The organism is Bacillus sp. FSL H8-0516, assembly GCF_038635285.1.
Classification (GTDB): Bacteria; Bacillota; Bacilli; order Bacillales; family Bacillaceae; genus Bacillus; species Bacillus safensis.
Map to the genome: position 1 here is coordinate 1,550,996 of NZ_CP152051.1, position 57,671 is coordinate 1,608,666.

The 57,671-nt window shown below is 41.6% G+C and carries 63 protein-coding genes (2 of these 63 running past the window's edge); all 63 read left to right on the forward strand.

The window, feature by feature from the left end:
- A protein-coding gene (locus MHB67_RS07665) for a putative DNA-binding protein (RefSeq protein WP_012009935.1) crosses the window boundary here: on the forward strand, positions 1-318 show its 3' portion. 15 nt of this gene lie to the left of the window's left edge; the window shows 318 of its 333 coding nt (coding positions 16-333); its start codon lies beyond the left edge, outside the window; the stop codon is at positions 316-318.
- 13 nt (positions 319-331) lie between these two features.
- Positions 332-1,672, forward strand: coding sequence for a signal recognition particle protein (gene ffh, locus MHB67_RS07670; protein ID WP_281237171.1), 1,341 nt, complete (start codon positions 332-334; stop codon positions 1,670-1,672).
- 105 nt (positions 1,673-1,777) lie between these two features.
- Positions 1,778-2,050: a 30S ribosomal protein S16 gene (gene rpsP, locus MHB67_RS07675; protein ID WP_008344841.1), complete on the forward strand. Its 273-nt coding sequence runs from the start codon at positions 1,778-1,780 to the stop codon at positions 2,048-2,050.
- Positions 2,050-2,295 carry a KH domain-containing protein gene (locus MHB67_RS07680; RefSeq protein ID WP_024424192.1) on the forward strand — a complete coding sequence of 82 codons (246 nt, stop codon included), beginning with the start codon at positions 2,050-2,052 and terminating at the stop codon, positions 2,293-2,295. The genes rpsP and MHB67_RS07680 overlap by 1 nt, the downstream gene beginning before the upstream one ends.
- A 103-nt stretch (positions 2,296-2,398) precedes the next feature.
- Positions 2,399-2,785, forward strand: coding sequence for a YlqD family protein (locus MHB67_RS07685; protein ID WP_024424191.1), 387 nt, complete (start codon positions 2,399-2,401; stop codon positions 2,783-2,785).
- An 8-nt stretch (positions 2,786-2,793) separates the two neighbouring features.
- Positions 2,794-3,318 (forward strand): ribosome maturation factor RimM, encoded by a 525-nt coding sequence (gene rimM / locus MHB67_RS07690; protein ID WP_268416259.1) that lies wholly within the window; start codon positions 2,794-2,796, stop codon positions 3,316-3,318.
- A complete protein-coding gene (gene trmD, locus MHB67_RS07695; protein ID WP_024424189.1) occupies positions 3,315-4,049 on the forward strand; it encodes a tRNA (guanosine(37)-N1)-methyltransferase TrmD in 735 nt (244 codons plus the stop codon). Before rimM ends, trmD begins: the two co-directional genes overlap by 4 nt.
- 137 nt (positions 4,050-4,186) lie before the next feature.
- A complete protein-coding gene (rplS, locus tag MHB67_RS07700) occupies positions 4,187-4,534 on the forward strand; it encodes a 50S ribosomal protein L19 (RefSeq protein ID WP_008354510.1) in 348 nt (115 codons plus the stop codon).
- An 89-nt stretch (positions 4,535-4,623) separates the two neighbouring features.
- Positions 4,624-5,472: a ribosome biogenesis GTPase YlqF gene (gene ylqF, locus MHB67_RS07705; RefSeq protein ID WP_024424188.1), complete on the forward strand. Its 849-nt coding sequence runs from the start codon at positions 4,624-4,626 to the stop codon at positions 5,470-5,472.
- A 76-nt stretch (positions 5,473-5,548) separates the two neighbouring features.
- A complete protein-coding gene (locus MHB67_RS07710) occupies positions 5,549-6,313 on the forward strand; it encodes a ribonuclease HII (RefSeq protein WP_024426970.1) in 765 nt (254 codons plus the stop codon).
- Between the two features lie 26 nt (positions 6,314-6,339).
- Entirely contained in the window at positions 6,340-8,079 is a 1,740-nt protein-coding gene (locus MHB67_RS07715) for a glycosyltransferase (RefSeq protein WP_172881050.1), read from the forward strand.
- A complete protein-coding gene (locus MHB67_RS07720) occupies positions 8,076-8,351 on the forward strand; it encodes a FlhB-like flagellar biosynthesis protein (protein WP_003211418.1) in 276 nt (91 codons plus the stop codon). The genes MHB67_RS07715 and MHB67_RS07720 overlap by 4 nt, the downstream gene beginning before the upstream one ends.
- Before the next feature lie 176 nt (positions 8,352-8,527).
- The gene (gene sucC, locus MHB67_RS07725; protein WP_151863078.1) at positions 8,528-9,688 is read left to right on the forward strand and encodes an ADP-forming succinate--CoA ligase subunit beta; all 1,161 of its coding nucleotides are present in this window, start codon (positions 8,528-8,530) and stop codon (positions 9,686-9,688) included.
- Positions 9,689-9,710: 22 nt separating this feature from the next.
- Complete coding sequence (gene sucD, locus MHB67_RS07730; protein ID WP_007499624.1) at positions 9,711-10,613, forward strand: succinate--CoA ligase subunit alpha; 903 nt, start codon at positions 9,711-9,713, stop codon at positions 10,611-10,613.
- 63 nt (positions 10,614-10,676) lie between these two features.
- Entirely contained in the window at positions 10,677-11,579 is a 903-nt protein-coding gene (dprA, locus tag MHB67_RS07735; RefSeq protein WP_103132421.1) for a DNA-processing protein DprA, read from the forward strand.
- Positions 11,580-11,772: 193 nt separating this feature from the next.
- Positions 11,773-13,848: a type I DNA topoisomerase gene (gene topA, locus MHB67_RS07740; RefSeq protein ID WP_024424184.1), complete on the forward strand. Its 2,076-nt coding sequence runs from the start codon at positions 11,773-11,775 to the stop codon at positions 13,846-13,848.
- A 70-nt stretch (positions 13,849-13,918) separates the two neighbouring features.
- On the forward strand, positions 13,919-15,223 hold the full coding sequence (gene trmFO, locus MHB67_RS07745; RefSeq protein ID WP_213404798.1) for an FADH(2)-oxidizing methylenetetrahydrofolate--tRNA-(uracil(54)-C(5))-methyltransferase TrmFO: 1,305 nt from the start codon (positions 13,919-13,921) through the stop codon (positions 15,221-15,223).
- Between the two features lie 62 nt (positions 15,224-15,285).
- Positions 15,286-16,203, forward strand: coding sequence for a tyrosine recombinase XerC (xerC, locus tag MHB67_RS07750; RefSeq protein ID WP_024424182.1), 918 nt, complete (start codon positions 15,286-15,288; stop codon positions 16,201-16,203).
- 14 nt (positions 16,204-16,217) lie between these two features.
- Positions 16,218-16,763, forward strand: a complete 546-nt coding sequence (gene hslV, locus MHB67_RS07755) for an ATP-dependent protease subunit HslV (RefSeq protein ID WP_024424181.1) — start codon at positions 16,218-16,220, stop codon at positions 16,761-16,763.
- Positions 16,764-16,779: 16 nt separating this feature from the next.
- Positions 16,780-18,180: an HslU--HslV peptidase ATPase subunit gene (gene hslU, locus MHB67_RS07760; protein ID WP_213404799.1), complete on the forward strand. Its 1,401-nt coding sequence runs from the start codon at positions 16,780-16,782 to the stop codon at positions 18,178-18,180.
- A gap of 34 nt (positions 18,181-18,214) precedes the next feature.
- Positions 18,215-18,994, forward strand: coding sequence for a GTP-sensing pleiotropic transcriptional regulator CodY (gene codY / locus MHB67_RS07765; RefSeq protein ID WP_007499612.1), 780 nt, complete (start codon positions 18,215-18,217; stop codon positions 18,992-18,994).
- Positions 18,995-19,282: 288 nt separating this feature from the next.
- Positions 19,283-19,672, forward strand: coding sequence for a flagellar basal body rod protein FlgB (gene flgB / locus MHB67_RS07770; RefSeq protein WP_012009952.1), 390 nt, complete (start codon positions 19,283-19,285; stop codon positions 19,670-19,672).
- Positions 19,672-20,124: a flagellar basal body rod protein FlgC gene (gene flgC / locus MHB67_RS07775; protein ID WP_024424179.1), complete on the forward strand. Its 453-nt coding sequence runs from the start codon at positions 19,672-19,674 to the stop codon at positions 20,122-20,124. Before flgB ends, flgC begins: the two co-directional genes overlap by 1 nt.
- Positions 20,125-20,135: 11 nt before the next feature.
- Positions 20,136-20,453 carry a flagellar hook-basal body complex protein FliE gene (gene fliE, locus MHB67_RS07780; protein ID WP_024424178.1) on the forward strand — a complete coding sequence of 106 codons (318 nt, stop codon included), beginning with the start codon at positions 20,136-20,138 and terminating at the stop codon, positions 20,451-20,453.
- A 49-nt stretch (positions 20,454-20,502) separates the two neighbouring features.
- Positions 20,503-22,095 carry a flagellar basal-body MS-ring/collar protein FliF gene (gene fliF / locus MHB67_RS07785; protein ID WP_024424177.1) on the forward strand — a complete coding sequence of 531 codons (1,593 nt, stop codon included), beginning with the start codon at positions 20,503-20,505 and terminating at the stop codon, positions 22,093-22,095.
- A gap of 11 nt (positions 22,096-22,106) precedes the next feature.
- The gene (gene fliG, locus MHB67_RS07790; protein WP_024424176.1) at positions 22,107-23,123 is read left to right on the forward strand and encodes a flagellar motor switch protein FliG; all 1,017 of its coding nucleotides are present in this window, start codon (positions 22,107-22,109) and stop codon (positions 23,121-23,123) included.
- On the forward strand, positions 23,116-23,880 hold the full coding sequence (gene fliH, locus MHB67_RS07795) for a flagellar assembly protein FliH (RefSeq protein WP_208945818.1): 765 nt from the start codon (positions 23,116-23,118) through the stop codon (positions 23,878-23,880). The genes fliG and fliH overlap by 8 nt, the downstream gene beginning before the upstream one ends.
- A complete protein-coding gene (gene fliI, locus MHB67_RS07800; protein WP_024424174.1) occupies positions 23,877-25,193 on the forward strand; it encodes a flagellar protein export ATPase FliI in 1,317 nt (438 codons plus the stop codon). The genes fliH and fliI overlap by 4 nt, the downstream gene beginning before the upstream one ends.
- A gap of 8 nt (positions 25,194-25,201) precedes the next feature.
- Complete coding sequence (fliJ, locus tag MHB67_RS07805; RefSeq protein ID WP_024424173.1) at positions 25,202-25,645, forward strand: flagellar export protein FliJ; 444 nt, start codon at positions 25,202-25,204, stop codon at positions 25,643-25,645.
- 12 nt (positions 25,646-25,657) lie between these two features.
- Positions 25,658-26,359 (forward strand): MotE family protein, encoded by a 702-nt coding sequence (locus MHB67_RS07810; RefSeq protein WP_216100370.1) that lies wholly within the window; start codon positions 25,658-25,660, stop codon positions 26,357-26,359.
- Positions 26,360-27,685 (forward strand): flagellar hook-length control protein FliK, encoded by a 1,326-nt coding sequence (locus tag MHB67_RS07815; protein ID WP_234107786.1) that lies wholly within the window; start codon positions 26,360-26,362, stop codon positions 27,683-27,685.
- Positions 27,685-28,131, forward strand: coding sequence for a flagellar hook assembly protein FlgD (gene flgD, locus MHB67_RS07820; RefSeq protein WP_024426978.1), 447 nt, complete (start codon positions 27,685-27,687; stop codon positions 28,129-28,131). The genes MHB67_RS07815 and flgD overlap by 1 nt, the downstream gene beginning before the upstream one ends.
- A 17-nt stretch (positions 28,132-28,148) precedes the next feature.
- A complete protein-coding gene (gene flgG, locus MHB67_RS07825; protein WP_073205183.1) occupies positions 28,149-28,943 on the forward strand; it encodes a flagellar basal body rod protein FlgG in 795 nt (264 codons plus the stop codon).
- 37 nt (positions 28,944-28,980) lie between these two features.
- Positions 28,981-29,196, forward strand: coding sequence for a flagellar FlbD family protein (locus MHB67_RS07830; protein ID WP_008344794.1), 216 nt, complete (start codon positions 28,981-28,983; stop codon positions 29,194-29,196).
- A complete protein-coding gene (gene fliL / locus MHB67_RS07835) occupies positions 29,193-29,621 on the forward strand; it encodes a flagellar basal body-associated protein FliL (protein ID WP_024424168.1) in 429 nt (142 codons plus the stop codon). Before MHB67_RS07830 ends, fliL begins: the two co-directional genes overlap by 4 nt.
- Before the next feature lie 32 nt (positions 29,622-29,653).
- Positions 29,654-30,652, forward strand: a complete 999-nt coding sequence (gene fliM, locus MHB67_RS07840; RefSeq protein WP_024424167.1) for a flagellar motor switch protein FliM — start codon at positions 29,654-29,656, stop codon at positions 30,650-30,652.
- Positions 30,642-31,763: a flagellar motor switch phosphatase FliY gene (fliY, locus tag MHB67_RS07845; protein WP_044330634.1), complete on the forward strand. Its 1,122-nt coding sequence runs from the start codon at positions 30,642-30,644 to the stop codon at positions 31,761-31,763. The genes fliM and fliY overlap by 11 nt, the downstream gene beginning before the upstream one ends.
- 27 nt (positions 31,764-31,790) lie before the next feature.
- Entirely contained in the window at positions 31,791-32,153 is a 363-nt protein-coding gene (locus MHB67_RS07850; protein ID WP_007499584.1) for a response regulator, read from the forward strand.
- A gap of 57 nt (positions 32,154-32,210) precedes the next feature.
- A complete protein-coding gene (gene fliZ / locus MHB67_RS07855; protein ID WP_234107918.1) occupies positions 32,211-32,831 on the forward strand; it encodes a flagella biosynthesis regulatory protein FliZ in 621 nt (206 codons plus the stop codon).
- Entirely contained in the window at positions 32,824-33,489 is a 666-nt protein-coding gene (gene fliP, locus MHB67_RS07860) for a flagellar type III secretion system pore protein FliP (protein WP_024424164.1), read from the forward strand. Before fliZ ends, fliP begins: the two co-directional genes overlap by 8 nt.
- Before the next feature lie 16 nt (positions 33,490-33,505).
- Positions 33,506-33,775 (forward strand): flagellar biosynthesis protein FliQ, encoded by a 270-nt coding sequence (gene fliQ, locus MHB67_RS07865; RefSeq protein ID WP_003211206.1) that lies wholly within the window; start codon positions 33,506-33,508, stop codon positions 33,773-33,775.
- 6 nt (positions 33,776-33,781) lie between these two features.
- The gene (gene fliR / locus MHB67_RS07870) at positions 33,782-34,561 is read left to right on the forward strand and encodes a flagellar biosynthetic protein FliR (RefSeq protein ID WP_024426982.1); all 780 of its coding nucleotides are present in this window, start codon (positions 33,782-33,784) and stop codon (positions 34,559-34,561) included.
- On the forward strand, positions 34,558-35,646 hold the full coding sequence (flhB, locus tag MHB67_RS07875; RefSeq protein ID WP_034623630.1) for a flagellar biosynthesis protein FlhB: 1,089 nt from the start codon (positions 34,558-34,560) through the stop codon (positions 35,644-35,646). Before fliR ends, flhB begins: the two co-directional genes overlap by 4 nt.
- Before the next feature lie 29 nt (positions 35,647-35,675).
- A complete protein-coding gene (gene flhA, locus MHB67_RS07880) occupies positions 35,676-37,709 on the forward strand; it encodes a flagellar biosynthesis protein FlhA (RefSeq protein WP_044330616.1) in 2,034 nt (677 codons plus the stop codon).
- Positions 37,709-38,827: a flagellar biosynthesis protein FlhF gene (flhF, locus tag MHB67_RS07885; RefSeq protein WP_151863076.1), complete on the forward strand. Its 1,119-nt coding sequence runs from the start codon at positions 37,709-37,711 to the stop codon at positions 38,825-38,827. The genes flhA and flhF overlap by 1 nt, the downstream gene beginning before the upstream one ends.
- Complete coding sequence (locus tag MHB67_RS07890) at positions 38,821-39,726, forward strand: MinD/ParA family protein (protein ID WP_024424160.1); 906 nt, start codon at positions 38,821-38,823, stop codon at positions 39,724-39,726. Before flhF ends, MHB67_RS07890 begins: the two co-directional genes overlap by 7 nt.
- Entirely contained in the window at positions 39,723-40,796 is a 1,074-nt protein-coding gene (locus MHB67_RS07895; RefSeq protein ID WP_034623626.1) for a chemotaxis response regulator protein-glutamate methylesterase, read from the forward strand. The genes MHB67_RS07890 and MHB67_RS07895 overlap by 4 nt, the downstream gene beginning before the upstream one ends.
- A 5-nt stretch (positions 40,797-40,801) precedes the next feature.
- Positions 40,802-42,826, forward strand: coding sequence for a chemotaxis protein CheA (locus MHB67_RS07900; protein ID WP_342492876.1), 2,025 nt, complete (start codon positions 40,802-40,804; stop codon positions 42,824-42,826).
- 24 nt (positions 42,827-42,850) lie between these two features.
- A complete protein-coding gene (locus MHB67_RS07905; protein WP_024424157.1) occupies positions 42,851-43,312 on the forward strand; it encodes a chemotaxis protein CheW in 462 nt (153 codons plus the stop codon).
- A 12-nt stretch (positions 43,313-43,324) separates the two neighbouring features.
- Positions 43,325-43,951 carry a chemotaxis protein CheC gene (locus MHB67_RS07910; protein WP_024424156.1) on the forward strand — a complete coding sequence of 209 codons (627 nt, stop codon included), beginning with the start codon at positions 43,325-43,327 and terminating at the stop codon, positions 43,949-43,951.
- Entirely contained in the window at positions 43,951-44,451 is a 501-nt protein-coding gene (locus MHB67_RS07915; protein ID WP_024424155.1) for a chemotaxis protein CheD, read from the forward strand. Before MHB67_RS07910 ends, MHB67_RS07915 begins: the two co-directional genes overlap by 1 nt.
- Before the next feature lie 24 nt (positions 44,452-44,475).
- The gene (locus tag MHB67_RS07920) at positions 44,476-45,243 is read left to right on the forward strand and encodes a FliA/WhiG family RNA polymerase sigma factor (protein WP_024424154.1); all 768 of its coding nucleotides are present in this window, start codon (positions 44,476-44,478) and stop codon (positions 45,241-45,243) included.
- A 21-nt stretch (positions 45,244-45,264) separates the two neighbouring features.
- Entirely contained in the window at positions 45,265-45,804 is a 540-nt protein-coding gene (locus tag MHB67_RS07925; protein WP_342492877.1) for a Swarming motility protein SwrB, read from the forward strand.
- 155 nt (positions 45,805-45,959) lie between these two features.
- Entirely contained in the window at positions 45,960-46,694 is a 735-nt protein-coding gene (rpsB, locus tag MHB67_RS07930; RefSeq protein WP_024426991.1) for a 30S ribosomal protein S2, read from the forward strand.
- Positions 46,695-46,785: 91 nt separating this feature from the next.
- Positions 46,786-47,667, forward strand: coding sequence for a translation elongation factor Ts (tsf, locus tag MHB67_RS07935; RefSeq protein ID WP_024424151.1), 882 nt, complete (start codon positions 46,786-46,788; stop codon positions 47,665-47,667).
- A gap of 134 nt (positions 47,668-47,801) precedes the next feature.
- Positions 47,802-48,524 carry a UMP kinase gene (gene pyrH, locus MHB67_RS07940; protein ID WP_008344767.1) on the forward strand — a complete coding sequence of 241 codons (723 nt, stop codon included), beginning with the start codon at positions 47,802-47,804 and terminating at the stop codon, positions 48,522-48,524.
- A gap of 1 nt (position 48,525) precedes the next feature.
- On the forward strand, positions 48,526-49,083 hold the full coding sequence (gene frr, locus MHB67_RS07945; RefSeq protein WP_024424150.1) for a ribosome recycling factor: 558 nt from the start codon (positions 48,526-48,528) through the stop codon (positions 49,081-49,083).
- 130 nt (positions 49,084-49,213) lie between these two features.
- On the forward strand, positions 49,214-49,996 hold the full coding sequence (locus tag MHB67_RS07950) for an isoprenyl transferase (protein WP_024424149.1): 783 nt from the start codon (positions 49,214-49,216) through the stop codon (positions 49,994-49,996).
- A 12-nt stretch (positions 49,997-50,008) separates the two neighbouring features.
- A complete protein-coding gene (locus tag MHB67_RS07955; RefSeq protein WP_024424148.1) occupies positions 50,009-50,803 on the forward strand; it encodes a phosphatidate cytidylyltransferase in 795 nt (264 codons plus the stop codon).
- Between the two features lie 39 nt (positions 50,804-50,842).
- On the forward strand, positions 50,843-51,994 hold the full coding sequence (dxr, locus tag MHB67_RS07960; protein ID WP_024424147.1) for a 1-deoxy-D-xylulose-5-phosphate reductoisomerase: 1,152 nt from the start codon (positions 50,843-50,845) through the stop codon (positions 51,992-51,994).
- 6 nt (positions 51,995-52,000) lie between these two features.
- Positions 52,001-53,266, forward strand: a complete 1,266-nt coding sequence (rseP, locus tag MHB67_RS07965; protein ID WP_087975441.1) for an RIP metalloprotease RseP — start codon at positions 52,001-52,003, stop codon at positions 53,264-53,266.
- 80 nt (positions 53,267-53,346) lie between these two features.
- Positions 53,347-55,044, forward strand: a complete 1,698-nt coding sequence (locus tag MHB67_RS07970) for a proline--tRNA ligase (RefSeq protein ID WP_149126658.1) — start codon at positions 53,347-53,349, stop codon at positions 55,042-55,044.
- 133 nt (positions 55,045-55,177) lie between these two features.
- Positions 55,178-57,671 carry the 5' portion of a PolC-type DNA polymerase III gene (locus MHB67_RS07975; protein WP_239500383.1) on the forward strand. Its footprint extends 1,760 nt past the window's final position, so only the first 2,494 of its 4,254 coding nucleotides appear in the window; its start codon is at positions 55,178-55,180; the stop codon falls past the right edge of the window.

Sequence of the window (57,671 nt, forward strand, 5' to 3'; positions counted from 1 at the left end):
ACAACGAGAATGAATTACTTGTTTGACTTCTATCAATCGTTGTTGACCGCAAAGCAAAAGAGCTACATGTCGCTTTACTACCTAGACGATTTTTCCCTCGGTGAAATTGCGGATGAATATGAAGTATCAAGGCAGGCTGTTTATGATAATATTAAACGGACTGAAGCGATGCTTGAACAATATGAAGAAAAGCTGCTCTTGTTTAAGAAATTTAAAGAGCGTAAAGAACTTCTCAAAAAAATGAGAGAGCTTGTAGCTGATTCTGCGCAAACGGAAGAAGCAGAAGCTTTAATTGAATCGCTTGAGAAATTAGATTAGGAGGCGGCACAGTATGGCATTTGAAGGATTAGCCGACCGACTGCAGCAGACGATTTCAAAAATCCGCGGCAAAGGAAAAGTGTCAGAACAAGATGTAAAAGAAATGATGCGCGAGGTACGCCTTGCCCTTCTTGAAGCTGACGTCAATTTTAAAGTAGTCAAAGACTTTGTGAAAAAGGTAAGTGAGCGGGCAGTTGGACAAGAGGTCATGAAAAGCCTTACCCCTGGACAGCAGGTCATTAAAGTTGTAAAAGAAGAACTCACTGAATTAATGGGCGGAGAAGAGAGTAAGATCGCTGTAGCGAAAAAATCTCCGACCGTCATTATGATGGTTGGTCTTCAAGGGGCAGGTAAAACAACCACAACTGGGAAGCTTGCCAATTTACTTCGCAAAAAACATAATCGCAAGCCGATGATGGTGGCTGCTGATATTTACCGACCAGCAGCAATCCAGCAGCTTCAAACGCTCGGGAAACAGCTTGATATGCCGGTGTTTTCATTAGGTGATCAAGTCAGCCCTGTCGAAATTGCCAAACAGGCAATTGAAAAAGCGAAAGAAGAACACCATGATTATGTCATTTTAGATACAGCAGGACGTCTTCATATCGATGAAGAATTAATGGATGAACTTCAGAAAGTAAAAGAAGTAGCGAATCCAGAAGAAATTTTCCTAGTTGTTGACTCTATGACAGGTCAAGATGCTGTCAATGTCGCGAAAAGCTTTAATGAACAGCTTGGTTTAACGGGTGTCGTTCTCACAAAACTAGACGGTGATACAAGAGGCGGTGCAGCACTTTCTATTCGAGCTGTCACCAACACGCCGATTAAATTCGCTGCACTAGGAGAAAAGCTTGATGCGATTGAACCATTCCATCCGGAGCGGATGGCATCAAGAATTCTTGGCATGGGAGATGTGCTCACGCTGATTGAAAAAGCACAGGCAAACGTCGACCAAGTTAAAGCGAAAGAGCTTGAGCAAAAAATGCGGACAATGAGCTTCACGCTCGATGATTTCCTCGAGCAGCTTGGCCAAGTTCGGAATATGGGTCCTCTTGATGAACTGATCCAAATGATGCCGGGAGCCGGTAAAATGAAAGGGCTCAAAAACGTCCAAGTAGACGAAAAGCAGCTCAATCACATCGAAGCGATCATTAAATCAATGACGACTCAGGAAAAAGAACAGCCAGAGGTCATCAATGCAAGCCGAAGAAAACGGATTGCAAAAGGAAGCGGAACATCTGTACAGGAAGTCAATCGCCTTTTAAAGCAATTTGATGAAATGAAAAAGATGATGAAGCAAATGACCAACATGTCCAAAGGAAAGAAAAAGGGCTTTAAATTACCATTTATGTAATTGGTTATACATGATAAAACCGTTGTTAAGAAAAAACACTTTACAAACCCTTTTATCATTGTTAATATACTATCTTGTTGAAATATTTTCGGAGGTGCTAGTAAAATGGCAGTAAAAATTCGTTTAAAACGTATGGGAGCAAAAAAATCTCCTTTCTATCGTATTGTTGTAGCAGATTCTCGTTCACCACGTGACGGTCGTTTCATCGAAACAGTTGGAACTTACAACCCAGTGGTATCACCAGCTGAGGTGAAAATCAACGAAGAATTAGCGCTTAAATGGCTTCAAAATGGTGCGAAACCATCTGATACAGTTCGCAACCTTTTCTCAAGCCAAGGAATTCTTGAAAAATTTCATAATGCGAAAAACAGCAAATAATGAATGAGCTGTCCTTGGAAGAATTGATTGTGTCCATCGTCGAGCCACTTGTTGATTTCCCTGAAGATATTCACGTATCTTCATTAGAAAAAGATGAGCAGGTGATTTACACACTGTCTGTCAATGCTGAAGATACCGGAAAAGTGATCGGAAAGCAGGGACGTACAGCAAAAGCGATACGAACAGTCATTTTTGCAGCAAGTGCAGAGTCTTCTAAGAAAGTTCAACTTGAGATTGCTGACTAAAAAGGGAGAGGGCTTAGGACCTCCCCTTTTTTTACACGTTTAAATCTATTTTTCGTTATACTGTAGAGGACAAATGCCTTCGGATAGGGGGACAAAAAGGAAGATGCAGATCATTCAACATGTCACCGTGATGCAAGTATTAACTGAAAGCAGTAAGGACAAACTGTTAACGACTTTTTTGGAGAAAAAAGAAAGACTAGAACGTGAATGCAATCAACTATATTTTCAACTAAAAAAACATGAAAAAGAACCACATCAGCAAGAAGCCATCCCTCAATTTCAAAAAGCGATCGATAAAAGGCAAGAGAAGATCCGGCAAATTGATTTTCAAGTAGAGCAGCTGCATATTTTGCCGCTTGGAAGTGAAATGAAAGAAACAGAAGTGGATGCATTGGTTGAAGTAAAAATAGGTGATAAATGGGATGACAAGATGCAAGACAATGTCATCGTCGTGAAAGACGGCACCATTGTGGAAATACGTCAGGGGTGATTGAGAACATGGAGCTAGAATGGTTGAATGTTGGAAAGATCGTCAATACACACGGAGTGCGCGGAGAAGTACGCGTCGTGTCAAAGACGGATTTCCCAGAAGAGCGCTACAAAAAGGGAAGCGTCCTCTATATTTTTAAGCAAGGTCAAAGCGAGCCGCTGAAAGTGACTGTCGCATCACATCGCCAGCACAAACAGTTTGATTTGCTCACATTTGAAGAAATCAGCTCATTAAATGAAGCAGAGCATTTGAAAGAATCAATCTTAAAGGTAGAAAAAGAACATCTTGGGTCATTAGACGAAGGAGAATTTTATTTCCACCAAATCATTGGCTGTGAAGTATACGATGAAGAGGACAAGCTGATCGGCCAAATCAAAGAAATCCTTACGCCAGGGGCAAATGATGTGTGGGTGGTTGGAAGAAAAGGCAAAAAAGATGTCCTCATTCCATATATACCATCTGTCGTCAAAAAGATCGATATCTCATCCAAAACCGTACACATTGAAGTGATGGAAGGACTTATTGACGAATGAAAATCGATTTCTTAACCCTTTTTCCTGAAATGTTCGAAGGTGTGCTTCACTCATCGATCTTAAAAAAAGCACAGGAGAAAGAAGCTGTCTCATTTCAAGTCGTCAATTTTAGAGAGTATTCGGATCATAAGCATAAAACAGTGGATGACTATCCGTATGGCGGCGGTGCTGGTATGGTACTGAAAGCGCAGCCCGTATTTGATGCGGTAGAAGATTTAACGAAAAAAGCAAGCACGAAACCCCGAATCATTCTTGTCTGTCCTCAAGGGGAAAGATATACACAAAAGAAAGCAGAAGAACTTGCAAAAGAAGAGCATCTTATGTTCATTTGCGGCCACTATGAAGGCTACGATGAGCGCATCAGGGAGCATCTTGTCACAGATGAGATCTCAATCGGAGATTTCGTCCTCACAGGCGGAGAGCTGCCAGCGATGATGATTGCAGACAGTGTGGTCAGGCTTTTGCCTCATGTGCTTGGAAAAGAAGCGTCTCACATCGAAGATTCATTCAGTACAGGTCTGCTTGAGCACCCGCACTATACAAGGCCAGCTGATTATAAAGGACTAAAAGTGCCGGACGTGCTTCTCTCTGGAAATCATGCCAAAATTGAAGAGTGGCGGCGCAAAGAATCCTTGAAGCGAACCTATACAAGAAGACCAGATTTGATCGATTCTTGCAAAACATTAACAGATGAAGAAAAAAGATGGCTTTGGCAGCTTCATAATGACTAGATTGTATTGCACACGGCATAGAGGTATGGTATGATACTACTTGTGACTTGGACGGCTTGCTGATCCAAGTTTGAAAACGATGTTCCGCTGCAATGAAGAAAGAGGACATGAGCATCTGTTGGAAGGAGTTGAAAACGATGCAACATTTGATTGAAGAAATCACAAAAGAACAATTACGCACTGATCTTCCTGCGTTCCGTCCTGGTGACACTTTACGTGTACACGTTAAAGTTGTCGAGGGTACTCGTGAGCGTATCCAGATCTTTGAAGGTGTTGTAATTAAGCGTCGTGGTGGTGGAATCAGCGAAACTTTCACAGTTCGTAAGATCTCTTACGGTGTAGGCGTTGAGCGTACATTCCCTGTACACACACCAAAAATCGCTAAGATCGAAGTTGTACGTCACGGTAAGGTACGTCGTGCGAAACTTTACTACCTACGTGAACTTCGCGGTAAAGCGGCTCGTATCAAAGAAATCAGACGATAATGATATCAAAGGAAAGAGCTTGTTACCTGTAACAGGCTCTTTTTTTGTACAATGTATAAAGATAATGGTACAAGAAAGAAGGTGCACATATGACGATTCAATGGTTTCCAGGCCATATGGCAAAAGCAAGACGTGAAGTCACAGAAAAATTAAAGCTCATCGACATCGTATTTGAATTAACCGATGCAAGAATTCCGATGTCCTCTAGAAACCCAATGATCGAAGAAATCCTTCAAAACAAACCCAAAATCATGCTCTTAAACAAAGCAGATAAAGCAGATCCTCGTATGACAAAGGAGTGGCAGGCGCATTTTGAGCAGCAAGGCGTTCGGTCACTTGCCATTAACTCTGTCGATGGACAAGGGTTAAATCAGATCATCACGACTTCAAAAGAAATTTTAAAAGAAAAATTCGACCGCATGAAAGCAAAAGGTGTCAAACCACGTGCCATTCGAGCACTGATTATCGGGATTCCCAACGTCGGCAAATCGACCTTAATCAATCGTTTAGCAAAAAAGAACATTGCCAAAACAGGAGACCGGCCTGGTATTACGACATCACAGCAATGGGTAAAGGTAGGGAAAGAACTAGAACTGCTCGATACCCCTGGAATTCTCTGGCCGAAGTTTGAAGATGAGCAAGTAGGACTCAGACTTGCGGTGACTGGAGCGATCAAAGATTCGATCATCAATTTACAGGATGTCGCTGTGTATGCACTTCGTTTTCTAGAAGAGAACTACCCAGAGCGATTAAAAAAACGCTATGACCTAGCGGAGATACCTGAAGATACGGTTGAGCTGTTTGATGCAATTGGCACTAAGCGCGGCTGTCTAATGAGCGGGGGATTCATAAACTATGACAAAACCACCGAAATCATTATTCGGGATATTCGAACAGAAAAATTTGGTCCCCTCACTTTTGAGAAGCCTGAAAGCTAAAAGACACGCAGCTCATGCGGGTCTTTATTTTTTGCGAAAAACTGCCGATATAAAGAAGGAGGCTGCGAAAAAGCCTATGTACACGGTGAAACAAATAAAAGAACTTATAGAAAAGCATGCAGGAGACGAGTCCTACATTCGCGAGCTTGTGAAAGATGATACGAGAAAAAGTGTCCAAAAACTGATAGAAAAGTGGCACAAAGAGAGAGAAAAGCAGCAAGCACTTCGCGCGGCATGGGATGACATGCTGCAATTTGAAAACAAAGCAAAGGCGCAGGGATACACATGTATTGCTGGAATAGATGAAGCAGGAAGAGGACCGCTTGCCGGCCCAGTTGTGGCAGCAGCCGTTATATTAAAGGAAAATACCGTCCTGCTCGGTTTAAACGACTCAAAGCAATTATCTGAGAAAAAAAGATTGGCTTATTATGATTTAATTCAAAAAGAAGCACTTGATATCGGAATCGGCATTGTTGATGCGGCTACGATTGATGAAATCAATATTTACGAGGCATCAAGACTGGCGATGGTAAGAGCTGTAGAGCAGTTAACTCATACACCTGATTATCTACTCATAGATGCCATGACACTCCCGCTTTCTACTCACCAAGAGAAGATCATCAAAGGAGATGCAAAAAGTGCATCCATTGCAGCAGGTGCATGTATTGCGAAGGTGACAAGGGATCAGATGATGGAAGAGTACGGGCGTAAGTATCCTGAGTATCAATTTGAAAAACATAAAGGGTACGGAACGAAAGAGCACCTGGCTGCGATTCAAACACATGGTGCTACCCCCATCCACCGGTTATCGTTTGCGCCAGTGAAATCTGTTATATCATAAATTTTAATCTAAGGAGGCTGCCTGTGATGACAAGAGTTGAGGACATACATACAGCACTGAATAGCCGGCTGAATACGGCCGAATCGGTTCCATTAAACACCGAAGGGAAGGATAATGTTCATCGGCTGATTCTCGGTAAAGTACTAAAAATGCTTGGAGATGATACAGCCCTTGTTCAAATAGGTTCAACGAAAATAAAAGCACAGCTGGCGGCTCAGCTTAAAGCAGACGCATTTTATTGGTTCCAATTTGAACAAGAGGGTGGAGGCAGCCTCAATAAACTAAGACCCGTTCAGCAATTTGATCAAGATCCTAAGACATTAAAGGATGCAGCAGCCAAACTATTAGAAGGTCTCTCACTGAAAAATGGGCTTGAAAACATGCTGACAGCTACAGCTTTTTTAAAGGAAAAGTCCGTCATCAACGAAGGAGAGTTAAAAACGGCAGTGAAGTGGATCGAACAGCTTCAAGGAGCTGATGTGAAGAAAGGGCTCCAGTCACTTCTTTTTGCTTTAAAGAAAGATTTACCGATCCAGCAGGGGGTGCTTCAATCTATTTTAGCCGTAAAATCATCCTCTGCCCTTCATCAGGATATAACAGCGCTATTAAATCAATTAACACAGCTGCCGAAGCACACAGACGCCACACAGACCCTTATACAAGCCGTTCGGTCAGTTGTAGATGCAGAGACAGCCGTCCATGCTGAAAAGCTCTTATCGGTCCTTCTAGCAGCGAGAGAAGGAGAGGCGAAGCAAGGTGGCAGTTTACCAGTAACGACTCAGCTCAATCCGTCTCAGCAAAAAGAAAATAGCCATGCCCCAATCGTTCAAGAGCGTCAGCCGTCCCAAGTTCCTCAGACAAACGTGCAGCAGTCAACAAGTCCAAAAGAAGAGCTGCAAATCCCGCCTCAGCAAATTGAGCGGATACTGGCAAGTTTGATGAAACAAGGTGCAGATGGGCAGCAAGAACCTAACTTAAAACAGCTCACAGCATTGCTGCACGGGCTCCAGCAGGCAGGATCTCAGCCTGACGCAAAAGCAGCTGTGCTTCAAAAAGAGTTTCCCTTCCTGTCAAAAAGAGAGGCAAAAGCTTTGGCCCAGGTAGTGCAGCAGACAGAACCAACATTAAGTAATAAAACCGATGTCCTCGATTTACTTATGACGATGAAAAAGGCAATAGGTGTACGTGATGAAATTGGTATGCTGAAACTGCTTGAAAAAGGCAGCCAGGATGTCAAAAGTCAGGAGCTGCACCAATTAAAGCTTACCTTAAATGATGTGAGACAGGCTGATTTACCAGAGCCCATTAAAAAAGAAGTGGATCAATTATTTCATAGATTGAATGGGCAGTTATTTGTGCAGCAGGAGAACCAAACCGTCAGTCAAATGATGATTTCCTATCCGCTTTTCTCAAAACATAGTGTTCAAGATTTAACCTTTATTCTAAAAGGACATAAGAAAAAAGATGGCTCTATTGATATTTCTCAGTGCCGCCTCATGTTTTATTTAAACATGGAAAACCTTGAAGAAACCTTGATAGACTGTACGATTCAGCAAAAGGTCATGTCCATTACAGTCGAGACAGCCCATGAACTGCAAGGCACCATTAATCCAATGATTCCGGCTGTTCGAGAGAATTTAAATGCGCTAGGATACAGTTTAACGGGAATTACAGCAAAAAAGAGACAAGAGCCAGTAGATCCGTCTCAATTTCTAGATGAACACTTTCATAAAATCAGCGAGAAAGGGCTGGACTTACGAGTATGAAGGATTCAAAACCGCTTAGAAGAGCGGTCGCTCTGCATTACGATGAAGAAAAACAAAAGGCGCCAAAAGTCGTTGCAACAGGCAGCGGCTATGTGGCAGATCATATTATTGAAGAAGCAAAAAAGTCGGGAGTCCCAATCCAGGAAGACCGTAATTTAGTCGAACTCATGCGCCACTTAACATTAGATGAGGAGATCCCTGAAGCGTTATACGATACTGTAGCAGAAATTTTTTCGTTTATCTACAGGTTAGATCAAAAAATGAAAAAATAAGGTAAAATAAGTGATTTGGCTGAAAAATTTATATTTTTAATAAAATAAAAGTTTGAATGTTTAGAAGGATTTTACGATTTTACATAGAACCCTAGACATTCTCTTTTTTATTCTTTAAAATGAAAGCGCAGTCTATTTTATAATTTTTGTTTCTACATATGTTGGGAGGATGGGAAATGAATATCCATGAGTACCAAGGAAAAGAAATCCTAAGAAAATATGGGGTTTCAGTTCCAAATGGTAAAGTAGCATTTACACCTGATGAAGCAGTGAAAGCATCAGAAGAGCTAGGGAGCTCTGTATATGTCGTAAAAGCACAGATTCATGCAGGCGGCCGTGGTAAAGCAGGCGGGGTAAAAATTGCAAAAACGAAAGATGAAGTGAAAGGGTTTGCAGAGGAATTGCTCGGCAAGACACTTGTCACACATCAAACAGGGCCTGAAGGGCGCGAAATAAAACGCTTACTTATTGAAGAAGGCTGCGATATTCAAAAGGAATACTATGTTGGACTAGTTTTGGACAGAGCGACATCAAGAATTGTATTGATGGCATCTGAAGAAGGCGGTACTGAAATTGAAGAAGTAGCAGAAAAAACGCCAGAAAAAATCGTCAAAGTGGTCATCGATCCAGCGATTGGTCTGCAAGGCTATCAGGCGAGAGAAGTGGCATTTAAAATTAATATTCCAACAAAATTAGTTGGCCAAGCTGTTAAGTTTATGACAAGCCTTTACAATGCGTTTATTGAAAAAGATTGTTCAATTGCTGAGATTAATCCACTTGTTGTAACAGGCGATGGAAAAGTCATGGCACTTGATGCAAAATTAAACTTTGATAGCAATGCCTTATATAGACAAAAAGATATATTAGAATACCGTGACCTTGATGAAGAGGATCCAAAAGAAATTGAAGCATCTAAATATGACTTAAGCTACATTTCTCTAGATGGAAATATTGGCTGTATGGTCAATGGAGCAGGTCTTGCGATGTCTACAATGGATATCATCAAGCATTACGGCGGGGACCCTGCAAACTTCCTAGATGTTGGCGGCGGTGCAACAGCTCAAAAAGTAACGGAAGCATTTAAAATCATCTTATCTGATCAAAATGTTAAAGGGATTTTCGTGAACATTTTTGGCGGCATCATGAAATGTGATGTGATTGCAGAAGGTGTTGTTGAAGCGACGAAACAAGTCGGCTTAACATTACCACTCGTTGTACGTCTTGAAGGAACAAACGTTGAATTAGGGAAGAAAATCCTGAGTGATTCAGGCTTAAATATCACTTCTGCTGAGTCTATGGCTGACGGGGCAGAAAAGATTGTATCTTTAGTCAAGTAGAGCAGAAAGGCAGGGAACCTAAATGAGTGTATTTATTAATAAAAATACGAGAGTAATTGTTCAGGGGATTACCGGTTCAACCGCATTGTTCCATACAAAACAAATGATTGAGTACGGGACAAATATTGTTGGCGGTGTCACACCTGGAAAAGGTGGAACTGAAGTAGAAGGAGTTCCTGTATTTAATACTGTATCTGAAGCAGTGCAGACTACTGGAGCGAACGCTTCTGTTATCTATGTACCAGCACCATTTGCGGCAGATGCCATTTTAGAGGCTGTTGACGCAGAAGTTGATCTCGTCATTTGTATCACAGAACATATTCCAGTGCTTGACATGGTCAAAGTGAAACGGTATATGGAAGGGAAAAAGACAAGACTAGTTGGACCAAACTGCCCAGGTGTCATCACACCTGAAGAATGTAAAATTGGTATCATGCCTGGCTACATTCATAAAAAAGGTCATGTGGGTGTTGTTTCTCGTTCTGGAACGCTTACATATGAAGCGGTACATCAGCTTTCAGAAGCTGGCGTTGGTCAATCGACAGCTGTAGGAATCGGGGGGGACCCGGTAAATGGGACAAACTTTATTGATGTGTTAAAAGCATTCAATGAAGACCCTGAAACACATGCTGTGATTATGATCGGTGAAATCGGCGGTACGGCTGAAGAAGAAGCAGCTGAATGGGTAAAAGCAAATATGACTAAACCAGTCGTTGGCTTTATTGGCGGTAAAACGGCGCCTCCAGGAAAACGTATGGGACATGCTGGTGCCATTATTTCTGGTGGTAAAGGAACAGCTGATGAAAAGGTAAAAACAATGCGTGAATGTGGAATTGAAGTGGCAGAAACACCATCTGTCATGGGAGAAACATTGATTAAAGTATTAAAAGAGAAAAATCTCTTCGAAGCTTGTAAAACGCATTAATGACACAAGAAGACTTGTTCTTTGACAAGTCTTCTTCTTTCTATCTTAAACTGGAGGAATGGTATGTACAACGTGTCCGAAAGAATGATTTTTCACCGCTTAAAAGGCCTCATCTCACCCTCATTATTAACAAAATGGTGGAAAGTCGATCCTGAGCTATATATAAATGAAGAAACACATCATTTTAAACAGGATCGAGCATTACAAACGATCGACTTTACCCGCTTAAAACAAGCTGAAGAAAATGAATTCCCCATTTTTCAACATATCGTTCAAGCCTATTTAACGCAAAACATTCACATGATTCCCATTACATCACCCTTATATCCCAGCACACTAAAAAATATTTATGATCCTCCCCCTGTGTTATTCCTAAAAGGAAACGTATCATATTTAAATGAAGAAAAAAGTTTAGGTGTAGTCGGCACAAGAATTCCCTCATCTTATGGAGAAGCATGTGTGAAGAAAATTGTTGGTGAGCTTGTCAAGGAAGATTGGATGATTGTCAGTGGTTTAGCTAAAGGAATCGATGGACTTGCACATAAAGAGTGCATCAGGAAAAAAGGAAAAACGATCGGCATTATAGCAGGCGGTTTTCAGCATGTATACCCAAAAGAGCATGTGCAAATGGCTCAATACATGGGCGAGCATCATTTGCTTTTGTCAGAGCATCCGCCTTATGTCAAACCAGAAAAGTGGCATTTTCCAATGAGAAATCGTTTAATTAGTGCATTGACGAAAGGAACCATCGTGATTCAGTGCAAAGAAAAGAGCGGTTCTCTTATTACAGCCTATCAAGCGCTTGAGCAAGGCAAAGAAGTATTTGCGGTTGCGGGATCCATCTTTGATCCTAATTCCACAGGTCCGGCAAGACTCATTCAGCAGGGGGCAAAGCTTGTTCATTCCACAAAGGATATTTTAGAGGAATTCTCCTTCCGCAGCGTTCAATATACTGAACTCTCATAAAAATATCGTTTGACAAAAGACATCGGAATATTTAATAATAGTGAGGATTTAAGTTTACACTTTGTTTTTCGTGTTTATAATGATGTTCATCATAAAGAATTTTTAATGATTGCCTGTTAGATAGGTGCAATTAACATAAATATGAATTGTGAAATGTATAAAGAGAGAACACCTCTTAAGGGGGATTTTGAGTATGGCTGATTATTTAGTCATCGTTGAGTCGCCAGCAAAGGCGAAAACGATTGAACGTTATTTAGGAAAAAAGTATAAAGTAAAAGCTTCAATGGGACACGTAAGGGATTTACCGAAAAGTCAGCTCGGTGTTGACACTGAGCATGACTTCGAACCGAGGTATATTACGATTCGCGGAAAAGGCCCAGTTTTAAAAGAATTAAAAACAGCGGCGAAAAAAGCAAAAAAAGTATATCTCGCAGCTGACCCCGATAGAGAGGGAGAAGCGATTGCTTGGCATTTAGCACACAGCCTTGACCTTGACCTCTCTTCTGACTGCCGCGTTGTTTTTAACGAGATTACAAAGGATGCGATTAAAGATTCCTTTAAGCATCCACGTATGATCAATATGGACCTAGTTGATGCGCAGCAGGCAAGACGGATCTTAGATCGTCTCGTTGGGTATAAAATCAGTCCGATTTTATGGAAGAAAGTGAAAAAGGGCTTAAGTGCCGGACGTGTTCAATCAGTTGCACTCCGCCTGATTATTGATCGCGAGAATGAAATTAATGAATTTAAACCAGAAGAATACTGGACAATTGACGGTACATTCCTAAAAGGAAAAGAAAGCTTCGAAGCGAGTTTCTTTGGCCTCAATGGCAAAAAACATCCATTGAAAACAAAAGAAGATGTAAAAGAAATCCTTTCGAAATTAAAGGGAAGCAAATTCTCTGTAGAGAAAGTAACGAAAAAAGAGCGTAAACGTAATCCAGCTGTTCCGTTTACGACCTCTACTTTACAGCAGGAGGCTGCAAGAAAATTAAACTTCCGTGCGAAAAAGACAATGATGATTGCACAGCAATTATATGAAGGAATTGATCTTGGTAAAGAAGGTACAGTCGGTCTCATTACATATATGAGAACGGACTCAACACGTATTTCCAATACAGCGATTGAAGAAGTATCTGCCTTCATTGATCAGACGTACGGCAAGAATTTCTTAAACACAACAAAACGAACAGCTAAAAAGAATGAAAATGCACAAGATGCTCACGAAGCCATCCGCCCGACTTCGACGTTAAGAAAACCGGCAGATGTCAAGCACGTGCTAAGCCGTGATCAGCTTCGTCTGTACAAATTGATTTGGGAACGATTCGTGGCAAGCCAAATGGCGCCGGCTGTTCTTGATACAATGAGTGTGGACCTTGATCATAACGGTCTTACTTTCCGTGCGAATGGCAGTAAAGTAAAATTCCCTGGGTTTATGAAGGTTTATGTGGAAGGAAAGGACGACCAGCTAGAGGAAAAGGACAAAATGCTTCCTGATCTGAAAGAAGGGGACACAGTTCTTTCAAAAGATATCGAACCTGAACAGCACTTCACACAGCCGCCTCCGCGTTACACTGAGGCAAGATTGGTCAAAACACTTGAAGAGCTCGGTATAGGCCGTCCATCTACGTATGCACCAACATTAGATACAATTCAAAAGCGCGGCTATGTCGCACTTGATAATAAACGATTTACTCCGACAGAGCTTGGAGAGATTGTACTCAACTTAATCATTGAATTCTTCCCTGAAATCATTAACGTTGAATTTACAGCGAAAATGGAAAAGGAACTTGATAGTGTTGAAGAAGGTACGATCGAATGGGTTCGTATTATCGACAGCTTCTATCAAGACTTTGCAAAACGGGTAGAAAAAGCTGAAGCAGAGATGCAAGAAGTTGAGATTGAGCCGGAATACGCAGGTGTTGATTGTGAAGAGTGCGGACATCCGATGGTGTACAAAATGGGTAGATACGGCAAGTTCATGGCGTGCTCTAACTTTCCTGACTGCCGCAATACAAAACCAATTGTCAAAGATATCGGGGTCAAATGCCCGTCATGTCATGAAGGAAACATTGTTGAACGAAAATCGAAAAAACGCCGCATTTTTTACGGCTGTGATCGTTTTCCAGAGTGTGAATTCGTCTCTTGGGACAAACCAATTGAAAGAAAGTGTCCAAAATGCGAAAATATGCTTGTAGAGAAAAAGCTGAAAAAAGGCGTTCAAGTTCAATGTGTCAACTGTGATTATAAAGAGGAACAACAAAAATAGCGGTGAGCAGCCTTGTTCACCTGCTTTTTTATGTCATCAAACAGACCTTACGAAATAGGAGAGTTGTACAATGAGTCAATTTGTAAATGTGATCGGAGCCGGTTTAGCTGGAAGTGAAGCTGCATGGCAAATCGCTAAACGAGGGATTAAAGTCAATTTATATGAAATGAGACCTGTGAAACAAACGCCGGCTCACCACACAGATAAATTTGCGGAGCTTGTATGCAGCAACTCACTGCGTGCGAATGCTTTGACGAATGCAGTAGGTGTATTAAAGGAAGAAATGCGTCATTTAGATTCAGCTATTATCGCAGCAGCAGATGAAAGCTCAGTTCCTGCTGGCGGTGCGCTTGCAGTAGACCGTCATGAATTTGCAGCAAACGTGACTGACCGCGTGAAAAATCATCCGAATGTTACTGTCTTTCAAGAAGAGGTGCAGAGCATTCCAGAAGGTCCGACAATTATCGCGACTGGCCCGCTGACAACAGAAGCACTTTCAAAAGAATTAAAATCGTTAACAGGAGAAGAATATCTCTATTTCTACGATGCAGCGGCGCCTATTCTAGAGAAAGACAGCATTGATATGGATAAGGTGTACTTGAAATCACGCTATGACAAAGGAGAAGCCGCTTATTTAAACTGTCCAATGACAGAAGAAGAATTCGATCGTTTTTATGAGGCACTCATTTCTGCTGAAACTGTGCCATTAAAAGAATTTGAAAAAGAAATCTTCTTTGAAGGCTGTATGCCAATTGAAGTCATGGCGAAAAGAGGAAAGAAAACGATGCTGTTTGGTCCGATGAAGCCAGTAGGACTGGAAGATCCGAAAACAGGAAAAAGACCTTACGCTGTTGTTCAATTAAGACAGGATGATGCAGCAGGTACTTTATATAACATCGTTGGCTTCCAGACACATCTGAAGTGGGGCGATCAAAAGGAAGTATTCCGTTTGATTCCAGGCCTTGAAGAAGCAGAAATTGTTCGTTACGGCGTGATGCACCGTAATACATTTATTAACTCGCCAAGTCTTTTAAGACCGACTTATCAGTTTAAAAATAGAGATGACCTATTCTTTGCCGGACAAATGACAGGCGTTGAAGGGTATGTTGAGTCCGCAGCGTCCGGACTTGTGGCTGGAATTAACGCCGCTCGTTTTGTCAAAGGAGAAGAGCTTGTGACACTTCCTGAGGAGACGGCGATTGGCAGTATGGCTCACTACATCACATCGACAAACAAGAAAAGCTTCCAGCCGATGAATGCGAACTTTGGTTTGCTGAAAGATCTAGGAGTTCGAATTAAAAACAAACAAGAACGTTATGCAGAGTACGCTAAGCGCGCAATCGAAACTATTCAAACTATTTCGAAATCTCTGTAGTAAAACATTGCACGGAAAGCAAGATATGTGATACCATTTAAAAGCCTTAAAGAGGTGTAAAAATGACGAATAAACAGCGTCTTGTCCACTTATTCATTGAATATCTGCAAATTGAAAAAAACTATTCAGCTTTAACGATCTCAGGATATACAGAAGCCATTGAAGAGTTTGTCAGATTTATGAACATTCAAGGAATAGACGGTTTTGAAGAGGTATCCTATCAAGATACGAGAATTTATTTAACAGAAGCTTATGAAAAAGGCCTGACAAGAAGAACGATTAGTAAGAAAGTCTCTGCGCTTCGCAGCTTTTATAAATTTTTATTAAGAGAACAGCTTGTGAAAGAAAATCCTTTTTTACTCGTTAGCTTACCAAAGCAGGATAAGCGGATTCCTTCATTTTTGTATGAAGAGGAACTAAAAGAGCTTTTTACAGTTTCTGATGTCAGCACACCGCTTGGGCAAAGAAATCAAGCCATTTTAGAACTTCTTTATGCAACAGGTATGAGGGTCAGTGAGTTATGTTCATTAAAAGAATCTGATCTTGATTTATCGATGGATACAGTGCTTGTTCATGGGAAAGGCAGCAAGCAGCGGTATGTTCCTTTCGGGTCATATGCTCATGAAGCGCTCATTACTTATTTAGAGGATGGAAGGCAGAAGCTGAAATCTAAAGGGAAAGACCGCGCTGATACTCATGTGTTTTTGAATCAGCGCGGGACGCCTCTTACAGACCGAGGTGTACGATTCATTCTCACTGAATTAATGAAAAAGGCGTCAGGTACATTACATATCCATCCTCACATGTTAAGGCACACCTTTGCCACGCATCTCTTAAACGAGGGGGCGGATTTGAGAAGTGTTCAAGAACTTCTCGGTCATTCAAATTTATCATCTACACAGGTGTACACGCATGTATCAAAAGATTCTTTAAGAAACACGTACATGTCTCATCACCCAAGGGCTTTTAAACGATCCTAAAAGGAGGTTTTTTCATGTCATCATTTCATGCAACAACCATCTTTGCCGTTCAGCATAAAGGAAAAAGTGCAATGGCTGGCGACGGTCAAGTCACTTTCGGGCAGGCTGTCGTGATGAAACACACAGCAAAAAAAGTGCGCCGTCTTTTCGGAGGCAAGGTGCTTGCGGGTTTTGCAGGTTCAGTAGCAGATGCTTTTACACTCTTTGAAAAGTTTGAAACAAAGCTTGAAGAATATGGTGGTAACCTAAAGCGGGCAGCCGTAGAACTAGCGAAGGAATGGCGAAGTGACAAGATGCTAAGGCAGCTTGAGGCTATGCTCATTGTCATGAATAAAGAAAGCATTCTGCTCGTCTCTGGAACTGGAGAGGTCATTGAACCAGATGATGGGATTTTGGCCATTGGCTCAGGCGGCAACTATGCGCTTAGCGCCGGGAGAGCACTCAAAACCCATGCAGGTGATCATCTCTCAGCGAGAGAAATTGCAAAGGCCGCTCTTGAAACGGCCGGAGAAATCTGTGTCTACACGAACGATCAAATCACTTTAGAAGAGCTTGAATAGAAAGGACATGAGACGTATGGAGAAAAAGCCGTTCACCCCAAGAGAGATAGTTGAAAAGCTTGATCAATACATCATTGGTCAGCTTGATGCGAAAAAAGCAGTGGCGGTGGCTTTAAGAAACCGTTACAGAAGAAGTCTTTTGCATGATAAGCTAAAGGATGAAGTCGTTCCTAAAAACATTTTAATGATCGGTCCAACAGGTGTGGGGAAAACAGAAATTGCCCGCAGAATTGCTCGAATTTCTGGTGCGCCTTTTATTAAAGTGGAAGCGACGAAATTTACTGAAGTGGGTTATGTCGGCCGTGACGTAGAGTCCATGGTGAGAGATTTAGTTGAAACAGCGATTAGACTCGTCAAAGAAGAAAAGATGAAAGATGTTCAAGAGGAAGCAGAAAAACAAGCAAATAAACGTCTTGTTCATTTACTTGTTCCTGGCAAGAAAAAAAGCCAGTCTGTGAAAAATCCGTTTGAGATGCTGTTTGGCGGTTCTGATGAAGATGACCGTGATCGAGATCATTCAAATGAAGAAGTGGAACTCGAATCGACAAGAAAGCGAATCGCTCATCAGCTGGCGATGGGAGAACTTGAAGATTATTACGTTACGATTGAAGTAGAAGAACAGCAGCCTTCCATGTTTGATATGCTTCAAGGCTCGGGTATGGAGCAAATGGGTATGAACATGCAGGATGCGCTCGGCAATCTCATGCCTAAAAAGAAAAAACGCAGAAAGCTGACTGTCAGAGAAGCAAGAAAGGCGTTAACGGCTGAGGAAGCTTCAAAACTGATTGATATGGATGAAGTCAGTCAGGAAGCGGTCTACAAAGCAGAGCAGCAAGGAATTATTTTTATCGATGAAATCGACAAAATCGCCAAAAGCGGTGGTGCATCATCTGCAGATGTTTCTCGTGAAGGGGTTCAGCGTGATATTTTACCGATTGTAGAAGGTTCAACTGTGATGACGAAATATGGTGCCGTTAAAACTGATCATGTGCTGTTTGTTGCAGCAGGTGCATTTCATATGGCAAAGCCATCAGATTTAATTCCAGAGCTTCAGGGACGCTTCCCAATCCGTGTAGAATTAGATAAATTAAGTATAGAAGACTTTGTGAAAATCTTAACGGAACCAGATAATGCATTATTAAAGCAATATAAAGCTTTACTTGAAACAGAAGGTATATCTCTTGAATTTTCTGACGATGCTATTCATAAGATTGCCGAAGTGGCTTATCATGTCAATCAGGAGACGGATAACATCGGTGCAAGAAGGCTTCATACCATACTTGAGAAGCTGCTTGAAGAGCTTTCATTTGAGGCGCCTGATATTACGATGGAGACAGTGACCATTACACCTCAGTATGTCGAAGAGAAGCTAGGAAAGATTGCAAATAACAAAGATTTAAGTCAATTTATACTTTAACAAATGAATAAAGTAATCTAGGAGGATCATTATTATGGCGTTACTACAAAAAACAAGGATTATTAACTCAATGCTGCAAGATGCAGCGGGGAAACCAGTTAATTTCAAAGAAATGGCAGAAACACTGAGAGATGTCATTGATTCAAACATTTTCGTATTAAGCAGAAGGGGAAAGCTTCTTGGCTACTCCATTAATCAACAGATCGAAAATGCACGTATGAAAAAAATGCTTGAAGATCGTCAGTTCCCTGAAGAATATACAAAGAGTCTATTCAATGTCCCTGAAACGTCTTCAAACCTTGACATTAACAGTGAATATACAGCTTTCCCGATTGAAAACCGGGACTTATTCCAATCAGGTTTAACAACAATTGTTCCAATTATCGGTGGAGGAGATCGTTTAGGTACGTTAATCCTGTCCCGCTTACAAGATACATTCACAGATGATGATTTAATTCTTGCTGAATACGGGGCAACAGTTGTTGGAATGGAGATTCTTCGCGAGAAAGCAGAGGAAATCGAAGAAGAAGCAAGAAGTAAAGCGGTTGTTCAAATGGCGATTAGCTCTCTTTCCTACAGTGAGCTTGAAGCGATTGAGCACATTTTTGAAGAGCTGGATGGAAACGAAGGTCTTCTCGTTGCAAGTAAAATTGCAGACCGTGTAGGGATCACGCGCTCAGTGATCGTAAACGCCTTACGTAAGTTAGAAAGTGCAGGCGTCATTGAATCTCGTTCTCTTGGAATGAAGGGAACGTACATCAAAGTGTTAAACAACAAATTTTTAATTGAACTCGAAAATTTAAAATCTCATTAATCAAAAACCCTTTTTGGCCGAAATAAATGCTGAAAAGGGTTTTTTTATGTGAAAAAATGAGGATTTGTCCGAAAAATGTCACTCTTTTTTCCAAGAAACCCCTTACAAATCTGTAGTGCTTTGAATCTAGGCCTTTATACCTATTCGTAAAATAGATATATATTACGAGTTTTTTTTACATATACATCATAGACTTTAATCCTATTATTTCTTACAATGAACATATGGTTTTACAAATCTCGACATGATTAAATGGAATGAAATACATATGATTGGAGGTATATGGTTTTGGATATATTTTCTGGAACGATAAGCAACCTTGAGAATGCCTTGGGCAGAGCGAATGTTAAGCAAAAAGTCATAAGCAATAATATCGCAAATATAGACACACCGAACTACAAGTCGAAAAACGTCGCATTCCATGACATGCTAAATGATGCGTCAATCAAATTAGATGCTAAAAAAACATACCAAGGTCACATTGATTTTTCAAAAACAGGGTCTAATTATTCAGTTGTTTCGAGCAACCGTACTTCTTATCAAGAAAACGGAAATAATGTCGATATTGATCAAGAGATGAGTGAACTCGCTAAAAACCAAATTCAGTATAATGCGCTGGTGGAAAGAATGAGCGGGAAATTCAATTCTCTTAAAACAGTTTTGACAGGAGGTAAGTGATGTCGATTTTTTCAGGAGTGAACGCTTCGGCCTCAGCATTAACGGCACAGAGGCTCAGAATGGACGTTGTATCCTCAAACCTTGCAAATATGGATACAACAAGAGCTAAACAGGTTGATGGCAACTGGGAGCCTTATAGACGTAAGCTTGTCACATTACAGCCGTCAGGTGAATCGTTTTCATCTATATTGAACTCAAGTATGAATTCGAGCGGCAAATTAGGAAACGGCGTCAAAGTAACAAAGATTACTGAAGACGAAACTCCATTCAACCTTCAATATGATCCTACAAATCCCGATGCCAATGAAAATGGATATGTTCAAACACCAAATGTCGATCCATTAAAAGAAATGGTCGACCTCATCAGCAGCTCAAGATCATATGAAGCAAACGTGACTGCTCTAAATGCGAATAAAAGCATGCTGATGAAAGCTTTAGAAATAGGAAAGTAAGGTGAAAATAATTGGTTAATGCAATATCTCCTTTCCAGCTTCAAACTGCTCAGCAAGCAAGTGAATTGACGAATGCAACGCCCGTTCAGGCGGCTGCACCTAAAAGTCAAACGAATTTCTCTGATGTGCTGAAGAATTCCATTGAGGCATTAAATCAATCACAGCTGAAATCAGACCAGTATACAAATGCGCTTGCACAAGGAAAAGATGTCAATCTCGATGAAGTCATGATTGCCTCGCAAAAAGCGAGTGTTACACTCACAGCTGCAACAGAGTTTCGAAATAAAGCAGTCGAAGCGTACCAAGAGATTATGAGAATGCAGATGTAGGAGGTGCTGGTGGACAAAAAAAGACTGAATGGAATGACCGGGGGTTAAGATGAATCGTACTTTAATGCAATTAAGAACAAAAACAGTTGAGTTTTGGCGAAATCGATCAAAATTACAAAAAATACTCATGATTGGCGGCGTTGCTGCCCTAGCAATCATTATTACGGTTGTTAGCATCTTTGCTTCTTCTGAAAAAATGGTTCCGCTCTTTAGAGACTTGTCTGAGGCAGAAGCTGGACAAATCAAACAGGAACTAGATGGCAAAAACGTTAAATCGGAACTTGCAAACAATGGAACAACGATTCTCGTTCCAGAAAAGCAAGCAGATTCTTTAAAAGTAACACTCGCATCTGAAGGGCTCCCTAAGACAGGCAACATTGATTATTCCTTCTTTGCAAACAATTCAGGCTTCGGTTTAACAGATAATGAATTTGATGTTCTGAAAGTAGACGCAACTCAGACAGAACTATCCAATCTGATCAACACGATTGATGGGATTAAAGATTCAAAAGTGATGATTAACCTGCCAAAAGATTCCGTTTTTGTTGGAGAAGAGCAAAGTAATGCATCAGCATCCATTGTGCTGCAAGTTGAGCCAGGCTACACGCTCACACCGCAGCAAGTAAAAGGCCTTTATCATCTTATTTCAAAAAGTGTGCCGAATTTAAAAACAGAAAACATTGTCATTATGGACCAAGATTCCAACTACTACGACTTAAACACCAGCTCCGATTCCTATGCAAGTGGAATGGATGCACAGCAGCAGAAAAAAGAGGAAATCGAAAAGAATCTTCAAAGAAAAATTCAGCAGCTGCTTGGAACAATGATGGGTCAAGATAAAGTGGCTGTATCGGTCACAACAGACATTGATTTTACTGAAGAAAAAAGAAAAGAAGACCTTGTAGAACCTGTTGATAAAGAAAACATGCAGGGAATTGCTGTCAGCGCTGAAAAGATTGCTGAAACTTATTCAGGTAATGGCGCAGCAGCTGGAGGCACCGCTGGAACAGGTGACGATGATGTCACAAATTATCAAGGTGCCGATGGAGCGAATGGAAGCGGAGATTACGAAAAGAGCGAAGATCGTATCAATTATGAAGTCAACCGCATTCATAAAGATATCAAAGAAAGTCCTTATAAAATCAGAGATGTTGGCATTCAAGCATTGGTCGAACCACCAACTGCAAACGATGTAAACTCTTTAACGGCTGAAAGACAAGATGATATCAAAAAGATTCTTTCAACGATCATTAGCACATCGATTGATAAAGAATACACAAATGGTCAAGCGCTCACTCAAGCAGACTTAGATAACAAAATCGTTTTATCTGTATCAAAATTAGACGGTAAACAGCAAACTGCGGCAGATAACCCTTCAAACAATATTCCAATCTGGGTTTATATTGTAGGCGGTGTGCTCCTACTTGCAATTATCGCTCTTATCATTCTTCTTGTACGCAAGCGTAGAAGAGATGAAGAAGAAGAGTTTGAGTTTGATGAACGTACACCAATCGATGTTCCTGATATCGACACTGAACCAGAAACAGAAGAAATGGTGAGAAAAAATCAGCTTGAAAAAATGGCAAAAGAAAAACCAGAAGACTTTGCTAAATTGCTACGCAGCTGGCTGTCCGAGGATTAGGAGGAATACACATGTCGAGAAAAGATCCAAATCGACTAACAGGCAGACAAAAAGCAGCAATCCTAATGATTTCCTTAGGGCTAGACGTGTCAGCATCTGTATACAAACATCTGTCTGAAGACGAAATAGAAAAATTAACATTAGAAATTTCCAATGTACGAAGTGTAGATACTGCTAAAAAAGATGAAGTCATCGAAGAGTTTCACAGCATTGCCATCGCGCAGGACTACATATCGCAGGGCGGTCTTATGTACGCAAGACAAGTGCTTGAAAAAGCGCTTGGTGAGGATAAAGCGGACAGCATCTTAAACAGGCTGACATCCTCTCTTCAAGTGAAACCATTTGATTTTGCTCGAAAGGCTGAGCCAGAACAAATTTTAAACTTTATCCAGCATGAGCATCCACAAACGATTGCACTTATCCTTTCCTATCTGGATCCAGTGCAGGCTGGGCAAATTTTATCTGAGTTAGGCGAGGAAGTACAAACTGAGGTTGCGAGACGTATTGCCTTAATGGACCGCACATCTCCAGAGATCATCAATGAGGTGGAACGTATTCTTGAACAAAAGCTTTCTTCAACCTTTACGCAGGACTATACGCAAACGGGCGGAGTCGAAGCGGTTGTAGAAGTGCTAAATGGTGTAGACCGTGCTACTGAGAAGACCATTTTAGACACACTTGAAATTCAAGATCCAGAGCTTGCGGATGAAATTAAGAAACGTATGTTTGTCTTTGAAGATATTGTCACTCTTGACAGCAGAGCGATTCAGCGCGTTATCAGAGATGTTGAAAATGATGACTTATTGCTCGCACTCAAAGTGGCAAGCGAAGAGGTCAAAGAAATTGTCTTCCGCAACATGTCACAGCGGATGGTCGAAACATTCAAAGAAGAAATGGAGTTTATGGGGCCTGTCCGGCTTAGAGATGTCGAGGAAGCACAAACCCGTATTGTCAGCATCGTAAGACGACTTGAGGAAGCTGGAGAAATCGTCATAGCTCGAGGCGGAGGAGACGATATCATTGTCTAGGATTATCAAACATGAAACATCTGTTATTCCTGAACAAGGACGGCAAACGATTCCTTTACAGCAAGTAAACTTTAAAAGAGAACATCACGAAGAAGAGCTTGTCAATGAAACCGAAGCATCGCAGCTAGTACTTAGTGATGCAGAAGATCAAGCGAGCCGCATATTAGAACAAGCGAACAGTGAACTGGAAAAAACAATGGCTGAAATCAATCAGCGCCGGACTGATTTTGAAGAAGAAAGAATGCAGCTCATTGAAGAAGCGAAACAAGCAGGTTATCAAGACGGCTTCCAAAAGGGCGAAGCAGATGCGAATTTGCAGTACCAAGCTACTCTTGATCAAGCAAATGACATCGTTCGTCTTGCAAGGCAGGACTACGAAGAAAAAATTGAAAGCTCTGCTGAGCAAATTGTGGAACTCGCTTTTGAACTCGCCAAACGCGTTTGGAATGCAGCTGAGGACACGAAAGATCAATTTTTGGCTCTTGTGAAGCAGGTCATTTCAGAAGTGAAAGAATATGATGATATTTCCATCTATGTTGACCCTGAACATTACGAGCATGTGATGGAATATAAAGACGAATTGATTAGAATCCTTCAAAAGGATACACACCTTGCCATTTACTCGGATGAAAAAGCACCAAAAGGAACTTGTTACGTAGAAACAAGTTTTGGAAAAGTGGAAGCGAGTGTTGATACCCAAATGAATCAGTTGAAAGAAAAACTATTAGAAGTCATTGATTCAGGTGATCACAAATGAAAATGGATGTACTAAAAGAAACGATTGAAACCGCTGATCCTTATAAACGATTTGGTAAAGTCAATCGAGTGGTTGGGCTGATGATTGAATCTAAGGGGCCGGAGAGTTCGATCGGTGATGTATGTCTCATTCATAAAAAAGGGAGCAAGCACCATCCGATAAAAGCAGAGGTCGTAGGGTTTAGAGATGAAAACATTCTGCTCATGCCTTATGTAGAAGCATCCAATATTTCACCAGGAAGTCTTGTTGAAGCGACGGGTGAGTCGCTGAAGGTCAAAGTAGGGACTGGATTAATTGGTGAAGTCGTTGATGCCTTCGGTGATCCACTTGATGGCAGTATGCTTCCAAAAGGACTTGCACCTGTTTCGACAGATCAGTCACCCCCAAATCCGATGGACAGACCGCCTATTCGAGAAAAGATGGGTGTCGGTGTTAGAGTCATTGACAGTCTGCTCACAGTTGGCACTGGTCAAAGGATCGGGATTTTTGCCGGAAGCGGTGTTGGAAAAAGTACCTTAATGGGGATGATTGCAAAGCAGACAGAAGCAGACCTGAATGTCATTGCCCTTGTTGGAGAGCGTGGCCGTGAAGTTCGTGAGTTTATTGAAAAGGATTTAGGTGCCGAAGGACTGAAGCGATCCATTGTTGTCGTTGCAACTTCTGACCAGCCTGCACTGACAAGACTGAAAGCTGCGTATACAGCAACAGCCATTGCGGAGTATTTCAGGGACAGAGGCAAAAATGTCATGTTCATGATGGATTCTGTTACAAGGGTCGCCATGGCGCAAAGGGAAATAGGACTCGCAACTGGCGAGCCGCCAACAACAAAAGGATATACACCTTCAGTGTTCGCTATACTGCCAAAATTGCTCGAACGAACTGGTACAAATCAGCTTGGTTCCATCACAGCGTTTTACACAGTGCTTGTTGATGGGGACGATATGAATGAGCCGATCGCTGATACAGTGAGGGGGATCCTTGACGGGCACATTGTACTTGATCGTGCTTTAGCCAACAAAGGACAATTTCCCGCTGTTAACATTCTGAAAAGTATCAGCCGTGTCATGAGTAATATCGCAAGTCATGATCACAAGGAGGCGGCTAACCGGTTCCGCCAGCTTTTATCCACTTATCAAAACGCTGAAGATCTCATTAATATTGGAGCATATAAAAAAGGCTCCTCCAAAGATATTGATGAAGCCATGCAGGCTTACCCTCACCTGATTTCATTTTTGAAACAGGATGTAGAAGAGGCTGTATCTATTGAAGACAGTGTGAGTTTATTGCTCAGTTTGATGAATAGAGAGGATTGACAAAAACAGTGAGATATCAATACAAATTTCAAAAGCTCTTAGAACTGAAAGAAAGTGAAAAAGACAAGTCACTCGCAGCATACCAACAATCCGTTTCGGCATTTGAGCAAGTTGCTGAAAAACTCTATGAAAATATGAGTAAAAAAGAGCTAATGGAAAAAAGCAAAGAAGAAAAGCTGAGAAGCGGAATGAGTGTTCAAGAAATGCGTCATTACCAGCAATTTGTGACCAACTTAGATAACACCATCCAGCATTATCAGCAGCTTGTGATCATGAAACGCCATCAAATGAATGAAAAACAATCTGATTTAACTGAAAAAAACATTGAGTTTAAAAAGTTTGAAAAAATGAAAGAAAAGCAATTTGAAAAGTTCTCCCTTGAACATAAGGCAATTGAAATGAAAGAAATGGATGATATCTCTATCAGCCAATTCATGTTTCAAGGACATTAGGAGTCGAGATGAATGCCTAAGAAGGAAAAAACGAAGGAATCAGGCGGCGGGAAATTTCAATGGATCTTGTTTATTGTCATCATCCCATTGATTGTGCTTGTGATTGTCACTGGCACGATCCTTTATATGGCAGGTTTTGATCTAAAAAAACCGCTCCAAAACATTCCGGGGATTAGCAGCTTAGTTGGTTCAGATGACACCTCAAAAACGTCATCTTCACCTAATGATCAAAGCGATGCAGAGTTGAAAGAACTGAAAAAGACCATTAAAGAGCAAAAGAATGAGCTCGAAATTGCACAAAAAGATTTGAAAACAAGTGATGAAGAGATTAAAAGACTGAATCAAAAAATCAATTCACTTGAAAAAACATCTGAAAATGATGCAAAGAATACGTCTGCCAATGACAGTTCATCGAATAACAGCTCATCAAATAACACGTCAGATAATAACTCAGCAGGGACCTCCTCTGATGCAGCGGCATCCTCTAATCAGCAGACAAAAGGAAAGGTCGCCAGCATTTATGAAAGCATGGACCCAGGGAAATCCGCCAAAATTTTATCAGAATTAAGTGATAAAGAGGCGTTAAAAATCCTTGAAGAGCTGAGCAAAAATAAACTGACAGACATATTAGCAAAACTGACACCTCAGAAGGCAGCAACGTTTACAAAAGAGCTTGCCAAAAAAGAAGAAAGTGAAAATGGGGGTGGACAATAAGTGAAGCTATTGGATATTGGAGCCTTACAGCAATCTTCTCAAGGTCTTTCAGGGCTAAAAGGAGACAGCGCTGCATCTGCACGAGGTTTGTTTAAACAATTGCTTAGCGGAGCAGGCGCTCAAAGCGGTCCTGTTCATGCTGAGACAGCCGCTGCTGCCTCTCTTTCTATCAATGATGCGATGCAAATTGTTGAAAAATGGATGCAATCACCTGAAGAAGGAATGAGCGCAGACCTACTAAGTGCGCTTCAAACACTACAAGGTCAAACGCTTGAATCATCTGATCTCAAATCACTTGAAGAATTATTTCAAAAAATGGAATCTTCCATTTACGGTGATCAAGCGGAAAAGCCAGGTTCTGAACATAGTGAACAGCTCATACAAGTCCACTTCTTCATCTATCAATTGCTCAATCAACAGCCGCTCAGCTTTGATGCGAAACTTGTGCAGGATATTGAAGGAAAAGGTCAAGACTTTATCCACTTTCTTTCGAAAAACGGGGTAGATGAAAAACTCATTCAGCAAGTAAAAGAGCAGTTCTTCTCGCAGGGATCAACGCCAAAGCTGAATTCGATGACTCAAAGTGAGCTAAAGCACTTTAATCAGTTAATCGACCATATGATGGCGAATGCGAAAGGGTCTGACAAAGAGTGGAAAATTTCACTTGGAGAGTTGAAAGAACTAATCTCTCCAAAACAAGAATCTACACTCTCTTCTCCGGTAAAAGGGAATGCATCTCTTGAGTGGCTCATCAAAAAAGAAGTCGTTAAAGGACAAAGCGCTGCTGCACCAGCTTCTGAAAAAATAATGACCCATACACTTTTGCCAGGTCATAAGCAGTTTTTCCAACTGCAGTCAGCGGCTCCTGTTCAGCAGACACAAACGACTGATGAGAAGCCGGGAACAGTTGATCAGCAAATTCTAAACACGTGGAAGCAAATGAAATTCACGCCGTTTGGCAATTCAAGCGGACGCTTTACCGTTCGATTAAATCCAGAAAATCTTGGATTCATTACCATTCAGCTAACGAAGCAAAACGGTATGTATGCTAGTAAAATTACAGCCTCGACGCAAGCAGCGAAAGAGCTGTTAGAGCATCATCTGCCGCAGCTCAAGCAGGCGCTTCCGAATATGTCGGTTCAAGTGGACCGTTTCCATATACCGCTTCAATCAAATGAGCAGCCGTTATTTGGACAGTTTAGTGAAGAAAACAAGCAGCAGCAGCCAAAAGGACAGAATTTCCAGCAGACTGATGAACAGGAAGCAGAATTTCAAGATGTACTGGACGCTCTTGTTAGGTCAGATGAAGAAGAGGAGGAGATCTAATGGCAACAGTTGATGCTACGAATAGAACAGCCGCACAAGCAGACACTTCTTCAAAAGCAGAAAAGAAAACAGATACGCTTGGCAAAGATCAATTCTTGAAAATTTTGCTCACGCAGCTTCAAAACCAAGATCCGACAAATCCGCTTGATGACCGTGAGTTTGTCACGCAGCTTGCGACATTTTCATCTTTAGAACAGCAAACCAATATGAACGATTCGATCACCAAGCTGAATCAGCTCATGTCTACATTTGTTGCACACCAAGATCCGTTTACGACGTATGTAGGCTGGATTGGTAAAGAAGTATCGGGCAAATTGGATGATAAAGAGATATCGGGCACTGTGAAGTCTGTTAAAAACATAGACAATGAATACTTACTTGTTTTAGAAGATGGAACGAAAATCAGCCCTTGGGATGTTACAGCAGTTGGAGAAAAAACGAAGTAATTCGAGGAGGAAAATAAATGTTACGCTCACTTTACTCAGGAATTAGCGGGATGAAAAACTTCCAAACAAAATTAGATGTGGTAGCCAACAACGTAGCCAACGTCAATACACACGGATACAAAAAAAGCCGTATCACATTTAAAGATATGGTCAGCCAAACCATTTCAAGCTCAGGTGGACCGACGAACAACTCTGGTTCAATAAACTCAAAACAAGTTGGTTTAGGATCATCTTTATCTTCTATTGATAAAATCATGAAACCAGGCTCTTCTCAAAATACAGACGAACCATATGATTTCTATATTAATGGAGATGGATTTTTCCGTATTCAAAAGCAAGGTGAAATCCTATTTACAAGAACAGGGAACTTCAAACCTGATTCAAATGGGGATTTGGCAACACCTGATGGAAACTATCTACTTGGCATGGATGGGCAAAGAATCAACATTCCAAGCGACAATGTGTCAAGTGTCAGTGTTGGGCCGGATGGGACAGTTTCTGTTGTTGAGAACAACGTTTCTCGTACTGTTGGGCAAATATCACTTGTGTCATTCAGTAATGCAGGAGGATTAGATAAGATTGGGGATAACCTATACCGCCAAACGCTCAGTTCCGGTGCGCCAAGTAATGCCATCGCTCCTGGAAGTCAAGGAACAGGTGAACTTCAAACAGGGAAACTTGAAATGTCAAACGTTGATTTAACAGACGAGTTTACCGAAATGATTATCGCGCAGCGTGGATTCCAATCGAATGCAAAGACGATCACAACATCTGATGAAATTCTGCAAGAGCTTGTGAATCTGAAACGATAGGAGGTAGGGGGAGCGGATGCTCGCTTCTCTGCTTAATATGATTGAAGTGACAAGATTAAATGGCAAAGGATTTATGCTGAACGCTCTCCATATCGAGCAAATCGAAAGTTTTCCAGACACGACCATTACTTTGGCCAATGGAAAGAAATTCGTTGTGAAAGAAGATGAAGAGCAGCTTCAAGAGAAAATCATTTCTTTCTACAGAAAAATCCAAGTCATTTCATTGAATCAAGGAATAGAGGAGTTTGAATGAAGAAGAAATTAGTCGTAGTAATGCTAATCATGATTATTGCCATCGTCGGAATTGGAGCAGGCATCTTTTTTCTGCTGAATGGGTCAGACGAAGCAAAAGCCGAAAAAGAGCCAACAGCAGATGAAGTTGTAAAAGCTTCTGTTGAAATTCCTGAGATCATCACCAATTTAAAGTCTGAAGGAAATGCTGTCAAACTTGTCCTAAATATTGAAACGGACTCTGAAAAAGCAAAATCAGAGCTTGAAAAAAGAAGTTTCCAAGTAAAAGATGCTGTCATCGACATTTTATCAGACACGAATGCAGATGAACTTGATGGCAAAAAAGGCAGAGAACATTTTAAAACACAAGTCAAAAACAAAGTGAATAACTATTTGCAAGATGGCAAGGTGAAAGAAGTATATATAACCTCCTTTAATCTGCAATAGAGGCGATTAATTAACGCGATGGAGGTGAAGAAATGTCAGGAGAAGTGCTTTCCCAGAATGAGATCGACGCATTATTATCCGCCATCTCAACAGGCGAAATGGATGCAGAAGAGCTGAAAAAAGAGGAAACGACGAAAAAAGTGAAGGTGTATGACTTTAAACGTGCACTGCGCTTTTCAAAAGACCAGATTCGAAGTTTAACAAGGATTCACGATAACTTCGCTAGACTGCTCACCACGCATTTTTCAGCGCAGCTAAGATCATATATTCAAATTACTGTCAGCTCGGTTGACCAAGTACCATACGAAGAATTTATTCGTTCGATTCCTAATATGACATTATTAAACTTATTTTATGTCAGCCCGCTTGAAGGAAGAATCATGCTTGAAGTAAACCCAACAATCGGCTATGCGATGATGGACAGGCTGATGGGCGGGATTGGCATTAGTCATAATAAGACAGAATCACTTACAGAAATTGAAACAAAGATTATCTCAAACATGTTTGAGGGAGCTTTGGAAAATTACAGAGAAGCGTGGCAGTCCATAACCGACATCGAGCCTGAAATGGCAGATTTCGAGGTAAATCCCCAGTTTGTTCAAATGGTGTCACCAAACGAAACAGTTGTCGTCATTTCTCTTAATACACAAATTGGCGAGGTAAGCGGGGTTATTAACCTATGTATTCCTCACGTTGTATTAGAGCCTATTATTCCGAAGCTGTCTGTACACTACTGGATGCAGTCTGAACGAAATGAACCAAAACAGCAAGAAACAAAGGCCATTGAAAAACGGATTATGAAGGCAAAAATACCGGTAGTCGCAGAGCTGGGACAATCGGAAATGACGGTGGAAGAGTTTTTGAATTTGGAAATTGGTGATTGTATTGCCTTGGACAAACCAGTAAATGCGCCTCTTACTGTTATGGTCGGAAATAAACCGAAATTCTTGGGACAGGCCGGCCGCGTGAATCGGAAACAGGCGATTCAAATTCTAGATCACGACATAAGAGGTGAAGAAGATGGAGAATAACGGAAGTAAATTATCACAAGACGAAATCGATGCGCTCCTTAAAGGAGGCAGCAATGACGATATAGAGCCTGATACAATCCTTTCTGCAATGGAGCAAGATGCCATTGGAGAAATCGGAAATATTTCATTTGGCAGCTCTGCAACAGCACTTTCAACCCTATTAAATCAAAAAGTGGAGATTACAACTCCAACTGTTACAGTGATTCAAAAAAGTATGCTGAATGAGGAATTTCCTCATCCGTATGTCGCTATTGAAGTGAATTATACGGAAGGTTTCAGCGCAAGTAACCTGCTTGTCGTCCAGCAAACAGATGCAGCAGTTATTGCGGACTTAATGATGGGCGGAGACGGGACAAATGCTGACCCTTCTTTAAGTGAGATTCACTTAAGTGCAGTACAAGAAGCAATGAACCAAATGATGGGTTCTGCTGCGACATCCATGTCGACTGTCTTTAATAAAAAGATTGATATTTCTCCGCCGCGCGTCGAATTACTTGATGTGAAAGAAGGAGAAGGGACAGACCGCATTCCAGCTGAAGAAATGCTTGTCAAAGTATCCTTCAGATTAAAAATAGGTGAACTCATCGATTCAAATATTATGCAGCTTTATCCTATTACATTTGCGAAGGATTTAATTGCAGAATTAACAGATCCTGCGCAAGAAGAAGAGCCGGTTCAAGAAGAAGTGAGTGCACCTGAACCTCAGCCGGTAGCTCCGCAAACGCAGTCTGCCCCAGCGCAGCAAGCAGCACCGCCGAAAAGACAGGCGAAGCCAAAGCCGGCAGCACCTGTAAATGTGGCGCCGGTTGAATTTGAATCGTTCAGTGAGCCTCAGCATACAACAAGCCAGCTTGGAAACCTTGATATGCTGATGGACATTCCGCTTTCCATTACGGTGGAACTTGGAAGAACTCAGCGCAGTGTGAAAGAAGTTCTTGAGCTTTCAGCTGGAAGTATCATTGAACTGGACAAACTTGCTGGTGAGCCAGTAGACATTCTAGTGAACAAACGAATCGTCGCCAAAGGGGAAGTCGTTGTCATTGATGAGAACTTTGGTGTTCGTGTGACTGATATTTTAAGTCAGTCAGAAAGACTTTCTAATTTAAAATAAACAAACATATAGGGAGAGAATAAGTAAATGGCTACTAAGGTATTAATCGTAGATGATGCAGCATTCATGAGAATGATGATCAAGGATATTCTTGTAAAAAACGGATTTGATGTAGTAGGAGAAGCAGAAAACGGCGCACAAGCAGTTGAAAAATACAAAGAAACATCTCCTGATCTTGTCACAATGGATATCACCATGCCAGAAATGGACGGAATCACTGCACTAAAAGAAATTAAACAAATCGATGCTTCTGCAAAAATCATCATGTGTTCTGCTATGGGACAGCAGTCAATGGTTATTGACGCGATCCAAGCAGGTGCAAAAGACTTTATCGTGAAGCCATTCCAGGCAGACCGCGTACTTGAAGCAATTAATAAAACGTTAGGCTAAAAAAGGGTGTAAGATTTGTTGAAAAAACGTTTGATATGTATAGCAATGATCAGTTTTATGCTTTTCTTGACGATGCAGCCTGCCTCACTGTTTGCCGAAACGAAAGATCCTGAGAATGGCACAGTGAATGACTGGCTCAAAGGTGAGAAAGAAAGCAAAAAGGATACAGAGAAGAAAACCACTGACAATCAAACGAATCCGGCAGAAGAAGTTCCCTCTTCTTCTGTCTCCATTATGGATTTTGTCAAAATGATTGGTGCCTTACTTTTTGTCATCCTGCTTATTTATGGATTGGTGAGATTTGTTGGTAAGCAAAACCGCTTACTCAAACCATTTCGATATGTTGAAAATATTGGCGGAACGACAGTCGGACAAAACCGTTCAGTCCAGCTGATCAAAGTGGGCAAAAGAGTATTAGTTGTCGGCGTAGCAGACTCAATCCAGCTGCTAAAAGAGATTGATGATGAACAAGAATGTGAAGCAATCGTGAAACAATATGAAGAAGCGATGGAAAGCAAAACCGATTTACCAAAAATGGTTCAAAAATTCACATCGCAGATAAAGAAACATGATCAGACGACCACTTCTTCTTTTTCAGCCAATTTAAAGGCGCAGCTAGCCGAATTGAAAAAGACCCAATCAGAAGTCAGAAAGAAAGGCCCGAAACAAAATGAATGAGTTTATCGATTTATTTAATTCCAGCGGTGCAGGAAATATCAGCACATCTGTCCGTCTTCTTTTACTTTTAACTGTATTTTCGGTTGCACCGGGCATTCTCATTTTGATGACGTGTTTTACACGGATTGTGATTGTTCTTTCATTCGTCAGAACATCGCTTGCAACCAACTCAATGCCGCCAAACCAAGTGCTTGTTGGACTTGCTTTGTTTCTCACATTTTTTATCATGGCACCCACGTTCTCACAGATTAATAAAGAGGCGCTGACGCCGCTTTTAAATGATGACATCACGTTAAATCAGGCGTATGAAAAAGCCGAAGTGCCTATTAAAGAGTTTATGAGTAAACATACGAGACAGAAAGATTTGGCTTTATTTCTTAATTACGCAAAAATGGATAAACCTGAATCGATTAAAGATATTCCGTTAACGACGATGGTTCCCGCTTTTGCCATTTCAGAATTAAAGACGGCATTCCAAATTGGTTTCATGATTTTTATTCCATTTTTAATTATTGACATGGTGGTCGCAAGTGTTCTGATGTCAATGGGGATGATGATGCTTCCGCCGGTTATGATATCGCTCCCTTTCAAAATATTGTTATTTGTTTTAGTCGATGGATGGTATTTGATAGTGAAATCTTTGCTGCAAAGCTTTTAGAGTAGGTGCTTAAAACATGAGTTCAGAATTTGTCATTACGATGGCTGAAAGATCAGTGTATGTAGTATTGCTTGTGAGTGGGCCGCTTCTAGCGCTCGCACTTATTGTGGGACTGATTGTCAGTGTGTTTCAGGCGACAACCCAAATTCAAGAACAGACGCTTGCGTTTATTCCTAAGATTGTTGCTGTACTCATTGGGCTTGTTGTGTTTGGTCCATGGATGCTTTCAACAATCGTGTCCTTTACGACAGAGCTGTTCTCCAATTTAGATCGATTTGCAGGTTAACAAGCGATGTCAATCATAGAATTATTCCCTGCTTTTCTTTTAGTTTTTATTCGGATCACCGCTTTTTTTGTGACAGTACCGCTTTTAGCGCATAGAACGATCCCAGCTGTACACAGAGTTGGATTCTCACTGTTTTTAGCTGTCATTAGTTTTAGCACCATAAAAGAACCGCCAGCACTCGACATAGACGGTCTTTATATGATGCTAGCGGTGAAAGAAGCAATGGTCGGTCTGCTGCTTGGGCTGATTGCATACATCATGGTGTCCGCTGTTCAAATTGCCGGCTCATTCATTGATTTTCAAATGGGTTTTGCGATTGCCAATATTATTGATCCGCAAACAGGGGCTCAGACACCGCTGATGGGACAGTTTTTTTATACGGTCACATTGCTGTTGATGCTGGCAACTAACGCACATCACTTGCTGCTTGATGGAATCTATTACAGCTTTCAATACATTGCAGTTGATCAATACGCGCTGAATTTCGGCAGTGAATCCTTTGCTTACTTTATCGCAAAGAGCTTCAACCAAATGTTTATCATCGCCTTTCAAATCTCGGCACCTGTCGTGGCAAGTCTGTTTTTAGTCGATTTGGCGCTGGGGATTGTGGCACGTACAGTTCCGCAAATGAACGTATTTGTGGTTGGACTTCCTATTAAAATGGGTGTGAGTTTTATTATGATCATCATCTGTATGGGCGTCATCTTCGGTGTTGTCCAAAATACATTTGAAACGATTGTACTCACCATGAGGAATTTCTTAGCATTGGTCGGTGGTTCGTCATGATGACAAGGCTTAGACTAGACTTGCAATTTTTCGCAGGTGAAAAAACAGAAAAAGCAACGCCGAAAAAAAGGCGGGATTCACGTAAAAAAGGACAGGTTGCCAAAAGTACCGACGTCAATACAGCCATCTCATTTCTATTAATCTTTTTATCATTCTTTTTTATTGGGCCTTTTATGAAAGAGCGGATTATCGCGCTCATAGAACGTTTTTATTCAACAACCATGCTAATGAAAGTTAGCACATCTAATATTCATCAATTATTCTTGGAATTGCTTCAGGAAACAGGGCTCCTCCTCATGCCAATCCTTGGTGTTGGCATGCTGGCGGGGATTATCAGTAACTATTTACAAGTCGGCTTTCTCTTTTCAGCAGAAGTGATCAAACCGAAATTAGAAAAGCTTGACCCAATCAAAGGATTTAAACGGATATACAGTATTCGAGCCCTCGTAGAGCTATTAAAATCGATTTTAAAAATTGGCTTTGTTGGCTTTGCGACATTTATTGCTCTTTGGATGCACTTTGACGAAATTCTACGGCTTCCTTTATTAACAGCAGAGGAAACCCTTCATTTCGTTGCAAATATGACCTTAATTATGGGGCTGTATGCTGCTGGTGCTCTTTTGATTTTGGCAGGGCTTGATTATATGTATCAGAAATTTGATTATGAAAAAAACTTGAGGATGTCCAAACAAGACATCAAAGATGAGTATAAAAAATCAGAGGGTGACCCGCTCATCAAATCAAAGATTAAACAGCGTCAGCGGGAAATGGCCATGAGACGGATGATGCAGGAAGTCCCAAAAGCGGACGTCATCATTACAAACCCAACCCACTATGCCATTGCTTTAAAGTATGATGAAGAAAAAATGGACGCGCCCTATGTTGTGGCGAAGGGAACGGATATTTTGGCTTTGAAAATTAGAACGATTGCGAAAGAACATGATGTCATGACTGTAGAGAACCGCCCGCTTGCCCGCGCGCTCTATGATCAGGTCGACATCGACCAAGCGGTGCCGGAAGAATACTTTAAGGCCATCGCAGAAATTTTAGCTTACGTCTATAAAACGAAACAAAAGATTTTATGAATTTTTGGTTTTAAAAGGAGAGAACAGGCATGTCAGCAAGAGATTTATCTGTTTTATTCAGTGTTATTTTAATTGTGGCGATGCTGGTCATACCGTTTCCGCCCATTTTGTTAAGTATTTTAATCATTATTAATATTTCTCTTGCGCTTATCGTGCTTCTCACCACAATGAACATGCAAGAACCACTGCAATTTTCAATTTTTCCATCGTTGCTTTTGCTCTTAACGCTGTTTCGTTTAGGGCTAAACATCTCGACAACACGTTCTATTCTTTCAACAGGAGATGCTGGAAAGGTTGTCGAAACGTTCGGTTCATTTGTTGTTGGAGGAAATGTCCTCGTTGGTCTTGTTGTTTTCCTTATCCTGATCATCATTCAGTTTATTGTTATCACAAAAGGGGCAGAGCGTGTATCAGAGGTTGCGGCAAGATTTACACTCGATGCGATGCCAGGTAAACAAATGAGTATTGACGCAGATTTAAATGCAGGAATGCTGACCGAAAGTGAAGCAAGAAACCGCCGTGAAAAAGTAGCGAGAGAAGCAGACTTTTATGGAGCGATGGATGGTGCCAGTAAGTTCGTTAAAGGGGACGCCATCGCAGGTATTATCATCGTCATCATCAATATTATATTTGGAATCATTATCGGGATGCTTCAGCAAGGAATGTCGATTCAAGAATCAGCTTCTCACTTTACCCTATTAACGGTAGGGGACGGAATCGTTTCGCAAATTCCGGCACTCCTCATCTCAACGGCAACAGGGATTGTCGTGACGAGAGCTGCTTCTAACGGAAACCTTGGATCAGACATTACAGGGCAGCTCTTTGCATTCCCAGCCATGCTTTATGTGACAGCAGGCACGATCTTCCTTCTTGGGCTGTTTACACCAATCGGCATCCTTTTGACAGGGCCGATCGCAGGTTTACTTGCCCTTGGCGCATACCTGATGTCGAAAAACAAACAAGACCAAGAAGAAATCGAAGAGGTACTGGAGGAACAAGCAGAGGTAGAAGAGATGAAAAGTCCAGAAAGTGTTATTCATCTTCTGCAAATGGATGCCATTGAATTTGAATTTGGCTACGGCCTCATCCCGCTCGCTGATGCAAATCAGGGCGGTGACCTGTTAGACCGAATTGTGATGATCCGAAGGCAGCTTGCCCTCGAACTTGGTCTTGTCATTCCAGTCGTCCGGATCAGGGACAATATTGCACTGAACCCAAATGAATACCGGTTAAAAATTAAAGGGAACGAAGTAGCAAAAGGTGAGCTGCTGCTTGATCACTACTTAGCGATGTCCCCAACGCCTGATGATGATCCGATTGAAGGAATTGAAACAATCGAACCATCCTTTGGCCTGCCGGCTAAATGGATATCAGAAGCAGAAAAAGATCAGGCTGAGATGCTAGGCTATACGGTTGTGGACCCAGCGTCTGTTGTGTCTACTCACATCACAGAGAAGATTAGACAAAACACACACGAGCTGCTCGGACGCCAAGAAACGAAGCAATTAATCGATCATCTGAAAGAAAGTTATCCTGTCTTAGTGGATGAGGTAACACCAAATCCGCTGGCAGTCGGTGATATTCAAAAAGTACTGGCGAAGCTGCTGAAAGAAAAGGTCTCTATCCGAAACCTTGTCACCATTTTTGAGACGCTTGCAGACTACGGAAAATTAACGACTGATACAGATTTATTAACAGAGTATGTTAGACAGGCGCTGGCAAGACAGATTACCGCACAGTATGCAAGAGAAAATGAATCACTCAAAGTCGTGACTTGCTCAGGCCGAGTAGAAAAGGTGATTGCAGACAGCGTTCAGCAGACAGAGCACGGAAACTACTTATCGTTAGATCCAGAATCCTCTGAAAGTGTGATTCAATCAGTGGCGAGAGAAATTGAACAGCTTTCGCTTCGTCAGGAAACGCCGGTTCTATTATGCTCACCTCCTATAAGAATGTACGTTAAGCAGTTGTTAGAAAGATATTTCCCAGATTTACCGGTACTATCTTATAACGAACTAGAAGCGAATGTGGAAGTACAGAGCATCGGAGTGGTGGATATCTAATGAAAATGAAAAAAATCACAGCAAATTCTATGCAGGAGGCAACGATTCAAATCAGGCAGCAGCTTGGGAAAGATGCCGTTATTTTAAATTCTAAAACCGTTGTCAAACGCAAACTGTTCGGTTTGAAGAAACAGCAAATGGTCGAAGTGATTGCAGTGCTGGATCAAGATTTCGAGGAAAGAGCTGGTAAAGGGTTAAACCCTGCGCCGCCTCTTCCAGTATTACCAAAAAAGGAACAAGTTCAAAAGCTGCCCGAAGAGCCTTCATTTGCTCCCAAGGCGGCGAAACCAGCGCCTTCTCATACCCAGCCTTTAGAATATGTGAGGAATGAACGGCATGCGGGTATTCTGCCTGATCCTCTCATAGCAATCGATCAAAAGCTAAAGGATCAAGGACTTGATGATGCCATTCGAGACGAATGCCTGAAGGGTCTTTTAACAAAGGGTGCGGTTAAAGAAAATCACATAAAAAAAGAACTTGAACAACTGCTGACAGATATGCTGCCAGCTAAAACCTCTGATGAGCCGATGATTTCTTCAAAATACATTGTTTTGTTCGGTTCAACTGGAGCTGGTAAAACGACAACGATTGCAAAGCTGGCTGCTAAAACGGCCATTCAGCAGCAAAAGAAAATTGCTTTTATTACAACCGATACGTACCGGATTGCAGCGATCGAACAGCTGAAAACATATGCTGAACTGCTGAATGCACCGCTTGAGGTTTGTTATTCAAGAGAGGATTTTGTAAAAGCCCAAGAGACCTTTAAAGAGTATGATCATATCTTCATCGATACAGCAGGTCGTAACTTTAAAGAAGAAGCGTATATTAAAGAGCTGACCGACATTATTCCATTTGATGAGAGCATTCAAAGTTTTCTCGTGATGAGTGCTACATCGAAGTATCAAGACATGAAAGCCATGGTCAAACGCTTTGAACAAGTTCCAATCAATCAATTCATTTTTACAAAAGTAGATGAAACGGACACGATGGGAACCATTTTTCAAATCATTGCTGACTCTCAAATCAAACTTGGTTTTTTAACAAATGGTCAAAATGTGCCTGAGGATATTCTTGAAGGCTCGCCTCTTGAACTAACAAGGATGGTTTTACAATCATGAAGCCCGACCAAGCAGAAGGGTTAAGAAAACTAGTTCAGCAGAGTCAAATGATCACACCGGCTCCTCTTAACGCCAGCGGACAGGCAAAAACCATTGCCGTCATGAGCGGTAAAGGCGGGGTAGGTAAATCGAATTTGACCCTGAATATGGCACTGTCTATCGCAAGTACAGAGAGAAGAGTGTTAGTGATTGATCTTGATTTTGGGATGGGGAATATTGATATTTTACTAGGGAAAACATCGACTAGTTCTATATTAGATGTTCTCGTTAGAAAAAAATCCTTCCAAGCAGCCATGACAAAAGGAACGGATAACCTATATTACATTTCTGGCGGAAGCGGGCTTGAACAGCTGTTTTCTTTAGATAAAGATCAATGGTCGTTCTTTTTGGAAGAGATGGAAAGAATGATGCAGGACTTCGATTGTATTTTCTTTGATATGGGTGCTGGCTTGTCAAAAGATCAGCTGCCTTTTGTCTTATCGGCAGGAGAAGTGGTCGTTGTGACTACGCCAGAGCCAACATCCATCATGGATGCCTACAGCGCGATTAAACATTTAGCCATTCATCAGTTTGAACGGTCTGTGCAAATCATTGTTAACCGGTGCAAAACCCCGTCAGAAGGGTCTGAAACCTACCGGAAATTAGCAGGAGTGGTCACATCTTTTCTTCACAGAAAACTTGTATTTGCTGGCGCTGTGCCTGATGATCCTGCGGTTCCTAAAGCAGTATCAGAACAAATTCCATTTTATATGAAGCAGCCTCATTCAAGGCTGAGTAAAACCATTAAGATGCTGGCAGAAACACTATATCATCAGCAGATAAGAGAGGCACGGAGAGAACAGCATACGTTTATAGATAAGTTGTCCTCTTTTTTTAAAAGGAGGAAGGTGGACTCATGATTAGAGTGCTAGTAGTAGATGACTCGGCCTTTATGAGAAAGCTCATTAGTGATTTTCTAAGTGCCGAGCAAGAAATAGAAGTCGTCGGAACGGCGCGAAATGGGGAAGATGCCTTAAAACGGATCAAGGAACTGAATCCAGATGTTGTCACATTAGATGTGGAAATGCCTGTTTTAAACGGAACAGAAGCATTAAAACAAATTCTGGCTGAACACGACCTTGCCGTGATTATGGTGTCAAGCCAGACAAAGCAAGGAAAAGATTTAACCATCCATTGCTTAGAACTCGGTGCTTTTGACTTTGTGACAAAGCCTTCGGGAAGTATTTCGCTCGATTTGCACAAAGTGAGGGGGCAAATTGTAGAGCGGGTACTTGCGGCAGGACTGTCAAGGAAACGCACTGAAGAGAAGGTGTCTCCTAAGCCGGTGATAAAGCCGCCAAGTCCAGTGGCTTCACCCCGGCTGCCCTCTGTAAAAGGCAGCTCACTCCGAAAGATTATTACTATCGGAACATCTACAGGAGGACCAAGGGCACTTCAACGAGTCGTAACGAAGCTGCCTAAGGACATCGAGGCACCTATATTGATTGTGCAGCATATGCCAGCAGGATTCACGGCATCACTTGCTACTAGATTAGATCATTTATCACAAATTACGATTAAAGAAGCGCAAGATGGAGACATCGCGAAAAATGGAGTGGCTTACATAGCTCCTGGTGGAATGAATATGTCACTTCATGACCAAGGGGGGTCACTTGTTATCAGGCTGTCCCCTGAAGACACGGAAAGCCGGCACAAGCCATCTGTTAACTATTTATTTGAATCCATCAGCAGCATAAAGGGTTACGAGAAAATCGCTGTCATCATGACAGGTATGGGCAGTGACGGTACTGAAGGTGTCAAAAAAATGGTCGCAAGCGGTCATACGAAAGTCATTGCAGAAAAAGAAGAATCATGTGTTGTTTTCGGAATGCCTAAATCAGTCATTAAAGCAGGCCTTGCACATGAAACAAGGCATGTGGATGACATCGCACATGCAATTATAAGCTCCATGAAAAAAGAGAGGGCGTGAACACGTTGGATGTAAACCAATACTTAGATATCTTTTTAGATGAAAGCAGAGAACACTTACAAACTTGTAATGAAAAACTTCTTGATTTAGAAAAGAACCCAACCGACTTGCAGCTAGTGAATGATATATTCAGAGCGGCTCATACATTGAAAGGCATGAGTGCAACGATGGGCTTTGATGATATGGCTCACTTAACGCATCATTTAGAAAACATGTTTGATGCTATCCGTAATGAACAAATGATTGTCACTCCTGAGTCAATGGATACGATGTTCGAAGCACTCGATCATCTTGAAGCAATGGTTCAATCGATTGCAGAAGGAGGAGACGGGAAACGTGATGTCACAGAGATTAGTAAAAAGCTAGATGTGACAGGAAGCCATGCTGAGGCAGCTTCAAGCGTTGAAACAGCAGATGCATCAGCTGCTGCTAATGACTTAGATTATAACGAGTTTGAACGAACAGTTCTTGATGAAGCGAGAGAGCAAGGCTTCAAATGTTATGAACTCAACGTGACATTAAGTGAAGCGTGCTTACTAAAAGCCGTTCGTGTCTATATGATTTTTGAAAGATTAAATGAAGCAGGCGAGGTTGTCAAAACCGTTCCAAATGCAGAGCTGTTAGAATCAGAAGATTTTGAATCTGAATTCAGCATTTCTTATCTTTCTAAACTGCCGATGGACGAAGTGCAAAAAATCGTTACGGCGATCTCAGAGGTTGAGAAGGTTGAGATCTCTGAAGTCTCCGCATTTGAAGAAGCAGCTCCGGCTGAAAAACAAGAGGCGCAGACTGAACAGAAAAAAGAAGAAGTATCCGTTCCTGCTGCCAAAGCGCCAAATGATGCGCCAAAAGCAAATGGCAATAACGGTGCAGCTGCCGGCGGAACGAAAACAATTCGTGTCAACATCGACCGTCTTGATTCTCTTATGAATCTATTTGAAGAACTTGTGATTGATAGAGGCCGATTAGAGCAGATTGCGAAAGAACTAGAAAATAACGAACTCACAGACACAGTCGAAAGAATGACTCGTATTTCTGGAGACCTGCAATCAATCATCCTGAACATGAGAATGGTACCTGTGGAAACTGTCTTTAACAGATTCCCGCGTATGATTCGTCAATTGACGAAAGAGCTTAATAAGAAAATTGAGCTTATTATTGAGGGTGCTGAGACAGAGCTTGATCGAACAGTGATCGACGAGATTGGTGATCCGCTCTTGCACTTACTCAGAAACAGTCTAGATCACGGGATTGAATCACCAGAAGAACGTGTGAAAAAAGGCAAGCCGGAAAAAGGTACGGTTCTATTAAAAGCGTACCATAGCGGAAACCATGTCTTCATTGAAGTAGAAGATGATGGCGGTGGAATTAACCGTAAAAAGGTGCTTGAAAAAGCATTAGAGCGCGGGGTTATCACAGAAAGAGAAGCAGAAACACTTGAAGATCATCAAATTGATTCATTGATCTTTGCAGCAGGATTCTCTACAGCTGATACGATTTCTGACATCTCAGGCCGCGGTGTAGGTCTTGACGTTGTGAAAAACAAGCTGGAATCACTTGGCGGATCTGTAAGCATTAACTCAACAGAAGGACAGGGCTCACTATTCTCAATCCAGCTTCCGCTTACATTATCGATTATTTCCGTTCTTCTTGTAAAACTAGAAGAGGAAACATTTGCGATTCCGATTTCTTCTATTATTGAAACGGCTGTCATTAAGAAAAGTGACATCCTGCAAACGCATGATCGTGAAGTGATTGATTTCCGCGGATTTATCGTACCGGTCGTGTACTTGAAGAAACAATTCCACGTACCAAATGCGAATGAATTAGAGGAAGAACTGCACATCATTGTTGTTCGTAAAGGAGACAAGCTGACAGCATTTGTGGTCGATTCATTTATTGGTCAGCAAGAGGTTGTATTGAAATCACTAGGAGATTACCTGCCAAACGTATTTGCGATATCCGGCGCAACGATCCTAGGTGACGGTCAAGTTGCACTCATCGTTGACTGTAATGCACTGATCAAGTAAAAAACAATAGAGGAGCGGTCTGAAATGAGTACAGATATCAAAACTGGCGAAAAGATGATTGTGTTTATCGTAAACAAAAAAGAATACGCCATTTCAGTATCAGAAGTAAAGTCCATTGAAAAATGGCAGCAGCCGACAAGAGTTCCTGGCGTTGCCCCTTATATATGCGGTGTTATTAATTTACGCGGTGTCGTGACACCTGTCATTGACCTGAGAGTCAGACTTGGTTCTACTGACAACGAAATTACAGATGAAACAAGAATGATCATTGTACAAGTTGGTGACATTGAAGTCGGCTGGATTGTTGATGAAGCAAATGATGTCATAACCGTCCATCAGGAAGAAGTAGAATCTTCTCCTGAATCAGCTGAAAAAGAAGGACAGTCATGGGTGACAGGTATCATTAAGCATGATCAGCGTCTTTTCAATATCATTCATGCCGGTGCTGTCCTCGACAAGAGCGTTCAAGGTGCACCTGTTCATTAAGGGGGATGTGAAATGAGCATTTTCAACGAAATTAAAGATGAACAGCTAGATATTTTAGGTGAGGTTGGGAATATCGGGGCAGGCCACGCAGCGTCTGCTCTTGCCAACCTATTGGATCGAAAAATCGATATGGCTGTTCCTTTTGTCAAGGTTCTCTCGTTTGAAGATTTAATGGATTTCTTTGGCGGTGCAGACCTTCCTGTTGCAAGCATTTTCCTGCGAATGGAAGGGGATTTAACCGGCTCAATCTTTTTCATTATGCCGTTTGAGCAAGCAGAGCAATTTGTAAGAGAGCTTGTCCAGGATCCGGCATTTGATATTGATACGATTCATGAACATGAGATGGGGACGTCAGCACTTCATGAACTTGGAAATATTTTAGCGGGCTCTTATTTATCAGCCCTTGCCGATTTAACCAAATTGCAGCTTTACCCAAGTGTTCCAGATGTCACGCTCGATATGTTCGGGGCTGTCATTAGTGAAGGGTTGATGCAATTCAGTCCTCTTGGTGATCAGGCGATTGTGATTGATACATCTATTTTTGATGATCAAAATAAGCAAGAGCTGAAAGGAAATATGTTTCTATTACCAGACTTTGAATCGTTCGAAAAACTATTCAAAGCATTAGGTAACCTATAATGAACGTGCAAATTCCGGCAGTTGTAAAGGTTGGTATTGCGGATGTTCAGCTTGTTAAATCACCGGACCGCATTCGGACATCCGGTCTTGGTTCCTGCGTAGGGCTTGTCTTGTTTGATCAAGACAAAAAGCTGGCAGGCCTTGTCCATGTTATGCTTCCAGATTCCTCTCTTTCAAAAGGGGCGGTGGAGAACTTGGCTAAATATGCAGATACAGGTGTCAAGCATACAATTGATCTGCTCTTAAAAGCAGGCGCACGCAAACATGCGCTAAAGGCAAAACTTGCTGGCGGAGCGGAAATGTTTAAGTTTAAGTCAACCAATGATCTAATGAGAATTGGACCTAGAAACGTTTCAGCTGTAAAAGAACATCTGTCTCTTCATCATATCCCGATTATTAGTGAGGATACAGGCGGAAACAGTGGCCGTACAATCGAATTCGATCCGCTTACGGCAGAGCTTGAGATCCGTACTGTGAAGCAAGGCATTATGAAGATATAACTAAGGAAGTATAGGGGGATAAAGATGCAATCCTTAAATTACGAAGATCAGGCGCTATGGGCTAGATGGAAAGAGTGGAAAGACCCAGCTGCTGGAGATGATCTTATGCGCCGCTATATGCCGCTCGTCACATATCATGTTGGAAGAATTTCCATCGGTCTCCCGAAGTCAGTGCATAAAGAAGACTTGATCAGTCTAGGGATGCTCGGTTTATATGATGCCCTTGAAAAATTTGATCCCGGAAGAGATCTGAAGTTTGATACATATGCATCCTTCAGAATCCGCGGGGCCATTATCGACGGTCTTCGTAAAGAGGACTGGCTGCCTCGTACATCAAGAGAAAAAACAAAAAAAGTAGAAGCAGCTATTGAAAAGCTTGAACAGCGTTATTTGCGTAATGTGACGCCGACAGAGGTGGCTGAGGAACTCGGCATGAGTGAACAGGATGTCGTCACAACGATGAATGAAGGATTCTTTGCAAATCTGCTCTCAATCGATGAGAAGCTGCATGATCAAGAAGACGGAGAGAATGTCCAAGTTATGATTCGCGACGAGAAGTCTGTGACTCCAGAAGAGAAAATGCTGAAAGATGAATTAATTGAACAGCTTTCTGAAAAAATCACAGAGCTTTCAGAAAAAGAAAAGCTTGTGATCAGTCTTTTCTATAAAGAAGAACTGACATTAACGGAAATCGGTCAAGTGCTCAATTTATCTACCTCGCGCATTTCGCAAATTCATTCAAAGGCCTTGTTCAAGCTTAAGCATCTGCTTGATAAAGCCATTCAATCTTAAAGAGTTAGTGAGTGAAAAAATATGTTATGGCTGATTAGCTTCATGCTTCATGCTGCACTTATTTATTTTGTGATTATTTTATATACGAGAATGAATTCGCTGAAGGCAACAGAACAAAAGCAGCGAGAACTTCTAGAAGAAACGGAAAATACCCTGGCTGCATTTTTGATGGAGGTCAAAGAAGAGAATGACAAACTATCAAAAGTGGCAGCCGCTTCCCCTGATTTTTCTGCTGAAGAGCTGAAATCGGATCTTCAGACACCAAAGCAGCCACAACCATCAATTGAATCCCAGCAATCGGTCGAAAGTGAAGATCCCGTACCAGAGCACCTGTCGGCTCTCCTTAGCGAAGTTGAGGTGCAGGAAGAGAAGGTAAACGAACCCGTTCCACAACTTGAAACAGAGTCTTTTCTGCCTTCTAAAAGTGAAATAGAAGAAACATTCGAGGACCAAGTGAAGACCCTATATGATGAAGGGCGGTCACTAGAAGAAATAGCGAAAGAAATGAAAACTGGCAAGACAGAAATCGAGCTTTTATTAAAATTTAGCGGAAAGCTGTAAAGGATTCTTGATTGTCAGTCCATCATGTGTTATATTATTTCTTGGTGTTAAATACACACGCTTAATGATTCGTATAAAGGTGCTGCCGTGGCGCAGTTTTATGTGAACATGACTTAAGCGGAGGAAAAAAAACCATTATATTAGGAGGCAACAAAATGTCAGTTATTTCTATGAAACAATTGCTAGAAGCTGGTGTTCACTTCGGTCACCAAACTCGCCGTTGGAACCCAAAAATGAAGCGTTACATCTTTACAGAGCGTAACGGTATCTACATCATCGACCTTCAAAAAACGGTGAAAAAAGTAGAGGAAGCTTACAACTTCACGAAAAACCTTGCTGCTGACGGAGGAAAAATCCTTTTCGTTGGTACGAAAAAGCAAGCACAAGATTCAGTGAAAGAAGAAGCAATCCGTTCTGGTATGTTCTATGTGAACCAACGCTGGCTTGGTGGAACTTTAACAAACTTTGAAACAATCCAAAAACGTATTAAACGTTTAAAAGATATTGAAAAAATGCAAGAAAACGGTACATTCGAAGTTCTTCCTAAGAAAGAAGTCGTTCAACTGAAAAAAGAATTAGAGCGTCTTGAAAAATTCCTAGGCGGAATCAAAGACATGAAGAGTCTTCCGGATGCACTTTTCATTATCGACCCTCGTAAAGAGCGTATTGCAGTTGCAGAAGCTCGTAAATTGAATATCCCAATCATCGGTATCGTTGACACAAACTGTGATCCAGACGAAATTGATGTTGTGATCCCTGCAAACGATGATGCAATCCGTGCTGTAAAACTTCTAACTGCTAAAATGGCAGATGCGATTCTTGAGTCTAAACAAGGCGAAGAAGAAGCTGTTGTAGAAGAAACGACAGAAACTGAAACAACAACTGCGTAACCTATTCAAAAGGTGATAAGAGGGAAATGCCTTTTATCACCTTTTTTTCACCTAGTAATCCGTGTTTTAACATAGAAGGAGGAAATGTAAAATGGCAATTACTGCTCAATTAGTTAAAGAACTGCGTCAAAAAACTGGTGCAGGTATGATGGACTGTAAAAAAGCGTTAACAGAAACTGATGGTGACATCGAGAAAGCAATCGACCTTCTAAGAGAAAAAGGAATCGCAAAAGCTGCGAAAAAAGCAGACCGTATTGCGGCAGAAGGATTAACTCTTATCAAAACTGACGGCAACACAGGCGTGATCCTAGAAGTGAACTCTGAGACTGATTTCGTTGCGAAAAACGAAGGATTCCAAGCACTTCTTAACGAACTTGCTGATCATTTGCTTGCTGCTAAACCTGCAACACTTGAAGAAGCTCATGCTTCTAAAATGGAAAACGGTTCAACAGTTGAAGAGCATATCACATCTGCAATTGCGAAAATCGGAGAGAAAATCACTCTACGCCGTTTCTCTGTCATTACAAAAGAAGATAATGCTGCATTCGGTTCTTACCTGCACATGGGCGGACGTATCGGTGTGTTAGCTGTTCTTAACGGAACAACTGACGAAGAGCTTGCAAGAGACATCGCAATGCACGTTGCAGCTGTAAACCCTAAATACATTTCTCGTGACCAAGTGTCAGAGGAAGAAGCAAACCGTGAGCGTGAAGTATTAACACAGCAAGCGCTTCAAGAAGGAAAGCCTGAAAACATCGTAGCTAAAATGGTTGAAGGCCGTCTAAACAAATTCTTCGAAGAAATTTGCTTACTTGACCAAGCGTTCGTTAAAAACCCAGATGAAAAAGTGAAACAAGTTGTAGCTGCGAAAAACGCAACTGTTCAAACTTATGTTCGCTATGAAGTGGGCGAAGGTATCGAAAAACGTCAAGACAACTTTGCTGAAGAAGTTATGAGCCAAGTGAAAAAATAATGTTTGAAAAGCTCTCTGGGGCTTTTTTAGGGAGCACAAGCACTGTGTTCCCTATTTTTTAGAGGATATTGATTTACAAAAGGCAGTTTCTTACGCATAATAAGAGACGGTATAGTATACACTTGGAGGTTATCATGAGCAAACCGAAATATAATCGCATTGTACTGAAGCTAAGTGGCGAAGCACTAGCGGGTGATGCTGGAAATGGAATTAACCCAACTGTCATTCAATCAATTGCAAAGCAAGTAAAAGAAATTGCAGAGCTTGATGTTGAAGTTGCAGTCGTTGTAGGCGGAGGAAACCTTTGGCGCGGGAAGACAGGCAGTGATCTAGGAATGGACCGTGCAACAGCAGACTACATGGGGATGCTGGCAACAGTGATGAACTCACTGGCGTTACAGGACAGCCTAGAAACGCTTGGCATTCAGTCTAGAGTGCAAACCTCTATTGAAATGAGACAGGTTGCAGAACCATACATAAGAAGAAAAGCGATCCGTCATCTTGAGAAGAAACGTGTCGTCATTTTTGCTGCTGGAACAGGGAATCCTTATTTCTCTACAGATACTACAGCAGCACTTCGAGCAGCAGAAATTGAAGCAGATGTCATTTTAATGGCGAAAAATAATGTAGATGGTGTCTACAGTGCTGATCCTCGTACAGATGCGGATGCAGTAAAATATGATAAGCTTTCATATCTTGATGTACTTAAAGAAGGGCTTGCTGTAATGGATTCTACTGCGTCCTCATTATGTATGGACAATGACATTCCATTAATCGTCTTCTCCATTATGGAAGAAGGAAATATTAAACGTGCCGTAAACGGCGAATCAATCGGAACGATCGTGAGGGGGAAATAACGTGTCAAAAGAAGTGTTGAACCAAACGAAAGAAAAAATGGAAAAAGCCGTACAAGCGTACGGACGTGAGCTTGCAACTGTTCGTGCAGGCCGTGCGAATGCTTCACTGCTTGATAAAGTGACAGTGGATTATTACGGTGCACAAACACCGCTTAACCAAATTGCGTCGATCACAGTGCCAGAAGCACGTATGCTGATTATCACACCTTACGATAAAACAGCAATCGGTGATATCGAAAAAGCGATCCAAAAGTCTGATCTTGGCATCACGCCAACAAGTGACGGAAATGTGATCCGCATTGCGATTCCTGCGCTGACAGAAGAAAGACGTAAAGAGCTTGTGAAAGTCGTAAAAAAATACTCAGAAGAAGCAAAAGTAGCTGTTCGTAACGTGCGTCGTGATGCAAACGATGATTTGAAAAAGCTTGAGAAAAATGGGGAGATCACTGAAGATGAATTAAGATCATCGACAGAGGATGTTCAAAAATTGACAGATGAATATGTCGCTAAAATTGATGACGTGACGAAAGATAAAGAAAAAGAAATCATGGAAGTTTAAGAAAAAACTATGTACAATAGATAATAGTGAAAAGACCCTCTTCATGTTTACAGGGGGTTTTTTTGTTAATACTGTTGATGACTATATTATTTAGCGGGAACGCAACCTTTTTGGGTGATGGAGGAATCTCATGCTCAATATACTCAAAAATTGGAAGAATCAGCAAACAGCAGCTTCCAACTTAGAAAGCCTGACAAAAGAAGACATATTAAATGGAGAAATTCCTGAACATATCGCCATTATCATGGATGGGAACGGAAGATGGGCGAAAAAACGTGCTCTTCCACGGGTAGCAGGTCATCATGAAGGAATGAAAGTCGTCAAGCGCATGACAAAGCTTGCAAATGAGCTAAATGTCAAAGTGCTGACTTTGTATGCTTTCTCTACGGAAAATTGGAAACGTCCAAAACTAGAAGTAGACTTTTTAATGAAACTTCCTGAAGAATTTTTAAACATCTACCTGCCTGAACTCATCGAGGAGAATGTCCGTGTGCGTTTAACAGGTGATCCAGACGGCCTCCCGCAGCATACGAAAAAAGCGGTAGAGAACGCAGTAAAGAGTACGGCGAATAACGACGGGCTCGTTTTAAACTTTGCGCTCAACTACGGGGGGCGCACAGAAATCGTCTCCGCATGCAGACAAATTTCTGAAAAGGTCAAAGAAGGTAAGCTTCGAGCAGAAGACATCACAGAAGAGATGTTTTCAGCTTATTTAATGACAGAATCTCTTCAAGATCCGGATTTGCTCATTCGCACGAGTGGAGAAATTAGATTAAGCAACTTTATGCTTTGGCAAATTGCGTACAGCGAGTTTGTCTTTACGGATGTGCTTTGGCCTGACTTTTCTGATGAGCACCTTATAGGCGCTATCGGAGAGTACCAGCGCCGCGGCCGGAGGTTCGGTGGAATTTAGAGGGTGGTGCAGATGAAACAAAGAATTTTGACGGGTGTTTTGGCAGCTGCAGTCTTTTTGCTTGCAGTTATATATGGACAGATGCCATTTACCCTGCTGATTTATTTAATGGGAAGTGTCGCTCTCTTTGAGCTTTTAAGAATGAAAAAGATCTCGATTTTCAGCTTTCCTGGTATTGTCAGCTTAATATTGCTTTGGCTTTTAATGGGCGGAGACAACAGCTTCTTCCCAAACGTGGACGCATCAAAAATGCAGATTGCTTTATTTGCAGTCTTAATACTTTTAACTTATACAGTTTTGAGCAAAAACTCTTTCACTTTCGATGAGGTTGCTTTTGTTGTATTAGCCACATTATATATTGGCGTTAGTTTCTATTATTTTATCCAAATTAGAGGCTTATATGGCATGAGTGCGATCTTCTTCGCAGCAGTGATTATTTGGTCTACTGACTCAGGAGCCTATTTTATTGGAAAATCTATGGGGAAACGAAAGCTTTGGCCAGAAATCAGCCCAAACAAAACAGTAGAAGGATTTATCGGCGGAATTGTCACGGCGGTCGTGTTGTCACTTGTGTTTCAGGCGGTTACAGGATTTTTGCCATCATATCTGCTTGTGATGTTTATTACTCTTTTACTCAGTATCTTTGGACAGCTTGGCGACCTTGTGGAATCTGCTTTAAAGCGTCATTATCATGTGAAGGATTCAGGGACAATTCTCCCTGGCCATGGCGGGATTTTGGACAGGTTTGACAGCTTTTTATTCGTTCTGCCGTTTTTATACTTACTGCTCGCAACGTTTGCCAGCTAACCTCATAGAAACTTATTGAACGAGAGAAGGAGTGGCAATTTGAAATATATTTCGCTATTAGGCGCAACAGGATCAATTGGAGAACAAACGTTAGATGTGATCAGTCAGCACCCGGACAAGTTTAAGCTGAAAGCCATGACATTTGGCAGAAATATAGCAAAGGCGATTCCGATCATTGAGCGCTTTCAGCCTGAATTCGTCGGCTGTGTAGACGAAGAAACCTATCACATGCTAAAAAATCATTCATTTGCATACGATGTGAAGCTGGCTGCTGGTGATGAAGCCAACATCGAGGCAGCGACCTATGATGCAGTGGACGTAGTGGTCAATGCACTTGTAGGAAGTGTTGGACTTGTTCCAACATTAAAGGCCATTGAACAAAAAAAGACGATTGCACTCGCAAATAAGGAAACACTTGTGACAGCTGGTCATATAGTAAAAGAGTACGCTAAAACATATGATGTACCTTTACTTCCTGTCGATAGTGAGCATTCCGCTATTTTTCAATGCCTGCAAGGTGAACAAGCTAAAAATATTGAACGCTTAATCGTGACAGCTTCAGGTGGTAGTTTCCGAGATAAAAAACGAACTGAACTTGAAGGTGTTACGGTTGAAGAAGCGCTGAACCACCCGAACTGGTCGATGGGAGCGAAAATCACCATTGATTCAGCGACGATGATGAATAAAGGGCTCGAGGTGATCGAGGCACATTGGTTGTTTGATATCCCTTATGAACAAATTGATGTGCTGCTACATAAAGAGAGCATTATCCATTCGATGGTGGAATTTCACGACAAAAGCGTCATGGCTCAGTTAGGGACACCAGACATGAGAGTGCCTATTCAATATGCACTCACATACCCCGACAGGGCGCCGTTACAAGAAGCGAAATCATTGAACCTTTGGGAGATTGGACAATTGAATTTCCAAAAAGCGGATTTTGACAGGTATCGCTGCTTACATTTTGCTTATGAATCAGGTAAAATAGGAGGGACAATGCCTGCTGTACTTAATGCAGCAAATGAAATGGCAGTCGATGCATTTCTGAAAGGCAAAGTAACGTTCCTGCAAATTGAAGAATTGATTGAAAAGGCACTAATCAGACATCATGTGATTTCAACGCCTAGTTTGCAAGATATCCATGAAGTGGACAAAGATACACGAGACTTTGTTCAATCAATCCTCACATAAGGTGGTATGTTCGTGAATACAGTGATTGCGTTTATTATTATTTTTGGAACGCTCGTTTTTTTCCACGAGCTTGGCCATTTAATTATGGCGCAGCGCGCGGGGATTTTATGCCGCGAGTTCGCAATTGGTTTTGGGCCGAAGATTTTCTCCTTTAAACGAAAAGAAACCGTTTATACCATTAGACTTCTCCCTATTGGCGGATTTGTTAAAATGGCTGGAGAGGACCCTGAAGTTATCGAAATTAAACCAGGTCATACAGTGGGGCTCTTATTCAATGAGCAAAATGAAGTAGAAAAGATCATTTTAAATGATAAAGAAAAATATCCTGATGCACTTGTCATCGAAGTTGAGCAGATTGATTTAGATCATGCTATGAGAATCTCGGGATATGAAGCTGGAAATGAAGATATTCTGACTGGCTACAATGTCAGTCAAACAAGCTTCTATATTGCAGATGGTGAAGAAATTCAAATCGCACCATACAATCGTCAATTTGGTTCAAAAACAGTTTGGCAGCGAATTAAAGCTATCGCAGCTGGACCGATTATGAACTTTATCCTGGCGTATGTAATTTTGGTTGCTTTAGGTTTTATTCAAGGGGTAACCGTTGATGATCCTGTACTCGGTAAGCTGACGAAAGACGGCCGGGCGGCTGAGGCTGGACTCATGCAGGGAGATCACATCGTGTCCATTAACGGCGAGAAAATGAATTCTTGGACAGACGTCGTTCAAACAGTTCAAAAGAACCCTGAGAAAAAAATGAATGTCGTCATTGACCGAGACGGCAAAGAAAGCACTGTGCAGGTTGTACCAGAAGCTGTAAAAGCAGATGGGAAAAGCATTGGCCGTTTCGGATCATATCCGCCAACGGAAAATGGATTTTTGAAAGTTATTTCATCTTCTGGAACAACTGTCATTTCAACGGCAGGTCTGATCTTAACGAACTTGCAAAAAATTGTCACAGGACAATTTTCACTAGACATGTTAGCAGGTCCTGTTGGAATTTATGACATGACAGGAGAAGTAGCCAAACAAGGTGTGTTAACATTAATGCAGTTTGCGGCGTTCCTCAGTATCAACCTAGGCATCGTGAATTTGTTACCGATTCCTGCATTAGACGGAGGACGTTTACTATTCTTATTTGTTGAAGCCATTCGCGGTAAACCAATTAATCGTGAGAAGGAAGCACTTGTTGTCTTTATCGGTGTTGCTTTCCTCATGCTGTTAATGTTAGTGGTAACGTGGAATGACATTCAGCGGTTATTTTTATAAAAACCATTCTCTCTTGTTTCTCATTCCGGGAAACAAGAGTTTTTGTGAGAAGTCCTATTTCATAAATGAGGTGTAACGACATGAGACAATCCCTGACTTTCATTCCAACTCTTCGAGAGGTGCCGGCAGATGCTGAGGCAAAAAGCCATCAACTCTTAGTAAGAGCTGGGTTTATTAGACAAAATACAAGTGGAATCTATCATTATCTGCCGCTTGCGCATAAAGTCATTCAGCATATTCAATCGATCGTCCGCAAGGAAATGGAAAAGGCAGGCGCAGCTGAGCTGTTAATGCCAGTGCTGCAGCAGGCAGAAATGTGGCAAGAGTCAGGAAGATGGTATACATACGGTCCAGAACTGATGCGTATGAAGGATCGCCATGGCCGCGAATTTGCGCTTGGCCCAACCCACGAAGAAGTGATCACATCATTAGTACGCAGCGAAGTGAAATCGTATAAGAAGCTTCCTTTAACTCTATATCAAATTCAATCAAAATTCCGTGATGAACAGAGACCGCGCTTTGGACTGCTGCGCGGACGTGAATTTATTATGAAGGATGCATACTCATTCCATTCTTCACCAGAAAGCCTTGATGAGACATACAACAAAATGTTTACGGCTTACTCTAATGTGTTCTCAAAAGTGGGTCTCAATTTTAGACCAGTCATTGCGGATTCTGGGGCAATGGGAGGAAAAGATACGCATGAGTTCATGGCGCTTTCAGAAGTCGGAGAGGATACCATCGCTTATTCTGATACTTCCTCATATGCTGCAAACATTGAAATGGCTGAGGCTGTATATCACGGAGAAGAAGCAAATCCTGCGGACTTCAAAGAACTTGAAAAAGTCCACACACCGCAAGTGAAAACCATTCAAGATGTGGCTGAATTTTTAGAAGTTGACCCTGCTGCTTGCATTAAATCTGTTTTGTTTAAAGCAGATGATGCGTATGTTCTGATCCTTACTAGAGGCGATCATGAAGTAAATGATGTGAAAGTGAAAAACTTGGTAGGAGCACAGCTTGTCGAGCTTGCTTCACGTGAAGAAGTGCTGGAAGTCATTGGAACTGAGCCTGGATTTGTTGGACCTGTTAAACTGGAAGCAGAAGTCGATATTTATGCGGACCTTGCTGTGAAGGGAATGACAAATGCTGTCGCTGGTGCAAACGAAGCGGATTATCATTATGTCAATGTCAATCCTGCACGTGACGTGTCAGTAAAAGAATTCACAGATCTTCGTTTGATTCAAGAAGGAGATGTTTCTCCAGATGGGGAAGGCACAATCCAGTTTGCAAAAGGGATTGAAGTAGGACAAGTCTTTAAACTGGGCACTCGTTATTCTGAGTCGATGGATGCAACGTACCTCGATGAGAATGGTCGTGCGCAGCCAATGATTATGGGCTGCTATGGCATCGGCATCTCTAGAACGCTGTCAGCGATTGTTGAACAGCATCACGATGAGAAAGGAATCATTTGGCCGGAAACAGTGGCACCATATGACCTTCACCTCCTTGCATTAAATATGAAAAACGATGCGCAGAAAGAACTGGCTGAAACGTTGTACGAGCGATTAGAAGATGAAGGTTTCGACGTACTTTTCGATGACCGCCAGGAGCGTGCAGGAGTAAAATTTGCAGACAGTGATTTAATTGGACTGCCAATTCGTATTAGCTGCGGAAAACGTTCAGAAGAAGGTATAGTAGAAGTGAAGTTTAGAAAATCAGGTGAATCACATGAAGTATCTGTTGATGATCTGATTTCATTTATACGCCAAGCATAAAACGAACAAAAAAATGAAGGTACCTCCTGTAGAAAAGAGGTACCTTTCTGATTGACAAAAGGAGGGTCCTGTCTTGGATGAACAATTACCGATCACACGGCGGCAATTTCATATATTACTTAATCAGATTCAAATGACAGATGATGACCTCAGTCGTTACTTTGAAGAAGGAGAAATCGTCAAATTGACAGTGCATAAGGCGACGAAAACTTGGCATTTCCTTTTTAAATTTAAGGCGCTTTTGCCTTACAAAGTATACGCCATGTTTCTCAGCAGGCTGACAAATGCATTTTCACATATTGCACAAATCACTTGTACGATTGAAGTGAGTGATCCGCACATATCTGAAGAACTCGTGCAATCGTACTGGTCACATTGTGTGGAAGAACTTCAAGGAATTTCTCCCCCAATCATCAGCTTGCTTCAGCAGCAAAAACCATCGCTGTCTGGACATAAAATCATCATTAAAACGAAAAGCGAAACAGAGGCACTCGCTATTAAGAAGAAGTACAGCCCGATGCTCCAGGCCGCATTTAAACAAGTGGGCTTTCCAGAGCTGCAATTCGATACAGAAATTTTTGTATCAGATCAAGAGATTCAGAAGTTTAGAGAACAAAAGCTTGCTGAAGATCAAGAAAGAGCCATGCAAGCCCTCACTGAGATGGAGAAGAAAGAAAGTGAGGAGCAGAATGAAGCTCCGTCAGGCCCTCTGATGATTGGCTATCAAATCAAAGACAATGAAGAAATTCGTACGCTAGATAGTATCATGGACGAGGAAAGAAGAATTACCGTTCAAGGCTACGTATTCGATGCAGAAACGCGTGAGCTGAAAAGCGGGAGAACGCTTTGTATCTTTAAGATCACAGATTATACAAACAGTATTTTGATCAAAATGTTTGCAAGAGAAAAAGAAGATGCTCAGCTGATGAAATCATTGAAAAAAGGCATGTGGGTGAAAGCAAGAGGAAGCATTCAAAATGATACGTTTGTCAGAGATCTTGTCATGATCGCTAATGATGTCAATGAAATGAAACCGCAGCTGAAAGAAGATACAGCACCTGAGGGTGAAAAGCGTGTGGAGCTTCATTTACATTCCCCTATGAGCCAAATGGATGCTGTCACTGGCATTGGCAGACTTGTTGAACAAGCAAAAAAATGGGGACATGAAGCAATTGCCCTGACAGATCATGCCGTTGTACAATCCTTCCCAGATGCGTATGCAGCAAGTAAAAAGCATGGCATCAAAATGATGTACGGTGTGGAAATCAACTTAGTAGACGACGGGGTACCGATTGCATATAACCCAGAGCACCGCTTGTTAGAGGATGCGACGTATGTCGTATTCGACGTCGAGACAACTGGACTTTCAGCTGTTTATGACACGATCATTGAGCTTGCAGCAGTGAAAATAAAAGGCGGGGAAATCATTGACCGCTTTGAGGCATTTGCAAATCCCCATCACCCGTTATCAGCGACCACCATCGAATTAACAGGTATCACCGATGATATGGTGAGAGATGCACCAGATGTCGTCGACGTCGTACGGGATTTCAAAGAATGGATTGGACAAGATATCCTTGTTGCGCACAATGCGAGCTTTGATATGGGCTTTTTAAATGCAGCGTATAAACGCCTGTTAAAAACAGATAAAGCGTCAAACCCTGTCATTGATACACTTGAACTTGGCCGGTTCCTTTACCCTGAATTTAAAAATCACCGGCTGAACACCCTTTGTAAAAAGTTCGATATTGAACTGACGCAGCATCACCGGGCGATTTATGATGCAGAGGCGACAGGCTATCTCATGCTGAAGATGCTAAAAGATGCGGCTGAAAAAGAGATTGCCTATCACGATCAATTGAATGAAAACATGGGGCAGTCGAATGCTTACCAGCGCTCACGTCCTTACCATGCGACTTTGATTGCTCAAAATGAGACAGGTCTTAAGAATTTATTTAAGCTTGTTTCACTTTCTCATATTCATTATTTCTACCGGGTCCCGCGTATTCCGCGCTCTCAGCTTGAGAAATATCGAGAAGGTTTAATTGTTGGGTCTGCTTGTGATAAGGGTGAGGTATTTGAAGGAATGATGCAAAAGTCACCTGATGAGGTGGAAGACATTGCAGCATTTTATGACTATTTAGAAGTACATCCGCCAGAAGTGTATCAGCACCTGCTGCAGCTTGAGCTTGTTCGAGATGAACGTGCGTTAAAAGAAATCATCACAAACATTGTCAAGCTTGGTGAAAAGCTGAATAAACCAGTTGTGGCGACTGGAAATGTACATTACTTGCATCCAGAGGACAAAATTTATCGTAAAATCTTAATTTCATCACAGGGTGGAGCGAATCCGCTGAACCGCCATGAACTGCCAAAAGTTCATTTTAGAACGACAGATGAAATGCTCGAAGCCTTCTCCTTCCTCGGAGACGAAAAAGCGAAAGAGATCGTCGTAACAAATACGCAAAAAGTATCTGAGATGGTCGAAAGCATTAAACCTATCAAAGATGATCTTTACACACCAAAAATTGAAGGTGCAGATGAAGAAATACGGGAAATGAGCTATCAAATGGCGCGCAGCATCTACGGAGATGATTTGCCGAAAATCGTAGAAGATCGCATTGAGA

What these genes read in the sequence shown, in the direction of transcription:
- rimM (WP_268416259.1), top strand. Translation starts at nt 2,794, where the DNA reads ATGGAGCTAGAATGGTTGAATGTTGGAAAGATCGTCAATACACACGGA.
- xerC (WP_024424182.1), top strand. Translation starts at nt 15,286, where the DNA reads ATGACGAATAAACAGCGTCTTGTCCACTTATTCATTGAATATCTGCAA.
- flhF (WP_151863076.1), top strand. Translation starts at nt 37,709, where the DNA reads ATGAAAATGAAAAAAATCACAGCAAATTCTATGCAGGAGGCAACGATT.
- MHB67_RS07830 (WP_008344794.1), top strand. Translation starts at nt 28,981, where the DNA reads ATGATTGAAGTGACAAGATTAAATGGCAAAGGATTTATGCTGAACGCT.
- flhA (WP_044330616.1), top strand. Translation starts at nt 35,676, where the DNA reads ATGTCAGCAAGAGATTTATCTGTTTTATTCAGTGTTATTTTAATTGTG.
- rpsB (WP_024426991.1), top strand. Translation starts at nt 45,960, where the DNA reads ATGTCAGTTATTTCTATGAAACAATTGCTAGAAGCTGGTGTTCACTTC.
- ffh (WP_281237171.1), top strand. Translation starts at nt 332, where the DNA reads ATGGCATTTGAAGGATTAGCCGACCGACTGCAGCAGACGATTTCAAAA.
- fliP (WP_024424164.1), top strand. Translation starts at nt 32,824, where the DNA reads ATGAATGAGTTTATCGATTTATTTAATTCCAGCGGTGCAGGAAATATC.
- MHB67_RS07915 (WP_024424155.1), top strand. Translation starts at nt 43,951, where the DNA reads ATGAACGTGCAAATTCCGGCAGTTGTAAAGGTTGGTATTGCGGATGTT.
- MHB67_RS07955 (WP_024424148.1), top strand. Translation starts at nt 50,009, where the DNA reads ATGAAACAAAGAATTTTGACGGGTGTTTTGGCAGCTGCAGTCTTTTTG.
- dprA (WP_103132421.1), top strand. Translation starts at nt 10,677, where the DNA reads ATGTACAACGTGTCCGAAAGAATGATTTTTCACCGCTTAAAAGGCCTC.
- fliQ (WP_003211206.1), top strand. Translation starts at nt 33,506, where the DNA reads ATGAGTTCAGAATTTGTCATTACGATGGCTGAAAGATCAGTGTATGTA.
- sucD (WP_007499624.1), top strand. Translation starts at nt 9,711, where the DNA reads ATGAGTGTATTTATTAATAAAAATACGAGAGTAATTGTTCAGGGGATT.
- topA (WP_024424184.1), top strand. Translation starts at nt 11,773, where the DNA reads ATGGCTGATTATTTAGTCATCGTTGAGTCGCCAGCAAAGGCGAAAACG.
- rseP (WP_087975441.1), top strand. Translation starts at nt 52,001, where the DNA reads ATGTTCGTGAATACAGTGATTGCGTTTATTATTATTTTTGGAACGCTC.
- MHB67_RS07950 (WP_024424149.1), top strand. Translation starts at nt 49,214, where the DNA reads ATGCTCAATATACTCAAAAATTGGAAGAATCAGCAAACAGCAGCTTCC.
- MHB67_RS07910 (WP_024424156.1), top strand. Translation starts at nt 43,325, where the DNA reads ATGAGCATTTTCAACGAAATTAAAGATGAACAGCTAGATATTTTAGGT.
- fliY (WP_044330634.1), top strand. Translation starts at nt 30,642, where the DNA reads ATGGAGAATAACGGAAGTAAATTATCACAAGACGAAATCGATGCGCTC.
- trmFO (WP_213404798.1), top strand. Translation starts at nt 13,919, where the DNA reads ATGAGTCAATTTGTAAATGTGATCGGAGCCGGTTTAGCTGGAAGTGAA.
- MHB67_RS07720 (WP_003211418.1), top strand. Translation starts at nt 8,076, where the DNA reads ATGAAGGATTCAAAACCGCTTAGAAGAGCGGTCGCTCTGCATTACGAT.
- flgD (WP_024426978.1), top strand. Translation starts at nt 27,685, where the DNA reads ATGGCAACAGTTGATGCTACGAATAGAACAGCCGCACAAGCAGACACT.
- hslV (WP_024424181.1), top strand. Translation starts at nt 16,218, where the DNA reads ATGTCATCATTTCATGCAACAACCATCTTTGCCGTTCAGCATAAAGGA.
- MHB67_RS07715 (WP_172881050.1), top strand. Translation starts at nt 6,340, where the DNA reads ATGACAAGAGTTGAGGACATACATACAGCACTGAATAGCCGGCTGAAT.
- MHB67_RS07920 (WP_024424154.1), top strand. Translation starts at nt 44,476, where the DNA reads ATGCAATCCTTAAATTACGAAGATCAGGCGCTATGGGCTAGATGGAAA.
- MHB67_RS07810 (WP_216100370.1), top strand. Translation starts at nt 25,658, where the DNA reads ATGCCTAAGAAGGAAAAAACGAAGGAATCAGGCGGCGGGAAATTTCAA.
- fliR (WP_024426982.1), top strand. Translation starts at nt 33,782, where the DNA reads ATGTCAATCATAGAATTATTCCCTGCTTTTCTTTTAGTTTTTATTCGG.
- MHB67_RS07850 (WP_007499584.1), top strand. Translation starts at nt 31,791, where the DNA reads ATGGCTACTAAGGTATTAATCGTAGATGATGCAGCATTCATGAGAATG.
- rplS (WP_008354510.1), top strand. Translation starts at nt 4,187, where the DNA reads ATGCAACATTTGATTGAAGAAATCACAAAAGAACAATTACGCACTGAT.
- MHB67_RS07680 (WP_024424192.1), top strand. Translation starts at nt 2,050, where the DNA reads ATGAATGAGCTGTCCTTGGAAGAATTGATTGTGTCCATCGTCGAGCCA.
- fliM (WP_024424167.1), top strand. Translation starts at nt 29,654, where the DNA reads ATGTCAGGAGAAGTGCTTTCCCAGAATGAGATCGACGCATTATTATCC.
- MHB67_RS07895 (WP_034623626.1), top strand. Translation starts at nt 39,723, where the DNA reads ATGATTAGAGTGCTAGTAGTAGATGACTCGGCCTTTATGAGAAAGCTC.
- flgC (WP_024424179.1), top strand. Translation starts at nt 19,672, where the DNA reads ATGTCGATTTTTTCAGGAGTGAACGCTTCGGCCTCAGCATTAACGGCA.
- ylqF (WP_024424188.1), top strand. Translation starts at nt 4,624, where the DNA reads ATGACGATTCAATGGTTTCCAGGCCATATGGCAAAAGCAAGACGTGAA.
- MHB67_RS07925 (WP_342492877.1), top strand. Translation starts at nt 45,265, where the DNA reads ATGTTATGGCTGATTAGCTTCATGCTTCATGCTGCACTTATTTATTTT.
- codY (WP_007499612.1), top strand. Translation starts at nt 18,215, where the DNA reads ATGGCGTTACTACAAAAAACAAGGATTATTAACTCAATGCTGCAAGAT.
- pyrH (WP_008344767.1), top strand. Translation starts at nt 47,802, where the DNA reads ATGAGCAAACCGAAATATAATCGCATTGTACTGAAGCTAAGTGGCGAA.
- trmD (WP_024424189.1), top strand. Translation starts at nt 3,315, where the DNA reads ATGAAAATCGATTTCTTAACCCTTTTTCCTGAAATGTTCGAAGGTGTG.
- MHB67_RS07685 (WP_024424191.1), top strand. Translation starts at nt 2,399, where the DNA reads ATGCAGATCATTCAACATGTCACCGTGATGCAAGTATTAACTGAAAGC.
- fliG (WP_024424176.1), top strand. Translation starts at nt 22,107, where the DNA reads ATGTCGAGAAAAGATCCAAATCGACTAACAGGCAGACAAAAAGCAGCA.
- fliI (WP_024424174.1), top strand. Translation starts at nt 23,877, where the DNA reads ATGAAAATGGATGTACTAAAAGAAACGATTGAAACCGCTGATCCTTAT.
- MHB67_RS07970 (WP_149126658.1), top strand. Translation starts at nt 53,347, where the DNA reads ATGAGACAATCCCTGACTTTCATTCCAACTCTTCGAGAGGTGCCGGCA.
- flhB (WP_034623630.1), top strand. Translation starts at nt 34,558, where the DNA reads ATGATGACAAGGCTTAGACTAGACTTGCAATTTTTCGCAGGTGAAAAA.
- MHB67_RS07905 (WP_024424157.1), top strand. Translation starts at nt 42,851, where the DNA reads ATGAGTACAGATATCAAAACTGGCGAAAAGATGATTGTGTTTATCGTA.
- MHB67_RS07710 (WP_024426970.1), top strand. Translation starts at nt 5,549, where the DNA reads ATGTACACGGTGAAACAAATAAAAGAACTTATAGAAAAGCATGCAGGA.
- rpsP (WP_008344841.1), top strand. Translation starts at nt 1,778, where the DNA reads ATGGCAGTAAAAATTCGTTTAAAACGTATGGGAGCAAAAAAATCTCCT.
- sucC (WP_151863078.1), top strand. Translation starts at nt 8,528, where the DNA reads ATGAATATCCATGAGTACCAAGGAAAAGAAATCCTAAGAAAATATGGG.
- fliZ (WP_234107918.1), top strand. Translation starts at nt 32,211, where the DNA reads ATGCTTTTCTTGACGATGCAGCCTGCCTCACTGTTTGCCGAAACGAAA.
- tsf (WP_024424151.1), top strand. Translation starts at nt 46,786, where the DNA reads ATGGCAATTACTGCTCAATTAGTTAAAGAACTGCGTCAAAAAACTGGT.
- fliL (WP_024424168.1), top strand. Translation starts at nt 29,193, where the DNA reads ATGAAGAAGAAATTAGTCGTAGTAATGCTAATCATGATTATTGCCATC.
- hslU (WP_213404799.1), top strand. Translation starts at nt 16,780, where the DNA reads ATGGAGAAAAAGCCGTTCACCCCAAGAGAGATAGTTGAAAAGCTTGAT.
- flgG (WP_073205183.1), top strand. Translation starts at nt 28,149, where the DNA reads ATGTTACGCTCACTTTACTCAGGAATTAGCGGGATGAAAAACTTCCAA.
- fliF (WP_024424177.1), top strand. Translation starts at nt 20,503, where the DNA reads ATGAATCGTACTTTAATGCAATTAAGAACAAAAACAGTTGAGTTTTGG.